The sequence below is a fragment of the Roseovarius sp. PS-C2 genome (assembly GCF_018862045.1).
Classification (GTDB): Bacteria; Pseudomonadota; Alphaproteobacteria; order Rhodobacterales; family Rhodobacteraceae; genus Roseovarius.
The window spans coordinates 220,596-274,779 of the sequence record NZ_JAHKSQ010000002.1; the positions used below are offsets into that span (position 1 = coordinate 220,596).

Annotated in this window: 59 protein-coding genes and 1 tRNA gene (2 of these 60 only partly in view); 31 read left to right on the forward strand and 29 right to left on the reverse strand. The window is 62.4% G+C overall.

Annotated elements, in window-relative coordinates; translation table 11 throughout:
- Positions 1-1,179 carry the 5' portion of an ABC transporter substrate-binding protein gene (locus tag KPG71_RS04435; protein WP_216336928.1) on the reverse strand. Its footprint begins 360 nt before the window's first position, so the window shows 1,179 of its 1,539 coding nt (coding positions 1-1,179); the start codon lies at positions 1,177-1,179; the stop codon falls past the left edge of the window.
- Between the two features lie 290 nt (positions 1,180-1,469).
- On the opposite strand from KPG71_RS04435, the gene KPG71_RS04440 reads away from it, so the two are divergent.
- From KPG71_RS04440 to KPG71_RS04450, 3 genes are read left to right on the forward strand one after another with little or no spacing between them, the layout of a single operon-like run.
- Positions 1,470-2,327, forward strand: coding sequence for a hypothetical protein (locus KPG71_RS04440; RefSeq protein ID WP_216336929.1), 858 nt, complete (start codon positions 1,470-1,472; stop codon positions 2,325-2,327).
- 5 nt (positions 2,328-2,332) lie between these two features.
- A complete protein-coding gene (locus KPG71_RS04445) occupies positions 2,333-2,992 on the forward strand; it encodes a Fe2+-dependent dioxygenase (RefSeq protein WP_216336930.1) in 660 nt (219 codons plus the stop codon).
- A 55-nt stretch (positions 2,993-3,047) separates the two neighbouring features.
- A complete protein-coding gene (locus KPG71_RS04450) occupies positions 3,048-3,428 on the forward strand; it encodes a DUF6746 family protein (protein ID WP_216336931.1) in 381 nt (126 codons plus the stop codon).
- Positions 3,429-3,491: 63 nt separating this feature from the next.
- On the opposite strand, the gene KPG71_RS04455 is transcribed toward KPG71_RS04450, so the two are convergent.
- Positions 3,492-4,016, reverse strand: a complete 525-nt coding sequence (locus KPG71_RS04455) for a hypothetical protein (protein ID WP_216336932.1) — start codon at positions 4,014-4,016, stop codon at positions 3,492-3,494.
- Positions 4,016-4,468: a hypothetical protein gene (locus tag KPG71_RS04460; protein WP_216336933.1), complete on the reverse strand. Its 453-nt coding sequence runs from the start codon at positions 4,466-4,468 to the stop codon at positions 4,016-4,018. Before KPG71_RS04460 ends, KPG71_RS04455 begins: the two co-directional genes overlap by 1 nt.
- A 341-nt stretch (positions 4,469-4,809) precedes the next feature.
- On the opposite strand from KPG71_RS04460, the gene KPG71_RS04465 reads away from it, so the two are divergent.
- Entirely contained in the window at positions 4,810-6,477 is a 1,668-nt protein-coding gene (locus KPG71_RS04465) for an iron ABC transporter permease (RefSeq protein WP_216336934.1), read from the forward strand.
- 89 nt (positions 6,478-6,566) lie between these two features.
- Entirely contained in the window at positions 6,567-7,049 is a 483-nt protein-coding gene (locus tag KPG71_RS04470) for a thioesterase family protein (RefSeq protein WP_216336935.1), read from the forward strand.
- A 15-nt stretch (positions 7,050-7,064) separates the two neighbouring features.
- Here KPG71_RS04470 and gatB read toward each other — a convergent pair whose 3' ends face one another.
- Together gatB and KPG71_RS04480 are read right to left on the reverse strand one after the other, a co-directional pair.
- The gene (gene gatB, locus KPG71_RS04475) at positions 7,065-8,573 is read right to left on the reverse strand and encodes an Asp-tRNA(Asn)/Glu-tRNA(Gln) amidotransferase subunit GatB (RefSeq protein WP_216336936.1); all 1,509 of its coding nucleotides are present in this window, start codon (positions 8,571-8,573) and stop codon (positions 7,065-7,067) included.
- A gap of 98 nt (positions 8,574-8,671) precedes the next feature.
- On the reverse strand, positions 8,672-9,961 hold the full coding sequence (locus KPG71_RS04480) for a hypothetical protein (RefSeq protein WP_216336937.1): 1,290 nt from the start codon (positions 9,959-9,961) through the stop codon (positions 8,672-8,674).
- A 143-nt stretch (positions 9,962-10,104) separates the two neighbouring features.
- Between KPG71_RS04480 and KPG71_RS04485 the strand changes: the two genes are divergently transcribed.
- Positions 10,105-10,791 (forward strand): transglycosylase SLT domain-containing protein, encoded by a 687-nt coding sequence (locus KPG71_RS04485; protein ID WP_216336938.1) that lies wholly within the window; start codon positions 10,105-10,107, stop codon positions 10,789-10,791.
- Between the two features lie 6 nt (positions 10,792-10,797).
- On the opposite strand, the gene pepN is transcribed toward KPG71_RS04485, so the two are convergent.
- Positions 10,798-13,350: an aminopeptidase N gene (gene pepN, locus KPG71_RS04490; protein WP_216337202.1), complete on the reverse strand. Its 2,553-nt coding sequence runs from the start codon at positions 13,348-13,350 to the stop codon at positions 10,798-10,800.
- 258 nt (positions 13,351-13,608) lie between these two features.
- Here pepN and KPG71_RS04495 point away from each other — a divergent pair, with 258 nt between their 5' ends.
- Entirely contained in the window at positions 13,609-14,388 is a 780-nt protein-coding gene (locus tag KPG71_RS04495) for a gamma-glutamyl-gamma-aminobutyrate hydrolase family protein (protein ID WP_216336939.1), read from the forward strand.
- A gap of 86 nt (positions 14,389-14,474) precedes the next feature.
- On the forward strand, positions 14,475-15,020 hold the full coding sequence (locus KPG71_RS04500) for a flavodoxin domain-containing protein (RefSeq protein ID WP_216336940.1): 546 nt from the start codon (positions 14,475-14,477) through the stop codon (positions 15,018-15,020).
- 24 nt (positions 15,021-15,044) lie between these two features.
- Here KPG71_RS04500 and KPG71_RS04505 read toward each other — a convergent pair whose 3' ends face one another.
- The 4 genes from KPG71_RS04505 to KPG71_RS04520 all read right to left on the reverse strand — a co-directional run bounded on the left by KPG71_RS04505 (position 15,045) and on the right by KPG71_RS04520 (position 22,012).
- Positions 15,045-17,900 carry a choice-of-anchor L domain-containing protein gene (locus KPG71_RS04505; RefSeq protein WP_253196092.1) on the reverse strand — a complete coding sequence of 952 codons (2,856 nt, stop codon included), beginning with the start codon at positions 17,898-17,900 and terminating at the stop codon, positions 15,045-15,047.
- A gap of 302 nt (positions 17,901-18,202) precedes the next feature.
- Positions 18,203-20,272, reverse strand: a complete 2,070-nt coding sequence (locus KPG71_RS04510) for a Hint domain-containing protein (RefSeq protein WP_216336941.1) — start codon at positions 20,270-20,272, stop codon at positions 18,203-18,205.
- A 184-nt stretch (positions 20,273-20,456) separates the two neighbouring features.
- A complete protein-coding gene (gene kynU / locus KPG71_RS04515; protein WP_216336942.1) occupies positions 20,457-21,650 on the reverse strand; it encodes a kynureninase in 1,194 nt (397 codons plus the stop codon).
- Between the two features lie 2 nt (positions 21,651-21,652).
- Complete coding sequence (locus KPG71_RS04520; protein ID WP_216337204.1) at positions 21,653-22,012, reverse strand: MmcQ/YjbR family DNA-binding protein; 360 nt, start codon at positions 22,010-22,012, stop codon at positions 21,653-21,655.
- A 288-nt stretch (positions 22,013-22,300) separates the two neighbouring features.
- Between KPG71_RS04520 and KPG71_RS04525 the strand changes: the two genes are divergently transcribed.
- The 12 genes from KPG71_RS04525 to KPG71_RS04580 all read left to right on the forward strand — a co-directional run bounded on the left by KPG71_RS04525 (position 22,301) and on the right by KPG71_RS04580 (position 34,407).
- A complete protein-coding gene (locus KPG71_RS04525) occupies positions 22,301-23,251 on the forward strand; it encodes an MBL fold metallo-hydrolase (protein ID WP_216336943.1) in 951 nt (316 codons plus the stop codon).
- Between the two features lie 70 nt (positions 23,252-23,321).
- A complete protein-coding gene (locus KPG71_RS04530; protein ID WP_216337205.1) occupies positions 23,322-23,756 on the forward strand; it encodes an isoprenylcysteine carboxylmethyltransferase family protein in 435 nt (144 codons plus the stop codon).
- A gap of 129 nt (positions 23,757-23,885) precedes the next feature.
- Positions 23,886-25,460 carry a Re/Si-specific NAD(P)(+) transhydrogenase subunit alpha gene (locus KPG71_RS04535; protein WP_216336944.1) on the forward strand — a complete coding sequence of 525 codons (1,575 nt, stop codon included), beginning with the start codon at positions 23,886-23,888 and terminating at the stop codon, positions 25,458-25,460.
- A gap of 13 nt (positions 25,461-25,473) precedes the next feature.
- Positions 25,474-26,907, forward strand: a complete 1,434-nt coding sequence (locus KPG71_RS04540; protein ID WP_216336945.1) for an NAD(P)(+) transhydrogenase (Re/Si-specific) subunit beta — start codon at positions 25,474-25,476, stop codon at positions 26,905-26,907.
- Between the two features lie 491 nt (positions 26,908-27,398).
- A complete protein-coding gene (locus KPG71_RS04545) occupies positions 27,399-28,679 on the forward strand; it encodes a DUF3422 family protein (RefSeq protein ID WP_216336946.1) in 1,281 nt (426 codons plus the stop codon).
- 93 nt (positions 28,680-28,772) lie between these two features.
- On the forward strand, positions 28,773-29,924 hold the full coding sequence (ribB, locus tag KPG71_RS04550) for a 3,4-dihydroxy-2-butanone-4-phosphate synthase (RefSeq protein ID WP_216336947.1): 1,152 nt from the start codon (positions 28,773-28,775) through the stop codon (positions 29,922-29,924).
- A gap of 6 nt (positions 29,925-29,930) precedes the next feature.
- Positions 29,931-30,476: a 6,7-dimethyl-8-ribityllumazine synthase gene (locus KPG71_RS04555; protein ID WP_216336948.1), complete on the forward strand. Its 546-nt coding sequence runs from the start codon at positions 29,931-29,933 to the stop codon at positions 30,474-30,476.
- Complete coding sequence (nusB, locus tag KPG71_RS04560; protein WP_216336949.1) at positions 30,473-30,955, forward strand: transcription antitermination factor NusB; 483 nt, start codon at positions 30,473-30,475, stop codon at positions 30,953-30,955. The genes KPG71_RS04555 and nusB overlap by 4 nt, the downstream gene beginning before the upstream one ends.
- Before the next feature lie 114 nt (positions 30,956-31,069).
- The gene (locus KPG71_RS04565) at positions 31,070-31,993 is read left to right on the forward strand and encodes a branched-chain amino acid ABC transporter permease (protein WP_073034772.1); all 924 of its coding nucleotides are present in this window, start codon (positions 31,070-31,072) and stop codon (positions 31,991-31,993) included.
- On the forward strand, positions 31,990-32,973 hold the full coding sequence (locus tag KPG71_RS04570; RefSeq protein WP_216336950.1) for a branched-chain amino acid ABC transporter permease: 984 nt from the start codon (positions 31,990-31,992) through the stop codon (positions 32,971-32,973). Before KPG71_RS04565 ends, KPG71_RS04570 begins: the two co-directional genes overlap by 4 nt.
- On the forward strand, positions 32,966-33,721 hold the full coding sequence (locus tag KPG71_RS04575) for an ABC transporter ATP-binding protein (RefSeq protein WP_216336951.1): 756 nt from the start codon (positions 32,966-32,968) through the stop codon (positions 33,719-33,721). Before KPG71_RS04570 ends, KPG71_RS04575 begins: the two co-directional genes overlap by 8 nt.
- The gene (locus tag KPG71_RS04580; RefSeq protein WP_216336952.1) at positions 33,718-34,407 is read left to right on the forward strand and encodes an ABC transporter ATP-binding protein; all 690 of its coding nucleotides are present in this window, start codon (positions 33,718-33,720) and stop codon (positions 34,405-34,407) included. The genes KPG71_RS04575 and KPG71_RS04580 overlap by 4 nt, the downstream gene beginning before the upstream one ends.
- 8 nt (positions 34,408-34,415) lie before the next feature.
- Here KPG71_RS04580 and KPG71_RS04585 read toward each other — a convergent pair whose 3' ends face one another.
- The 5 genes from KPG71_RS04585 to glnH form a co-directional block, all read right to left on the reverse strand.
- Complete coding sequence (locus KPG71_RS04585) at positions 34,416-35,366, reverse strand: MurR/RpiR family transcriptional regulator (RefSeq protein WP_216336953.1); 951 nt, start codon at positions 35,364-35,366, stop codon at positions 34,416-34,418.
- A complete protein-coding gene (locus tag KPG71_RS04590) occupies positions 35,314-36,345 on the reverse strand; it encodes a C45 family peptidase (protein WP_216336954.1) in 1,032 nt (343 codons plus the stop codon). The genes KPG71_RS04585 and KPG71_RS04590 overlap by 53 nt, the downstream gene beginning before the upstream one ends.
- Positions 36,338-37,057, reverse strand: coding sequence for a glutamine ABC transporter ATP-binding protein GlnQ (glnQ, locus tag KPG71_RS04595; RefSeq protein WP_367397308.1), 720 nt, complete (start codon positions 37,055-37,057; stop codon positions 36,338-36,340). The genes KPG71_RS04590 and glnQ overlap by 8 nt, the downstream gene beginning before the upstream one ends.
- A gap of 2 nt (positions 37,058-37,059) precedes the next feature.
- Positions 37,060-37,716 carry a glutamine ABC transporter permease GlnP gene (glnP, locus tag KPG71_RS04600; protein ID WP_073034779.1) on the reverse strand — a complete coding sequence of 219 codons (657 nt, stop codon included), beginning with the start codon at positions 37,714-37,716 and terminating at the stop codon, positions 37,060-37,062.
- Positions 37,717-37,801: 85 nt separating this feature from the next.
- Positions 37,802-38,533 carry a glutamine ABC transporter substrate-binding protein GlnH gene (gene glnH, locus KPG71_RS04605; protein ID WP_216336956.1) on the reverse strand — a complete coding sequence of 244 codons (732 nt, stop codon included), beginning with the start codon at positions 38,531-38,533 and terminating at the stop codon, positions 37,802-37,804.
- A 145-nt stretch (positions 38,534-38,678) separates the two neighbouring features.
- Between glnH and KPG71_RS04610 the strand changes: the two genes are divergently transcribed.
- From KPG71_RS04610 to KPG71_RS04620, 3 genes are all read left to right on the forward strand, one after another.
- On the forward strand, positions 38,679-40,004 hold the full coding sequence (locus tag KPG71_RS04610; RefSeq protein WP_216336957.1) for an aspartate aminotransferase family protein: 1,326 nt from the start codon (positions 38,679-38,681) through the stop codon (positions 40,002-40,004).
- A gap of 144 nt (positions 40,005-40,148) precedes the next feature.
- Positions 40,149-40,481, forward strand: coding sequence for a hypothetical protein (locus KPG71_RS04615; RefSeq protein ID WP_216336958.1), 333 nt, complete (start codon positions 40,149-40,151; stop codon positions 40,479-40,481).
- 414 nt (positions 40,482-40,895) lie between these two features.
- Positions 40,896-41,348, forward strand: coding sequence for an MmcB family DNA repair protein (locus KPG71_RS04620; protein WP_216336959.1), 453 nt, complete (start codon positions 40,896-40,898; stop codon positions 41,346-41,348).
- Here the strand turns inward: KPG71_RS04620 and KPG71_RS04625 are convergent.
- Positions 41,338-41,523 carry a DUF6324 family protein gene (locus KPG71_RS04625; RefSeq protein WP_216337206.1) on the reverse strand — a complete coding sequence of 62 codons (186 nt, stop codon included), beginning with the start codon at positions 41,521-41,523 and terminating at the stop codon, positions 41,338-41,340. The genes KPG71_RS04620 and KPG71_RS04625 overlap by 11 nt on opposite strands.
- Positions 41,524-41,602: 79 nt before the next feature.
- On the opposite strand from KPG71_RS04625, the gene KPG71_RS04630 reads away from it, so the two are divergent.
- Positions 41,603-42,085: a GNAT family N-acetyltransferase gene (locus KPG71_RS04630; RefSeq protein WP_216336960.1), complete on the forward strand. Its 483-nt coding sequence runs from the start codon at positions 41,603-41,605 to the stop codon at positions 42,083-42,085.
- A gap of 44 nt (positions 42,086-42,129) precedes the next feature.
- Positions 42,130-42,206: transfer RNA gene (locus KPG71_RS04635), tRNA-His, on the forward strand.
- Between the two features lie 123 nt (positions 42,207-42,329).
- Here KPG71_RS04635 and KPG71_RS04640 read toward each other — a convergent pair.
- Together KPG71_RS04640 and KPG71_RS19610 are read right to left on the reverse strand one after the other, a co-directional pair.
- Positions 42,330-42,536, reverse strand: a complete 207-nt coding sequence (locus KPG71_RS04640) for a hypothetical protein (RefSeq protein WP_216337225.1) — start codon at positions 42,534-42,536, stop codon at positions 42,330-42,332.
- A complete protein-coding gene (locus tag KPG71_RS19610; RefSeq protein WP_253196093.1) occupies positions 42,533-42,775 on the reverse strand; it encodes a hypothetical protein in 243 nt (80 codons plus the stop codon). The genes KPG71_RS04640 and KPG71_RS19610 overlap by 4 nt, the downstream gene beginning before the upstream one ends.
- A gap of 297 nt (positions 42,776-43,072) precedes the next feature.
- Here KPG71_RS19610 and KPG71_RS04650 point away from each other — a divergent pair, with 297 nt between their 5' ends.
- The 3 genes from KPG71_RS04650 to KPG71_RS04660 all read left to right on the forward strand — a co-directional run bounded on the left by KPG71_RS04650 (position 43,073) and on the right by KPG71_RS04660 (position 43,965).
- Entirely contained in the window at positions 43,073-43,288 is a 216-nt protein-coding gene (locus KPG71_RS04650; RefSeq protein ID WP_216336961.1) for a hypothetical protein, read from the forward strand.
- A gap of 72 nt (positions 43,289-43,360) precedes the next feature.
- The gene (locus tag KPG71_RS04655) at positions 43,361-43,609 is read left to right on the forward strand and encodes a hypothetical protein (protein WP_216336962.1); all 249 of its coding nucleotides are present in this window, start codon (positions 43,361-43,363) and stop codon (positions 43,607-43,609) included.
- A 59-nt stretch (positions 43,610-43,668) separates the two neighbouring features.
- On the forward strand, positions 43,669-43,965 hold the full coding sequence (locus tag KPG71_RS04660; RefSeq protein WP_216336963.1) for a hypothetical protein: 297 nt from the start codon (positions 43,669-43,671) through the stop codon (positions 43,963-43,965).
- On the opposite strand, the gene KPG71_RS04665 is transcribed toward KPG71_RS04660, so the two are convergent.
- From KPG71_RS04665 to KPG71_RS04715, 11 genes are all read right to left on the reverse strand, one after another.
- Positions 43,952-45,667, reverse strand: coding sequence for a hypothetical protein (locus tag KPG71_RS04665; RefSeq protein WP_216336964.1), 1,716 nt, complete (start codon positions 45,665-45,667; stop codon positions 43,952-43,954). The genes KPG71_RS04660 and KPG71_RS04665 overlap by 14 nt on opposite strands.
- Before the next feature lies 1 nt (position 45,668).
- Positions 45,669-46,121 carry a phage terminase small subunit P27 family gene (locus tag KPG71_RS04670; protein ID WP_216336965.1) on the reverse strand — a complete coding sequence of 151 codons (453 nt, stop codon included), beginning with the start codon at positions 46,119-46,121 and terminating at the stop codon, positions 45,669-45,671.
- A gap of 211 nt (positions 46,122-46,332) precedes the next feature.
- Positions 46,333-47,715 carry a phage major capsid protein gene (locus tag KPG71_RS04675; protein ID WP_216336966.1) on the reverse strand — a complete coding sequence of 461 codons (1,383 nt, stop codon included), beginning with the start codon at positions 47,713-47,715 and terminating at the stop codon, positions 46,333-46,335.
- A 158-nt stretch (positions 47,716-47,873) separates the two neighbouring features.
- The gene (locus KPG71_RS04680) at positions 47,874-48,143 is read right to left on the reverse strand and encodes a hypothetical protein (protein ID WP_216336967.1); all 270 of its coding nucleotides are present in this window, start codon (positions 48,141-48,143) and stop codon (positions 47,874-47,876) included.
- The gene (locus tag KPG71_RS04685) at positions 48,140-48,448 is read right to left on the reverse strand and encodes a hypothetical protein (protein ID WP_216336968.1); all 309 of its coding nucleotides are present in this window, start codon (positions 48,446-48,448) and stop codon (positions 48,140-48,142) included. Before KPG71_RS04685 ends, KPG71_RS04680 begins: the two co-directional genes overlap by 4 nt.
- On the reverse strand, positions 48,449-48,952 hold the full coding sequence (locus KPG71_RS04690) for a hypothetical protein (protein WP_216336969.1): 504 nt from the start codon (positions 48,950-48,952) through the stop codon (positions 48,449-48,451). It lies immediately after the preceding gene.
- The gene (locus KPG71_RS04695; RefSeq protein WP_216336970.1) at positions 48,939-49,190 is read right to left on the reverse strand and encodes a hypothetical protein; all 252 of its coding nucleotides are present in this window, start codon (positions 49,188-49,190) and stop codon (positions 48,939-48,941) included. Before KPG71_RS04695 ends, KPG71_RS04690 begins: the two co-directional genes overlap by 14 nt.
- A 210-nt stretch (positions 49,191-49,400) precedes the next feature.
- A complete protein-coding gene (locus tag KPG71_RS04700; RefSeq protein ID WP_216336971.1) occupies positions 49,401-49,616 on the reverse strand; it encodes an AlpA family transcriptional regulator in 216 nt (71 codons plus the stop codon).
- A gap of 91 nt (positions 49,617-49,707) precedes the next feature.
- Positions 49,708-50,100, reverse strand: coding sequence for a hypothetical protein (locus tag KPG71_RS04705; RefSeq protein WP_216336972.1), 393 nt, complete (start codon positions 50,098-50,100; stop codon positions 49,708-49,710).
- Positions 50,097-51,350 carry a site-specific integrase gene (locus tag KPG71_RS04710; protein ID WP_216336973.1) on the reverse strand — a complete coding sequence of 418 codons (1,254 nt, stop codon included), beginning with the start codon at positions 51,348-51,350 and terminating at the stop codon, positions 50,097-50,099. Before KPG71_RS04710 ends, KPG71_RS04705 begins: the two co-directional genes overlap by 4 nt.
- A 218-nt stretch (positions 51,351-51,568) precedes the next feature.
- Positions 51,569-51,871: a DUF6476 family protein gene (locus KPG71_RS04715; RefSeq protein ID WP_216336974.1), complete on the reverse strand. Its 303-nt coding sequence runs from the start codon at positions 51,869-51,871 to the stop codon at positions 51,569-51,571.
- Here KPG71_RS04715 and KPG71_RS04720 point away from each other — a divergent pair.
- The 3 genes from KPG71_RS04720 to KPG71_RS04730 form a co-directional block, all read left to right on the forward strand.
- Positions 51,870-52,916: an RluA family pseudouridine synthase gene (locus tag KPG71_RS04720; protein WP_216336975.1), complete on the forward strand. Its 1,047-nt coding sequence runs from the start codon at positions 51,870-51,872 to the stop codon at positions 52,914-52,916. The genes KPG71_RS04715 and KPG71_RS04720 overlap by 2 nt on opposite strands.
- A 135-nt stretch (positions 52,917-53,051) precedes the next feature.
- Positions 53,052-53,948, forward strand: coding sequence for an RNA polymerase sigma factor RpoH (gene rpoH, locus KPG71_RS04725; protein WP_216336976.1), 897 nt, complete (start codon positions 53,052-53,054; stop codon positions 53,946-53,948).
- Positions 53,949-54,024: 76 nt separating this feature from the next.
- Positions 54,025-54,184: the beginning of an alpha/beta fold hydrolase gene (locus KPG71_RS04730; RefSeq protein ID WP_216336977.1), read on the forward strand. 899 nt of this gene lie beyond the right edge of the window; only the first 160 of its 1,059 coding nucleotides appear in the window; the start codon lies at positions 54,025-54,027; its stop codon lies off the right edge, out of view.

The following is a 54,184-nucleotide window of genomic DNA, read 5'->3' on the forward strand; positions in this document are numbered from 1 at the left end:
GAACTTGGGCCAGTATTGCGCCTTGGGCATGGTGGTCAGGTCGATCTTGACGTTGATCTTGGCCAGCATCGCCGCAGCCGCTTCGCAGATCTTGAAATCGTTCACGTAGCGGTTGTTGGGGCACATCATCGTGGCTGAGAACCCATCGGCATACCCGGCCTCTTCCATCAGGGCCTGAGCCTTGGCGACATCGAAGCGCGGGGTGAGGTTCGGGTTATGGCCGACATAGCCTTCGGGCGATTGCTGTGCCGCGACGGTGCCGAAGCCCTTCATGATCTTCTGCACGATGCCTTCGTTGTTGATGGCATAGGCCATCGCCTGGCGCACCTTGGGATTGGCCAGCGCTTCGTTGCGCTTCTGGTTCAGCTGAAGCGTGATGATACGCGTGCCGGTCATGGTCACCAGCTTGGTGTTGTCATCGTTTTCGATCCGCTCCAGATCGGTGGGCGGAACCGGCGCGATGAAGTCCACATCGCCCGACAGAAGGGCGGCGACACGTGTCGGCGCTTCCTTGATCGGGGTCAGGACGGCGGTTTGCACGTTGCCGGGGCTGTCGGCATCCCAGTAATCGGCGTTCCGCTCGAACACGACTTTCACGCCCTGTTCGCGCTCGGCCACGGTGAAGGGGCCGGTGCCCGACACGTTCTGGCTGGCAAAGCTGTCGCCGTGCTTGGTGATCTCGGCGCCGCCGTCCTCGTAGAAATCCTTGTCCATCGGGAAGACATAGGTGGCGGTGTGCAGAACCAGCGGGCTGGGGCCGTCCGTCTTGATTTCGACGGTGGTGTCATCGACGGCGGTCGCCGACACCCAGCTTGCGAAGATGCCCTTGAAGTCGGGCGAGGTTTTCAGGCGTTCGATGGTCCAGACCACGTCTTCGGCGGTCATCGGATTACCCGAGTGGAACGTGACACCTTCGCGCAGCTTGAAGCGCATGGTGGTGTCGTCCACCCGTTCCCAACTGGCGGCGAGGCGGGGATCAAAGCCCAGTTCCTTGTTCCAGCGGATCAGCGGGTCAAAGACCATGTGCGACAGTTGCAGCGTACCGCCCGACAGCTGTTCATGCGGGTCGAGCGAGACCGGGTCGGCGTCATACGCGAAATTCAGCGTCTGCGCCGGGGCCATGGCAGCCGTGCCCAGCACGATTGCGGCGGCGGTTGCGAGATTGCGTAGTGTTTTCATTGGATCACTCCCTGTTAGGTAAGGGCCTGATGGCAATAGTCGACTGTCAGACCCTGAGCATGTCGCGAAACTGTCGCGATTCTGGGTGCAAGTAAAGGTGCTATGCCGTTGCGTCACCTTGGGCGGTATTTCCAAAATCGTTTTTTTCCAGATGGTTGGTTGAAATTTGATCGAAAGGTCAATGGTTTGTGCGGCTTTTGATGGCGCACGCTCTGACGGCCTTAAAAATAACTGATTAAATATATCAGGTATTATTGACAGACTCACCGAAACTGAAGTACCGAACCGTCATGAGGCATTTTGACAAAGGGATCATCATGGCAGAAGACACTGACAAACCACGCCGGGTCGTGACCGTTCGGCGCAACCTGACGCTTGGGGCGATGGCTGCGGCCATGGCCGGGTCGGCGGTGCATGCCGCCGCAGTGACGCCAATGACGGCCGATACACCGGGCTGGCACCAGAAGGCCGCAGGTGAGGGCGAAGGAGAAGGCGAGGGTGAAGGCGAAGGCGGCGGCGCCGCGCTGGACCCCGATGTGCGTTTTCTGCGCGACCTGTCGTTCATCGAAGGCCATTTGCGCGCGGGCCTCGCGCTGTATCGTGCGGGCGATCTGACAGCCGCCAAGACGCATATGGGGCACCCCATCAAGGAAAAATACGATGCCGTGGCCGAACGCGTTCAGGCCGAGGGGCGGGGCGAGTTGAAGACGCAGATCATCGCGCTGGCGGATGCCGCCGAGGCCGGGAAAGACGCTGCCGAAGTCGCGGCGCAGTTCGATCTGGTCAAGGTGATGATCGGCGAGATGCGCGGTGCATCGGCTCCGAAAAAGCAGATCATGGGGCTGATCGCGCTGACCCGGATTGCCGGGGACGAATACACCGTCGCGACCGAAGGCGGTTCGATCAGCAACCTGCACGAATATCAGGACAGCTGGGGTTTCATGCAGGTCGTTGCCGACGAGGTGGATGCGCTGACCGCATCGGGCGATGCGGCAGTGGCGGGCGTTGCGGACAAGCTCGAGGGCTATGTCGCCGCCACGGACGCGGTGTTCGGAGACTTGCAGGGGCAGGGCGATTTCACCCTTGATTCCGGTGTGCTTTACGGTGCGGCGGCACGTATGGAACTGGCTGCGGCGAGGTTGAAATAACACCGATGATCATGGTGATCGGGAACGTCCTGGACCGGCACGAGCTGGCCGCGCTGCGCGAGGCCGCGAATGACCTGCCGTTCGAGGACGGAAAGGCCACCGCCGGGCGCTATGCGCGCGATGTGAAGTCGAACCTGCAGGCCCGCCCGACGGACGAGCTGGAGGCCGTGCTGGATACGGTGCGCGGCAAGCTGATGGCGAACGAGCTGTTCACCTCGGTCGCGCGTCCGCGCAACTTTGCCCGGCTGTTGCTGTCGCGCTATGGCCCCGGCATGGAATACGGGCTGCATGTGGATGACCCGATCATGAAAGGGCAGCGCACGGACCTGTCTTTTACCCTGCCGCTGAGCGATGCGGATGAGTATGACGGCGGCGGGCTGGTCATTGACGATCCCATCGAGGAACGGGTGATCCGGCTGAATGCGGGCGATGTGGTGGTTTACCCCACCTCGGCGCTGCACCGGGTCGAACCCGTGACGCGCGGCGAACGCATGGCCGTGGTGGGCTGGGTCACGAGCTGGGTGCGCGATGCGGCCCGGCGCGAGGTGCTGCACGATCTGGATGTCGCGGCGCGCGCGATCTTTAAAGATCAGGGAAAAACCCCGGCGTTCGACCGGGTTTTCAAGGCAAAAAGCAACCTGACACGCATGTGGGCGGACGACTGATCCGGCCCGGATGACGTGAACGGCAGCCAGCAACACGGATAGACAAGGACGAACGATGAAACACTCCGTCAAGATTCTGACCACCGCAATGGCCATCGTGCTGGGCGGTCTGACACAGGCCAAGGCCGAAGAAGGCGTGTCGCATTACGAAGCGCTGCCCTCGGAAACTCTGGCCGAAGCGGTCGAGAATTTCGTGACCTACAATGACAAGGTGCAGGAGGTTCTGGCCCGTGAGACGCTGAGCGTGGCGGACATGGAGGAAATCCACCAGTTCACCTATACGCTGGAAATCGCGCTGGCCAAAATCAACGAGGAGCTCGGCGCCCTGCCCGTGGTTCTGGAAGAGGTTCACCTGGCCTCGGAAAGCGACAACCCGGCGCGCCTGCGGGGCGTGGCCGAGGTGTATCTGGAACAGGCCGAGGTTCTGGACAGGTGATTTCAGGGTCAGGACGGCGGCAGGCAAGTGGAACTTGCCTGCCTGTCCTTCCGTAAGACAGGTCTAGGGCGACAGGATCACCATGGTCGAACTGCCGTAGGTCCAGGGCGAGATCGAACTCCTGTTCCCCGTCAGGGGCATGGTGGTGACGCTGACGCCGTTATAATAGGTTGTCGTCCCCGAATTCCGATGCCCGCTACCGGGGGCTGCTGTGATCGTCGTCGCACCCCGAAGACCGGGGGCCTTGCAGGTTACCTCAATGGGTGCGGGCATGCCGCGGTCTTCATATCGCGCACCTTGGGCGTATGCCGGAAGGCGCAGCAGACGCGGAGTTTCGAGGCTGGTGCGCAAATCCCGCGAAGACAGGGTGCAGTCGGCTCCGGTGACCTCATTCAGTTGGTCGTCTTCGTCTTTGATATAAGTCCGCAGGTCCATATAGGCGCTGCCGACAACCCTGTCTTTGGCGGAAGATGTGGCCTGAACGGTCAGAATAGGCTGGGTAATGGCAACCTTGGGCGGCTGTGTGGAACAACCGCCCAGAACCGTCGCGGCAGCGGCGGCCAAAACAAACAGCCTTGGCTGTGCCATCATTTATGCCCCATCGGCACCAAGATGTTTTCCGGATAACCCCATGGTGTCGAACCGGCAATCGCGGCGGATGTCGCGGCGGCCACCAGAGCCACAGCCAGCCCCCCGCCGACGGCGGTGGTCATTTGTTTTTCTACTGGGCCCACCGATGTGGCTCCACGCATTTCATCTGTTTCACAGGTGACGATCAAGGCACTCGGCAGACCGCGGTTCTCGAACCGGCCACGCTGTTTGTATTTCGGGACGATCACCTCTTGCGGGGTGACGACATTGGCGCGCACTTCATCGGATTCGATGGTGCAGGGCACGCCTGTCAGTTCTTTTTTCGTTTTGCCTTTTGCGTCCTGAATAACGCTGCGGATCGCGATGGTTGTTGTTCCGGCAGCCAGCCATTCGCTGTCAACGGTCGAGACAATCGCGGCCTTGGCCGGGGGTGTCTCAATTGGCGCCATTTGCATGCACCCTGCAAGAGGGCCTGTAAGACAGGCGGCGAAAGCAATTTTTTCATTTTAAGGTCCACTTGGTATTGTACTCAGCCTGGGCCGGACTGTCCGGGCGCAGTGCTGCGGGTTTAAAACCGGGCTTGGTCTGAACACAACCTCTAAGCATGGGCTTTTGTGGGGTTTTCCATCCTGAATAGCACCGGACGCCGGGGCAAATGGTCGCGGTCCTGTCATAGCAGGTGTGTGGTGTTGCAGGGATGAGAGGCGTTCGAAAAGTGTCAGAGATTGACCTTTGTTGGTGCAGTCAATACTGATCAAAACACTCGGAATATTCATTCAAGAGCCCCCGAATGTCGGAACGCCTGCTACATCGCCTTGCCTGGATCGTCGTGATCGCCTGCATCGCCCCCATTCTGGCGGCGGGGCTGGCGGCGTTCACGGGCGATCTGGACACATGGCGCACGGTTCTGGCCTCGGTTCTGCCGCGCTATACCCGGACCACGCTGGCGCTGGTCGCCATCGTCGGTATTTCGACGGCCGTTCTGGGCAGTATCACCGCGTGGCTGGTCACGGTCTATCGCTTCCCCGGCGCGCGCTGGCTCGAGGTTGCGCTGGCCTTGCCGCTGGCCTTTCCGGCTTATGTGCTGGCCTATGCCTATACCTCGCTGCTGGATCATCCCGGCCCGGTGCAGACCCTGCTGCGTGAGGTCACGGGCTGGGGACCGCGCGATTACTGGTTTCCCGAAATCCGCAGCCTTGGCGGCGCGGCGCTGATGCTGACCATCGTGCTGTATCCTTATGTCTACCTTCTGGCGCGAGCCTCGTTCCGGCAGCAATCGTCGAACGCGTTTCTGGTGGCGCGCACATTGGGGCGCTCGCCGATGCGGGCTTTCATGCGGGTGGCCCTGCCGATGGCGCGGCCCGCCATTGCCGGGGGCGCGTTGCTGGCGGTGATGGAAACCATTGCCGACTATGGCACCGTTGCGTTTTTCAATGTGCAGACCTTCGCCACCGGCATCTATCAGGCATGGTTCAGCCTGGGCGACAGGGCGGCGGCGGCGCAGCTTTCACTGTGCCTGCTGAGTTTCGCGCTGTTGCTGGCGGGGCTGGAGCGGGCGCAACGCGGCAAGGCGCGCACGGCAGGGCGGGGCGCGCGCTTTGAAACCATGGAAAAGCCTGTGCTGAAGGGCGGCGCGGGTGTGCTGGCGATGCTGGTCTGCCTGCTGCCGGTGCTGTTGGGCTTTATCATTCCGGTCATCATGCTGGGCGTCATGGCCGTGGGCTCGGGGCAGAACCTGTTCGACAGCCGCTATCTGACCCTTATGCAGAACTCGGTCACGCTGGCCGGGGTGGCAGCGGTGCTGACGGTGATCGGCGCGGTGCTGATCAGTTTTCGCGCCCGCACGCGCCCCGAGCGCCGCTCACGCCTGATGGTGATCGCGGCGGGGCTGGGCTATGCGGTGCCCGGCGGCGTGATCGCGGTGGGGCTGATGGTGCCAATGGCGGCGCTGGACAATGTGATCGACGACCTGACAGAGGCCTGGTTCGGCCACGGCACGGGGCTTTTGATCACCGGGTCGATCTGGTTGATGATCGTGGCGTATTTCGTGCGTTTCATGGCGGCGGCATTGAATGCCTATGACAGCGGCATGGCCACGGTGCCCGCGCATTACGACGCGATTGGCCGCTCACTGGGGCAGCCGGGGCCGCGTCTGCTGTGGCGGGTGCACCTGCCGGTGGCGCGCACCAGCGTTCTGACCGCGCTGCTGATCGTCTTTGTCGACGTGATGAAGGAATTGCCCGCCACGCTGATCCTGCACCCGTTCAATTTCCAGACGCTGGCGGTGCAGGCGCATCGGCTGGCCTCGGACGAGCGCCTGACCGAGGCGGCGGTGCCATCGCTGGTGCTGGTGGCGTTCGGGCTGGTCCCGGTGGCGCTGCTCTGCCGGACGCTTGGCCGTGATGCCGGCACGGGGCGGCGCAGTGCGCGGATGGGCACCGCGATCAGCGCGGGCTGAAAACGGCGGCACGCCGCAGGCGCGGCAGTTTACTTCCTGCCCGTCTCCGGCCATAAGGACGCCCGTTTAAACCAAGCAGAGTATCGCCCATGTCGCAGCCCGCGCCGTTCATGTCATCCCTTCTGGAGATCGAGGAGGGGTGGATCGATTTCAACAATCACCTGAACATGGGCTATTACACGGTGCTGTTCGACCGGGCCGCCGATCAGGCGTTCGAGAGCCTGGGTTTCGGGCCCGACTACGTGGCCAGCCGCAACCACACGACTTTTGCGGCGGAATTCCACATTCGCTACCTGCGCGAGCTCAAGCTGGGCGACCGAGTGCGCGCGTCCTTCTGGCTGATCGAGCATGACGACAAGAAATTCCACGGCTTTCAGGAACTCTATCACGAAGACGGCTGGCTGGCCGCAACGGGGGAGGGGATGACCCTGCATGTGGACCTGTCCGGCCCCAGGGTGGTGCCCATGCCCGAGGATATTCATGCGCGCGTCGCGGTCATGGCGGCGGAGCACGCCAAATTGCCCCGCCCCGAGGGCGTGGGGGCGCAGATTGGCCTGCGCCGCAAACGGTAAGGGAATACCGGGGCCTTACAGCCCCAGCTTTTGCGCGATGATTTCGTTCACGGCCTTCGGGTTGGCCTTGCCGCCGGTGGCCTTCATCACCTGACCGACGAACCAGCCCGCGAGTTTCGGGTTCACCTTGGCCTTTTCCACCTGCGCGGGATTGTCGGCGATGATCTGATCCACCGCCGCCTCGATCGCGCCGGTATCGGTGACCTGCTTCATGCCGCGCTCTTCCACGATCTTGTCCGGGGCCTCGCCGGTTTCGATGTGAATTTCCAGCACGTCCTTGGCGATCTTGGTCGAAATCTCGTCCTTGCCGACCATCGCCAGAATCGCGGCGTTGGCCTCGGGCGAGGCGATCTGACGGGGGCTGACCTCGGCCTTGTTGGCCCGGCCCAGAACCTCGTTGATGATCCAGTTCGCGGTGCGCTTGCCATCGCCGCCGGCGGCGGATTCCTCGAAATAATGCGCCAGTTCGACATCCGCGGTCAGGACGCTGGCATCATATTCGGTGACGCCGTATTCGGTCACGAAACGTGCCTTCTTTTCGTCGGGCAGTTCCGGCAGGGTGGCGGCGATGCCGTCCACCCATTCCTGCTCGATCTCCAGCGGCAGCAGGTCGGGATCGGGGAAATAGCGGTAATCATGCGCCTCTTCCTTGGAGCGCATGGAACGGGTTTCGCCCTTGTCGGGGTCATAGAGGCGGGTTTCCTGAACCACTTCGCCGCCGCCTTCGACAATCTGGATCTGGCGGCGCGCCTCGTATTCGATGGCGGCCTGGATGAAGCGCATCGAGTTCATGTTCTTGATCTCGCAGCGGGTGCCCAGATGGCTGAAATCCTGCGTTTCCATGTATTTTTCATAGGCGCCGGGGCGGCAGATCGACACGTTCACATCGGCGCGCAGGTTGCCGTTTTGCATGTTGCCGTCGCAGGTTCCCAGATAGCGCAGGATCTGGCGCAGCTTGGTGACATAGGCGGCGGCCTCTTCGGGGCCGCGGATATCGGGGCGGCTGACGATTTCCATCAGCGCCACGCCGGTGCGGTTCAGGTCCACGAAGGACATGGCCGGGTCCATGTCGTGGATCGACTTGCCCGCGTCCTGCTCGACATGGATTCGCTCGATCCGCACCTTGCGGGCGATGCCGGGTTCCATATCGACAAGGATTTCGCCCTCGCCGACCAGCGGATGATAGAGCTGCGAAATCTGGTAGCCCTGCGGCAGGTCGGGATAGAAATAGTTCTTGCGGTCGAACGCTGACACCAGGTTGATCTCGGCCTTCAGGCCCAGCCCGGTGCGCACGGCCTGTTCGATGCAGTATTCGTTGATGACCGGCAGCATGCCGGGCATGGCGGCATCCACGAAGGACACGTTCGAGTTGGGCTCGGCCCCGAATTGGGTCGAGGCGCCGGAGAACAGCTTGGCGTTCGAGGATACCTGAGCGTGCACCTCCATGCCGATGACCAGTTCCCAGTCATGTTTCGCCCCGGCGATCACCTTGGGTTTGGGCGGCTCGAAAGTCAGGTCCAGCATGTCTGATGCCTCCATCGGTCGTGACGCAGGCGTTCTAGGCCAGTCGCGGGGCGTGGGCAAGGCCGGATCGGGGCCGGGGCATCAAGTGGCGTTGGTTGTCACAATGCGGGCAGACGGTACATGCCCGAGGGCGAAAACGCGATCGAACTGCCATCGGCGATGTCGTCGGCAAACTGCAACGCAATGGCGTGCAGCGCGGCCTGCCGCCCCTTGGTGATCAGCGCGCGGCGCGAGGGCAGGGCGGGAGTCAGCCGGGGCGGAAGCAAGGCCTGTGACCAGATCAGGGGGTGCAATTCCTGCAGGTGGTCCGACAATAGCCAGCCGGTGCAGTCATGTAGCTTCCGACGTGTCTGTTCCGCGGTTCCGGTCAGCTGCGATGCACGATCCGGGCCCATGGCGATGGCGCAAAAGGCTGTCATGACGTTGACGATATGCTGTTCGCGTTTGCGGCCAAGGATGTCTTTCAGTCCTTCGATGAAATAGCCGGGATCGACCGAAGACAGCGCACCGTCATCCTGTGCAAGCGCATCGAGATACACCCAGGTATAGGCCCCCGCCCCCCACAAATCGCCGGTGCGGGCGGCGGTACGGCGGGCCTCGAGCTCCAGTTGCTGGTAGTCGCCGAACTGCGCCGGCAAAAGGTGCTGCCCGAGGGCGCGCATGTAGCGGGGGCTGTCCGGGTCGAGGTCGATCAGCCGTTCATAGGCGTCGGCCACCTTGTGACGTGCCTGCGGAAGAGCGGCAAGCAGCAGGCATTGTGCCGCCGCGACCGAAGGCGCATCCAGATCGACCGGATCGAACGGGGCCAGGATATCGTCGGCGCGGCGGAAATGCGAGGCGATGCGCAATTTGCTTTCCTGCGTATCCGGAACCTGCCCCGCCTCTATGGCCGTTTGCCAGGCCCAGCCGATATCGAAATGCGCCAGGGCCACGACGAGGGCACAGGCATGGTTGCCGGACTGATCGCGCAGCATCTCCTCGAGGGCCTCGATCCCTATCGGGTCCGGGAACGTTCCGTCGTGAATCGCGTCCTCGGCGGCGGCGACCACGTCGCTGCGCGCCCCGAAGGCCAGAAGCATCGAGGCGGCCTCGCCGCCCGGTGTGGCCAGGCGGCAATCGTCGGCATATTCGATGCGCGCGGCCAGATCGCCCCAGTTTTCCTGCCGGACGAGCTTTTGCCCCAGATCCTGATGTGTCGCGCGGGCCATTTCCTCGTCGCTGACGGGCAGCGAGGGCAGGATGATCCGTTTCATCATCGCGTCCAGATCGTGATCCGGCTTGCGCCGCAGACGTGCAAGCGGCCCACCCAGACGAAACCGCGGCCGGGGCGCTTCGGTCTGGTCGGGCGATGTTCTGCGGAGCAGGTTGAAGCGGGATGTGATGGGCATGGACTCTCCGCCGGACTTGGAACACGCGGATATTCTGCGAGTCATTTCCGGCCAAAAAAGGGCGCTCATGCGAAGATAGCGGGGAAATGCCGATGCGGTCTCGCGGGATTGCCTTGGACCGCAAAAGCGGACAAACTGCGCGGATGCTGCGATCTGCTGCCCTATTGATTGTCGCGGTCTTCGTGGCCTGTGCCCCCGCACGGGCCGAACAGCCGCCCGCCGACGCGCCGATTGCCGTGGTTTCGCCCCCGGCGGCCCGCGATGGCAACCTGCCGCGCACCCGATGGGATCACAAGGGCGCGCAAGGTCATTTATGGACCCGCGCGGCGCTGTCCGCGCTCAAGCAGCACGGTCGCGCCCTGACCGACATGGTGCCGGGCGACATCGAAGACTGGTGCCCTGCCTACAGCCATGCGGATGCCAGGGGGCGGCGCGCGTTCTGGGTCGGGCTTTTGTCGGCGCTGTCCAAGCATGAAAGCACCTATCGCGCCAATGCCGTGGGCGGGGGCGGGCAGTGGTATGGTCTGATGCAGATTCTGCCCTCGACGGCACGCGGCTATGGATGTCGTGCGGGCACCGGTACGGCACTGAAAAACGGCTCCGACAACCTCAGTTGCGCGATCCGCATCATGGCGCATACGGTGCCGCGCGACGGCGTCGTGTCGCGTGGCATGCGCGGCGTGGCGGCCGACTGGGGCCCGTTTCACAGCAGCGCCAAGCGATCCGACATGAAGGCGTGGTTGCGCCAGCAGACCTATTGCAAGCCGCTGCGCACCGTCCGGCCACAGGCCCGCCCTGTGCAGCCGACGCAGATCAGCACCGCCGAGTAATCCCGCTCAGGCGCCGCGAATACGGCTGACCATTTCGGTCGTGTCGCGGCTGAGGTCCGGCGTGGCAAGGATACGGTCCAGTTGCTCGGCGATCAGGGCCTGCCGCGAGCTGTCGTAGCGTTTCCATGTCTCGAAGGCCGAACACATCCGCGCCGTGGTTTGCGGATTGACCGGGTCCAGCCGGATCAGCCAATCGGCCAGCAGGCGGTACCCGGCCCCTCCGGCATGATGAAATCCCGCCGGATTGGCCGCCAGCGCGCCAAGCGTGGCGCGGAAACGGTTCGGGTTTTTCATTTCGAAATCAGGGTGTTGTGTCAATTTCTTGGCGACGGTGGCGGCCTGTTCGGGATCGGCGTTGACGATCTGCATCATGAACCACTTGTCGATCACCAGCCGGTCGTCGCGCCACTGGTCATAGAACTGCGCCACGGCGGCCTCGCCCTTGCCCGCCTGCAACAGGCAGGACAGCGCGGCCAGTTGTTGGGTCATGTTGGTGGCGTCGTCATACTGGCGTTGCGCCTTCGCGCCGCCATCGGTGCGGGTGATGAGCGCCAGCGCGGCATTGGCCAGGGCGCGCGCGCCCGATTGTCCGGCATCGGGGCTGTAGGGCGCATCCACCTGATATTGCGCATAAAGCCGCACCGCCAGATCCTGACAATGCTGCGCGCGCGCCTGCCGCAGGGTTTCCAGCGCGTCCCAGATTGCCTGCGGGTCCGGGGTGTGGCCCCGGTCATGCAGGGTTTGCGCCAGATCGTCCTGACCGGGCAGGCCTAGCGCCAATGCCCGAAACGCCGGATCAAGGCTGTCGTCGCGCGCCATGGATTGCACAGCGTCTAGATAGGCGGCGTCGGGGGCCGTGCCCTGAAGGATCATCGCGATCAGCCCCTCGCGGGCGAGGGCACGCCCGGCCTCCCACTTGTTGAAGGGGTCGGTGTCATGGGCCAGAAGAAAGGCGCGCTCGGCATTGTCGGTTTCACGTTCAAGGATCACCGGGGCCGAGAAATCGCGCAGGATCGAGGGCACGGGCCGCGCCGACAGCCCGTCAAAGGCAAAGCTCTGCTTCGCCTCGGTCATCTCCAGAACGGTGGTTTCACGCACCTCGTCGCCATTGGGGCCAAGCAGGCCCACGGCAATCGGCAAGACCTGCGGCGCCTTGTCGGGCTGGCCGGGTGTGGGTGGTGTTTCCTGTTCGAAATGAAGGGTATAGGTGCCGTCCTTGTAGTCGTCCGTGACCCGCAGGCGTGGGGTGCCAGCCTGCGAATACCAGCGTTTGAACTGGCCAAGGTCGCGGCCCGTGACCTCTTCGAACACGGCCAGCCAATCCTCGATGGTGCAGGCCTGCCCGTCGTGACGGCCGAAATACAGATCCAGTGCCCTGGCATAGGCCTCATCGCCGACAAGCCGCTTGAGCATGCCGATCACCTCGGCGCCTTTTTCATAGACGGTGGCGGTGTAGAAATTGTTGATCTCGACAAAACTTTCGGGCCGCACCGGATGCGCCAGTGGGCCGTTGTCCTCGCGAAACTGCCGGGCGCGCAGGGCGATCACGTCGCCGATCCGCTTGACCGGCGCGCTGCGCATGTCGCTGGTGAACTGGCTGTCGCGATAAACGGTCAGCCCCTCCTTGAGGCAAAGCTGAAACCAGTCGCGGCAGCTGATGCGGTTGCCCGTCCAGTTGTGGAAATATTCATGCGCGATGATCGCCTCGATCCGCTCGAAATTGGCGTCGGTGCTGGTCTCGGGGCTGGCCAGAACGCAGCTCGAATTGAAGATGTTCAGCCCCTTGTTCTCCATCGCGCCCATGTTGAAATCGTCCACGGCCACGATGTTGAACACGCCCAGATCGTATTCGCGGCCGTAAACCTCCTCGTCCCATGTCATGGATTTTTTCAACGCGTCCATGGCGAAGGCGCATTTGCCTTCGTCGCCGGGGCGCACCCAGATATTCAACTCCACCTCGCGTCCCGAGCGGGTGGTGAACGCCCCCGGATGATTCACCAGATCGCCCGCGACCAGTGCGAACAGATAGGCCGGTTTGGGCCAGGGGTCGTGCCATACGGCCACCCCGCCGCCTTGCTCCAGGGGATCGCCATTGGACAGCATCACCGGCATGTCGCCTTCGATGCGCACGGTAAAGGTGGCCATCACGTCGGGGCGGTCGGGATAATAGGTGATCTTGCGAAACCCTTCGGCCTCGCATTGGGTGCAATACATGCCATTGGACATGTAAAGCCCCTCGAGCGCGGTGTTCTGCGCCGGGGCGATCTCGACCTCGGCCTCCCAGACAAACGGGGCATCGGGCACGTCACAGCGCAGCCCACCCTGCACCATGTCGGGCGTGACCGGCTGCCCATCGATGGAGGCGCGGATCAGGGTCAGGCCCTCGCCATGCAGAAAAAACGCGCGCGATTGCGTGGCCGGGTTGGGCCGGAACTCTATCCTGCTGATAACACGGGTTTTTTCCGGGTGCAGTCGAAAGGTCAGATGCACCGTGTCTATCAGGAAGGCAGGTGGCGTATAGTCGGACAGATAGATCGTCTGGGGCGCGGCGTCTTTCATCGCGGAGGTCTCCGTCGGCATGCAGAATTCGCCGGGACGTTAGGGCCATGCGGGCGGCTGTGCAATCCGATGCTGTATATGCCGGGGCCGGGGGTCCTCCCACGGGGCGCACCTGGCCTGCTTCGAATAGTGGCAAACGGGTAAGAAATCGTGCATCTGCACGGGTCTGCGCGAATGCGCGGGCGGTTGTGCGAGGATGGGCGTTTTCCTATTTTGATTTTTGCGGTAGCACGATGTGAATGCAGAAACAGGACCCCCATGAGCAAACGCCCCGTCATCGGTATCATAGGCAACAGTTACCTGATCAACGACAACTATCCCGTCCATGCGGGTGGCAGGATGAACTCGGATGCGGTGGCCTGCGTCGCCGGGGGGATGCCGCTGATCGTTCCGAGCGACCCGCGTTTCGTGTCGGTCGATGAACTGCTGGAGGCCTGCGACGGGTTCCTGCTGACGGGGGGGCGGCCCAATGTCCATCCCGAGGAATACGGCGAAGCCCCGACCGAGGCGCATGGTGCGTTCGATCGCGCGCGGGATGCGATCACCCTGCCGCTGGTGCGGGCCTGTATCGAACGGGGACAGCCCGTTCTGGGCATATGCCGTGGCTTTCAGGAGGTGAACGTGGCCCTTGGCGGCACATTGCATCCCGAAATCCGCGACCTTCCGGGCCGTGACAACCATCGCATGCCGCCCGATGGCACGCTGGAGGAAAAATTCGCGTTGCGCCATGTCGTGCGCTTCACGCGGGGCGGCGTGTTTCATCGCCTGATGGGCGCCGAGGAGGTCATGACCAATACCTTGCACGGGCAGGGGGTGGTGAGACCCGGACAGGGGATCGTGATAGACGGATACGCGCCGGATGAAACGCCCGAGGCGCTGTATGTCGAGGGCGCGCGCGGTTTCGCCCTGGCCGTACAGTGGCACCCCGAATGGAATGCCGCCAACGACCCGGTCAGCCGTCCGTTGTTCACCGCCTTCGGCGAGGCCGCGCGGGCCTGGGCCTCCGGCCGTTCGAACCCCGCCTTGCAATCGGCCTGAGGGCGCGCGCCCCGGCGCTGACGGAAGATACGGCAATACCGGCCCGGTTCCGCGACATGGACGGGCCCGGCGGAAAGGGGGCAGTGATGAATATCCTGATCGTCTATGGAACGACCGAAGGGCAGACCCGGCGCATTTGCCGGTTTTGCGCCGATCACCTGATTGCTCAGGGCCATTCGGTCGAGCTGATGCAGGCCAGTGATGAGGAAACGGAGATGGATCTGTCGCGATTCGACGCCGCAATTGTCGCCGCGTCGGTGCATCTGCGGGTTTATCAGCCGGAGCTTGCGCATTTCGTCGCCGCCCATGCCGCTGCCTTGTCCCGGCCTCCCACGCTGTTCCTGTCGGTGTCGCTGGCCTGTGCCGGGGACGACCCCGAAGAACTGGCCGATCTCGACAGGATCGCGGAGCATTTTTTCGAGGATACGGGGTGGCGTCCCGGACAGGTGGCGCAGGTTGCGGGGGCCTTCCGGTTTACGCAGTACGATTTTCTGAAATCATGGGCGATGCGCTGGATCGCGGCCCGCAAGGGGCAGCATGTCGATCCGCACGCGGACACCGAGTATACCGACTGGGCTGCGTTGCGCGATGTTCTGAACGGGTGGATGGCCCGGACAGGGGCGGCAAGCTGAACACGGCCAGCCGCCCGGCGGGGATCATCCCTGCCAGAAGCTATCCTCCTGCCAGGGGCTTTGGCTGTTGTCGCTCACCTGTTGATGCACCAGAATCCGGGCTTCGTGTTGTTTCAGGCAGGGCCGCGCCGTTTCAAGGTGATCGCCCGGCGCGCTGCGCAACTCGGGGAAGATCGTGAACAACTCCTCGCGCGCCTCTTCGCAAACCGCGGACAACCCGACATCGCCGGCATGGAAGCTTTCCGTTGCTATCCCCTCGGCATAGATCACCTCGTGGCAGTCGAACATGATGTGGATATAGGTCACCTCATCGCAGTCCTTCTGAATCACGTCGCGCCCGTCGATCAGGTGCTTGGCGGGGATCAGGACTTCGGAGGCTCCGAACAGCAATTCGGCGCGGTATCCGGTGAACAGGATTCTGTGCTGCGGCGATACCGTCAGCCCGCAGCGTGCGCCGTCCATCACACTGGCCCCGATCGTGACCGGAGCAAAGTTTCCACGCCCGCGCACCGTCCGTTGGCCGATCCAGCGGATCGGGCGCATCCCGTGATCCCGCGTCAGGACCATATCGCCGACCTCAAGGGTCTCGATGCGCCGCTCGCCATGTTGCGTCAGGATGTTGGTGCCGGGTGTGAAGCAGATGATGTTCTCGATTTCCGAGAACTGTACAAAGGTGCCGTCGGCCATCGTAAAGCTGCCCGACAACCCGCCCGCAGCGTCGTCGGTATTGCTGTAGGTGATGTCTTGCCACGAAACATCGGGCGTCAGGATCAGCGTGTCGCCATTGGTTTCGCCGCCTTCGCCGCCGGTGATCGAGATCGAATCGTTGCCGGTGCCCGTGGTGTCCAGATCCTGCAGGGTGAAGGTATCGTCGCCGCTCCCGCCAAAGGCCGTATCGCCCTGATCGACGATGATCGCGTCATCGCCATCGCCGCCATGCAACTGATCGCTGCCGGTGCCGCCATCCAGACTATCGTTGCCGCTCCCGCCGTCCAGCACATCATTTCCGTCGCCGCCCGACAGGCTGTCATTGCCGCCCGCGGTTTCCGGTCCGATGATCATGGAACTGGTGGCGAGGTTCTCGGTGCTGCCGCTTGGCGAGGTGACGGTGCCCGAGATCACCTCGGCGCCTTCGTTTTCCCAGTGGCGCACCTCGATCGTATAGACGCGCCCCGCTTCCAGTGTGATCTCGCCCGAACGGGTGTTCGCCCCCTGAAGGTAATCGTTGTCCATGAAGGTGGCGGTGCTGCCATCTTGGTTGGTCCATGTCAGCGGATTGCCGTTCTCGTCCAGGATGCGGATGGACGAGCCATCGTCCGAGGTGGTCGAAAAGGTATAGGTGCCATCCTCGGACGGGACGAGCCGCGAGGTGTAGATCATCCCGAAATCGTTCGGGTCGCCCGTGGTGCCGCGCGCGTCATTGACCAGGTTGGTGGCGTCAAAGGTGCCGGTTTGTCCTTCGCCCACCAGCGTACCGTTTTCGATGTCGAAGGCCTGATCGCCGGCAGCGGCGAAATTGTAGTCGTAGACCTGATAGTCCCAGATGCCGGGCTGCGGCGCCTCGTCGCCGTAAATCGTGTCGTCGCCCGAGCCGCCCTCAACGATGTCGTCGCCGGTGCCGCCCACCAGCAGGTCGTCGCCCGCCCCGCCTTCCAGCACATCGTTGCCCGCTTCGCCCAGCACGGTATCGTTTCCGATGCCGCTGTAGACGGTGTCGTTTCCAGCGCCTGCAACGACCGAGTCGTCGTTCGATGCATCCGAGTGATCGTAATGCTCGATCTGGTCGCCTTCGGGGTCGCCGGCATAGGTTTCGTCGATCAGGTCGTTTCCGCCTGTGCCCTCCACGATGAAATCGGGCGGGGTGTTGGTGGTTTCGATGTTGACATAGCCGGTTGCCGGTGTGCCGTTCGCATCGACCGTCGAATAGGTAAAGGTATTGGTGTCGATATCGCCATCGGTCGTGATGCTGATCGTGCCGTCGGCGTTCAATGTCACCTGTTCGCCGGTGTTCAGAACGACCGTGTCACCGAGGGATACGGCGGTGTTGTTGATATGCGTGATCGTATGGCCCGACCCGTCGTCATTGGCCAGGATATTATGGACCTGTGTGGTGTTCGGCCCCTGCGCCAGATGGTCCGCGTTCGCGATGTTCACCGTCTGAACCGAATCCGCCATGATCAGCAGGTTCGAATCGTATGACGAGTCGCCGCCATCGGCGATCCCGATGCGGATCGTGTTTTCCGCTCCGGCAACGACCGGGGCGGTCAGCGACAGCACGACGGTCGAACCGTCCATTTCCGTGTTATAGGTGTCGCTCGAACGCGGATTGTCGAGATAGAGGTTCTCGTTCGAGGTGTCGTTGATCGTGTCGATCGAGATGTCGGTGTCGGTGGTGTCGTCAAATTGCATCGGCACGTAGGTGCCGTTGACCCAGACGCCGATGGCGTCGTTCACGCCGCCGTTCACATATTCCAGATATTCCTCGGACGAGAAAACAAGCTGCATCGTCAGCGTGTCGCCCGAGGGGATGAATGTCGATTCAAGGAAGGCCCCGTCAAAGGTGCTTTGCCCGGAAATCGCGTTCATGTCGGCATCGCCATCGACACCGCTCGTGTTGCTGGAGGTCCCGTCACTGGTGTTGGTGTCGGTCGTGCCGCTGCTGTTGGTGATATCGCTCGCGCGGCCGGTGGACAGGATCACGCCCTGGTCCGACGGGCTGAGTTCACCCAGCGTCGAGGTCCCGCCGGTATAGGTGCCCGATGCGATGGAATCGCCCGAATAGGTGGCCGACACGACGGTAACACCATCCCCGAACATCGTGTTCGCCATATCCAGCGCCGTTGCGGACGTGTTGATGTTCAGTTCGTTTGCGATGGGCATGCCTTAGCTCCGTCTTTTCAAAACCCGCTGGAATGGCCGGGCGCGACGCGTAAGAAAACCGGCTGGCAAGCCGCCGCCGGTTGTCATGTCGCAGATCGCCCTTGTCCTCACGGGTTTCGTTCCACCTTTACGCGCCCGAACAATCGGGCAAACCAAAATTCACCTTGCGTGCATTCGTCTGTTTCGGAGTTTCGGACAGCCCGATGCACCGGGGCTGTGAAAGGGCTTAGGCACCGGCTGTGGCTTTATTGGGAAAGGCATGCGGCGGTTTGAGGGCATGAATGCCGCAAAGCCGCCGCAACTCACGCGGCGGCCGCGAAGGCGGGCGCGAAAAGCAACCTTGCCTCATGGGCTTTCAGGCACGGGCGCGCGGTGTCGCCATAGGTGCGCAGATCAAGGCGCAACTGCGGGAAAGCGTCGAACATCTCGCTGCGGGCGTCGGGCGAAATGGCAGCCACGCCCAGATCGTTGGGATGGAAACTTTCCGTGCCCGCGCCTTCGGCATAGATCACCTCGTGGCGCTCCAGCATCAGGTGAAAATAGGTGATGCGGGACCGTTCCACTACGCGCACGTCCAGACCGTTCACCAGATGCTTGGCGGCGACGAAAACCTCGGGTTCCCCGAACAGCAATTCGGCCTTGTAGCCCGTGAACAGCAGGCGATGCTGCGGCGATACCAGAAGCGGTCGGCGCGCTCCGTCCAGGACGGTCGAGTTCACGGCGATCGGTGCGAATTTCCCGCGCCCCTCCACCGTGCTGTGGCCGATCCAGCGGATCGGCTGCAGGCCGCTGTCGCGGGTCATGATGCGATCCCCGGCGCGCAGGGTCTCGATGGCGCGTTCGCCATGCTCGGTCAGGATGCGGGTGCCGGGAGTGAAACAGATGATGTTCTCGATTTCGCTGAAATTCACCACCGTGCCGTCGGCCATGGTGAACGTCCCCGACAGGCCGCCCGCCGCGTCATCGGTGTTGGTAAAGGTGATGTCGTCCGGCGTGACCTCGGCGTTCAGTTGCAGCGTATCGCCCGCCGTCTCACCGCCTTCGCCGCCGACGATGGTGATCGTACTGCTGCCGGTTTCGTTCAGGTTGCCCAGAACGAACAGGTCATCGCCGTCGCCGCCATAGGCCTCGTCGCCCTCGGCCAGATACATCTCGTCATCGCCAAGCCCGCCATAGAGCGTATCGGCCCCGGTGCCGCCGGTCAGGGTGTCGTTGCCCTGATCTCCGTGCAATTCGTCATTGCCCGCGCCGCCATCCAGAACGTCGTCAGAGCCATCCGGGACGGGAATCTTGTAATCCGTGTCGATCCGGTCGGCCGCGAGCGAGCCGTTATCGGCGTTGATCGACGTTAGCGTGACCGATTCGATCGGCTTGGCCGACATGGCGGCGGAATCCGCGTTGGAGGCCAGTTCCGGGGCCCAGTACACCTCGCCGTCCGTGGTTTGGAACACCACGGCACTGATCGCGGCGGTGGTGCCGTCCGTATAGGTCAGCGTCGCATTGTAGACCTGAACCGAGTCGATGGTCTTGGCCACCCCGCCGATGGTGATCGTTTCGGGCGTGTTGCCGTTGTCGTTGTCATCGACATTGCCCGATCCGTTCGGATCCGACGTGATGACATCCAGCAGGGAATTATACAGCGGCTCGCCGGTCGATCCGTAACTGCCAAACAGATCGGCCGCATTCTCACTGACGCCGTTCGTTTCATCCGGGTCGATATCCGCGGCATTGCCCAGGCTGATCACCTGAAAGGACGTGCTTGACGCATTGGTACCGCCGGTGCCCGTGAACTGGCTGGTGTCCGCCCCGCCATAAAGCGTGTCGTCGCCATCCCCGCCCAGCAATGTGTCGTTGCCACCGCCGCCGCCCAGCAGGTCATTGCCCGATCCGCCATCCAGCGTATCCATACCGGCCTCGCCATAGACGGTATCGTTCTCCAGCCCCGAAGCAACGCTGTCATTTCCCGCGCCGGCCTCGACGAAGTCCTCGTTGCCAGCCGGGCCGGACCCGTCGCCGCCATCTATGACATCGCCGTCGCCATCGGTGAAACTGTCGTCGATGACATCATCGCCTGACGTGCCGTTCACGACGCCGTCGGTCGTGCTGTAGGGCGGGGCGTCCTCGACGCTGGCCGAACTGATCGTGTCGACGGGCCCGTAATCAGGCACAAAATAGATATTGCCGTTGGTGGCCAGATAATAGACGCCGGGTTCCGAGGTGTTGGTATAGGTCCTGCCGCCATAGGTTCCCGACCAGACCCAGTCGCCCGACCCGATGATCGTTTCGGTCGAGAACGAGGTCAAAGGATCGACAATGCTGTCGTTTACATCCAGCGATCCATCGCCCAGTTGAACCAGATAGCCCGATGGCATGTTTCACACTCCTGCCTCGGGGCATCGCCCCGCGCTCTTTCTCGGTGACGGTTCCTGACCGCCCGAGACGGGTGCGACTGCTGATCCTGCACCCGTTGTTTCCAAAACGGATACAGATTGTGTGGGGCGCAAATTCGTGGAGTTTCCGGCAAATTCAAGGTGAATTGGGGCGAAGCTGGGGCGCTCAGGTCACCGCCGCGCGGGCGTGATAGGCCGCGTCGTCCCAAAGGCGCTGCTCCATGATGCGGGCGATCACGGCGGCGGCGCGGTCGATATCGGCCTCATCGATATACAGCGGCGTGATGCCGAACCGCATGATGTCCGGCGCACGGAAATCGCCGATCACGCCAAGGGCGATACAGGCCTGCATCGCCTCGTACCCGTGGTCGAACCGGAACGACACCTGGCTGCCGCGCCGATCGCGATCTCGCGGCGAGGCGAGGTCCAGCATCGGGCAAGAGGCCTCGACCGCGGCGATGAAGCGTTCGGACAGCGCCTGTGAACGGGCGCGCAACGCGGCCATGTCCACGCCGTCCCAGATATCCAGTGCCGTTTCCAGACTGGCCAGCGCCAGAACCGGCGGGGTGCCCACGCGCATCCGCGCGATGCCGTCTCCGGCGCGGTAGGCCTGTTCGAACGCAAAAGGCGCGGCATGGCCCAGCCACCCCGAAAGGGCCGGGCGGGCCATATCCGCATGGCGGGGCGCGACATAGATGAAGGCCGGCGCGCCGGGGCCGCCATTGAGAAACTTGTAGGTGCAGCCCACGGCGAAATCCGCGCCGCACCCGGCCAGATCCACCGGCACCGCGCCCGCGCTGTGTGCCAGATCCCAGATCGCCAACGCCCCGTTTTCATGGGCTTTTTTCGTCAGGCGGGCCATGTCGTGCATCCGACCCGTGCGGTAATCCACCTGCGTCAGCATCAGCACGGCCACCTCGTCGGTGATCGCCTGTTCCACCTCGTCGGGGGCGACAACGCGCAATTCGTGGCCCTTGTCCAACTCGCCGATCAGCCCCTCGGCCATGTAGAGATCGGTCGGGAAATTGCCGCTGTCGGACAGGATCACCTTGCGTTCGGGGCGCATCGTCAGCGCGGCGGCGAGGGCCTGATAGACCTTGATCGACAGGGTGTCGCCCATCACCACATGGCCCGGTTCGGCGCCGATCAGGCGCGCGATCCGGTCGCCCACGGCAGCGGGCTGGGCCATCCATCCGGCCTTGTTCCAGCCGGTGATCAGCATCTCGCCCCATTCCTCGCGCATCACCTGTCGCATCCGCTCTGGTGCGGCCTTGGGCAGGGGGCCAAGCGAATTTCCGTCCAGATAAACAACCCCTTCGGGCAGGTGGAACATGGCTTTGGTCGCGGTAAAATCGGTCATCGTCAGGTCTCCAGCCCCAGGGCGATCCGCGCCTTTTTTGTCAGCCGTTTCAAGGCCATATCGTAAGAGGCGCGCAAATGCGCCTCCAACTCTCGATCCGGCAGGCCGGGATCGTCATGGACCTGTAGCCACGTCATCCCGCGCGAGGCCAGATAGGGCGCGGGGCGGATGCCCGGCTGATCGCGCAGCACCTCGTAGGCCAGCGGCGTGACCTTGAAGGTGAAGGCATCCTGTCCTTCGTTCCAGCCGCCGATGGCAAAGACCTTGCCGCCCACCTTCCAGACATCGGCATTGCCCCATTGCACGACATGCTCGGCGGCCGGAAGGCCGCCGCAGAAGGCATTGAAACGGGTGCGTGTCATCATGGGGCAGGGCCTTGGTTAACCGGGAAAAGCGGCATCGGCGTTGCGTCGGTATCATGTCGGTATCGCGTCGGTGCGGGGCACCGCAAGAGGGGGGCAAACAGATCGGGCACCGGCAAGCCCTCTCCTGTGCGTGACTGTCTGGCTGACAGGCTCAGCCTATGGCTTGCGTTGCGCCCTGCAAATCCCGGAAAAAATGGTGTAGTCGGCCCAATTGAGGAATACAGCCGCTAGACATTCACGAAGGTGAATGCGTAGGATCGCGCGACAGTTTCAAGGGAGGACGTCATGAAACCGATTTTCGCAGCCCTCGCGGCGGCCGCCATTGCCGCGCCCGCTCTGGCATCCGAGGATATCGCCGATCAGTACCCGCAATCCGAGCTGTATTCCAAACCCTATGAATTCATCCCGCATGTCTATTCGGCCATCGGCGCGACGGCCCCGCCCACCTATGAAAATTCCGGCCACAACAACAACCTGAGCTTCGTCGTCACCGGTGACGGGGTGGTGGTGATCAATGGCGGCGCGTCCTATCGCCTGGCCAGGGCCCTGCATGACGAGATCAAGGCCGTGACCGATCAACCGGTCAAACTGGTGATCAACGAAAACGGGCAGGGCCATGCCATGCTGGGCAATTCCTACTGGGCCGAGCAGGGCGTCGATATCCTGGCCCATGAAGAGGCCATTCACGAGATCGAGGAAGAGGGCGATTTCATCCTTCAGTCCATGCAGGGCTACAACAAGGACAAGGCAGAAGGCACCAGCGTCGTTGTGCCGAACCTGAGTTTCGAGGACGAAAAGATCGTCGAGATGGGCGACGTGACCTTCAACATCCTGCATCTCGGCCCGGCGCATGGCCCCGGCGATACGCAGGTCTGGATTCCGCAATGGGACATCGTGATCGCCGGTGACATCGCGTTTCACGAACGCATGCCGCCGATTTTCGCAGGCGCCTGCACGAGTTGCTGGATCGAAACCTTCGACGGGCCGTTCACCGAACTGGGCGCGACTTATGTGATTCCCGGCCACGGCCATCCTACCAACATGGAATCGGTGACCATCGGCACCACCGGATACCTCAAGGATCTGCGCGCGAAGATCGGCGAGCATATCGACAATGGCGGCGAGTTGTCGGATGCCTATTACGTCGATCAGTCACAGTGGAAACATCTGGACACTTACGAAGAACTGGCCACAAAGAACGCAGGTCGGGTTTTCGAGGAAATGGAATGGGAATGATGCCGCGTTTGCCGAAACGCCATGTCTTTGCCGGGGACACGGTGAACGCCCTGTGCTGAAATGGATCGACATGCCGCCGGTGTGGTTGCTGGCCTGTCTGGTGCTGGCCTGGATTCAGGCCAGCCACTATGCGCTTGGCCTGTCCTTTGGTGGGGCATGGGCGGATTTCGCGGGCGGGGTTCTGGTTGGCGGGGGGGTGCTCCTGATGGTGCTGGCCTTTGCCGAGATGCGCCGCCACCGCACCACGATCATTCCGCATGAAACCCCCGAAAGACTGGTGCAGACCGGCATTTTCAGCCGCACCCGTAACCCGATCTACATGGGCGATGCGCTGATTCTTCTGGGGCTGATCCTGCGGTGGGATGCGGTGCTGTCGCTGCCTCTGGTTCCGGTTTTCGTCTGGATCGTCGAAAAGCGGTTCATCGAACCCGAAGAAGACCGGATGCGCCGGAAATTCGGCATGGAATTTGCGCGCTATTGCCAGAAGACGCGACGTTGGATTTGACCGGATGCGACATTCCTTGCATCGAAACCGGTGGAAAAATGTGAAATAACCCTGCAAGAAGCAAGTTCACGCAGGGAAACGGGCCGGAATCGGCCTTCGAACAGGATAAACCGAGACGGGGGAAAGACTTTGAAAATCGGAACACCGAAAGAAGTGATGGAGGGCGAGGCGCGGGTCGCGATGACGCCGGACTCTGCGCTTCAGTTGCAAAAGCTGGGCTATGACTGCGCCATCGAGGCCGGCGCCGGCAAGGCGGCCGGGTTCTCGGACGCCGCGTATAAAGAGGCCGGCGTCGAGGTGATCAAATCGGCGGCGGCGCTTTACAAGGCGGCCGACATCGTCGCCAAGGTGCGCCCGCCCAACGACACCGAGGCCAAGCGCCTGCGCAAGGATCAGTTGCTGATCTCGTTCTTCTGGCCCGCCCAGAACGAAGAGCAGATGCAGCAGCTTGCCGAGAAAGGCACCAGCGTCATCGCCATGGACATGGTGCCACGGATTTCGCGCGCCCAGAAGATGGATGCGCTGTCGTCGATGGCGAACATCGCCGGGTATCGCGCGGTGATCGAAGCCGGGAACAACTTTGGCCGGTTCTTCACCGGTCAGGTGACGGCGGCGGGCAAGGTGCCCCCGGCGAAGGTCCTGATCGTGGGTGCCGGTGTGGCCGGTCTGGCCGCCATCGGCACCTCAACCAGCCTTGGCGCGATCACCTATGCCTTTGACGTGCGCCCCGAAGTGGCCGAACAGGTCGAATCCATGGGGGCCGAGTTCGTCTATCTGGACTTCGAAGAAGAACAGCAGGACGGGTCGGGCACCGGCGGCTATGCGGCGCCCTCCAGCCCCGAGTTCCGCGAGGCGCAGCTTGCCAAGTTCCGCGAACTGGCGCCCGATATGGACATCGTCATCACCACTGCCCTGATCCCCAACCGCGAAGCGCCGGAATTGTGGACCGAGGACATGGTCAAGTCGATGAAACCGGGCAGCGTGATCGTCGATCTGGCCGCCGAAAAGGGCGGCAACTGCAAGTTGACGGTCAAGGACGACAAGATCGTCACCGACAACGGCGTGACGATCATCGGCTATACCGATTTCCCGTCGCGCATGGCGACGCAATCCTCCAGCCTCTATGCCACCAACATCCGCCACATGATGACCGACCTGACGCCCGAAAAGGACGGGCAGGTCAATCAGGACATGGAAGACGACGTGATCCGTGGCGCCACCGTGGCCCATGCGGGCGAGGTGACCTTCCCGCCGCCACCGCCCAAGGTGGCCGCGATCGCGGCGCAACCGAAAAAGGAAGCGCCCAAGGAACTGACCCCGGAAGAGCGCAGGGCGCAGGAACTGGCGGCGTTCAAACAGCAGACCAAACAACAGGTCACGCTGCTGACGGTCGGCGCGGTGCTGTTGCTGGGGGTGGGGCTGGTGGCCCCGGCCAGCTTCATGCAGCATTTCATCGTTTTCGTGCTGGCCGTGTTCGTCGGCTTCCAGGTGATCTGGAACGTCAGCCACAGCCTGCACACACCGCTGATGGCCGTCACCAACGCCATTTCGTCGATCATCATTCTGGGCGCGCTGATGCAGATCGGCTCGGGGTCGTTCCTTGTGATCCTGCTGGCCGCGCTGTCGGTGTTCATGGCCGGGATCAACATTTTCGGCGGTTTCCTTGTCACCCGGCGCATGCTCGCCATGTTCCAGAAATCATAAGGAGTAGAGGACAATGGATTTCGGTTTCACTACTGCCGCATACGTGGTTGCGGCTGTCCTCTTCATCCTCAGCCTGGGTGGCCTGTCGGGACAGGAAAGCGCCAAGCGCGCTGTCTGGTACGGCATGGCGGGCATGGCGCTGGCCGTGATCGCCACGCTGATCGGGCCCGGCTCGGGCCTGTGGCTGCTGTCGCTGCTCCTGATTGCCGGCGGCGGGGCCATCGGCTGGGTTGTGGCCAAGCGCGTGCAGATGACGGAAATGCCGCAGCTCGTCGCGGCGATGCACAGCCTTGTGGGTCTGGCTGCCGTGTTCGTGGGCTTCAACGCGGATATCGAACTGGGCCGGGTCATGGCCATGGACGAAACGGCGCGCAAATCGCTGGAAGGCTTCGCCGCGCTGATCGCCAAGAAGGATGCGGTGGAAATCTCGATCCTGCGGGTCGAACTGTTCCTCGGCATCTTCATCGGGGCGATCACCTTTACCGGCTCGGTCGTGGCCTTCGGCAAGCTGGCGGGCAAGGTCACGTCGGCGGCGACCAAGCTGCCGGGGGGCCATGCGCTCAATGCCGGGGCGGCGCTGATCTCGGTCATCTGCCTGATCTGGTACTTCAACACCGGGGGCATGCTGCCGCTGGTCATCATGACGCTGCTGGCCTTCTTCATCGGCTATCACCTGATCATGGGAATCGGCGGGGCCGACATGCCCGTGGTCGTGTCGATGCTCAACAGCTACTCGGGCTGGGCTGCGGCGGCCATCGGCTTCAGCCTCGGCAATGACCTGCTGATCGTGGTAGGCGCGCTTGTCGGCTCGTCCGGTGCGATCCTCAGCTACATCATGTGCAAGGCGATGAACCGGCATTTCGTGTCGGTGATCCTTGGCGGTTTCGGCGGTGCCAGCGGTCCGGCGGCCGAGGTCGAGGGCGAACAGGTCGCCATCGACGCCGACGGCGTGACGCAGGCCCTGAACGATGCCGACAGCATCGTCATCGTGCCGGGCTACGGCATGGCGGTGGCGCAGGCCCAGCAGGCCGTCAGCGAACTGACCAACAAGCTGCGCGCCAAGGGCAAGACCGTGCGGTTCGCCATTCACCCCGTCGCGGGCCGTCTGCCGGGGCACATGAACGTGCTGCTGGCCGAGGCGAAGGTGCCTTATGACATCGTTCTGGAAATGGACGAGATCAACGAGGATTTCCCCGACACCGACGTGGTGATCGTCATCGGCTCGAACGACATCGTGAACCCCGCCGCGCAGGACGATCCCAACAGCCCCATCGCCGGGATGCCGGTGCTGGAGGTCTGGAAGGCGAAGCAGGTCTTCGTGTCCAAGCGCGGGCAGGGCACCGGGTATTCGGGCATCGAAAACCCGCTGTTCTTCAAGGACAACACCCGCATGTTCTATGGCGACGCCAAGGACAGCATGTCCAGCCTCCTGCCCAAGATCGACTGACCGGGCAGGGCATGACAGACTTGAAAGGGCGTTCCCGACAGGGGGCGCCCTTTTTCTTAGGGTCAGGACCCATTAATCCTGCACCACCGGCGCGCGAAGGGCAATAAAGCAGAGGATTTGAACGCGCCGGGACTGGCGGAGTCAATTCCAAGCGGTCAAAGCCGCTGCTTTGCAGCGCTCCGCGCGTCCGAAGGATTTCCCTGATTTTCCCTCTGATCTGCGTTACATCTCCTTGAAATAGAACCACTATTCCTGCGGAGCTGTGCCTTGGCAGCGGAAAAATCAGGGAAACCGGTGGTGCAGGATTAATGGGTCCTGACCCTAGGTCGGCGCCTGTGGCGCGCGTCGTGATATGAGTATTTTTTGAACAATGAAGGGGCAAGCTGTGCAGTATGCGAATGTGTGCAGCTAAGGGCTTGCCTTTCAACAAGAATTTTCTTTCTTGCCGGTGGCGCACAGGATAAGTTGCGGTCAAGAAGAGGACCCGCCCCATGTCGCAGATCGAAGACCACCCGCTGCGCTATCGCCTTGCGAACGAGTTGCACGCGCGCCCGTTCCCGTCGATGCGCGCGCCCTCGACCGCCGCCTATCTGGCGATCAAGCGCCCCGAAGGGGCCGCGGCGCGGGATCGCGCGGCGGATATGGAGCATCTGATCGCGCTTCTGGACAGGCACGGCGCGCCGCATCCACAGCCCGGCGCGACCCATTATTTCGGGCGTATCGGGCGCCATACCCTGAAATGGGAAAGCCATACCGAGTTCGTCACCTACACCGCCTATACCGACGGGCTGAGTTCGCGCCCCTTCGATCCGGCGGATTTCGAGGTGTTCCCCGAGCACTGGCTGGCCGAGGCGCCGGGCGTGCGCATCACCTCGGCCCTGATCCGCATCACCCCGTGGAAGGATACCGACACCACCCGCGACCGGATCGCCGAATGGTTCGTGGCCGAAAGCGTGGCGGTGGCCCGCGTTCTGGACGATGCCGCAGTGGTGGCGGGCGATTTCCGCATCGACCCGGCGGGGCATCTGCGGTTTGCGGTGACGGTCGCCCCCGACACGGGCGAGCGGCGGATCGGCCGCGTCGTGCAGCGCCTGTGCGAGATCGAAACCTACAAATCCATGTCGATGCTGGGCTTTTCCCGTGCCCGCGAAATGAGCCCGCGCATGGGCGAGCTGGACGCGCAACTGAGCGGCATGATCGGTGACATGACCGGCGAGGCCACCCGTGCCGAGGATACGCTGAAAAGCCTGCTGTCGATCTCGGCCGAACTGGAAAGCATGGTGGCGCAATCCTCGTATCGGTTCGGTGCGACCGAGGCCTACAAAAGCATCGTACAGCAGCGTATCGAGGTGCTGCGCGAGCAGCGTTTCGAGGGGCGACAGACATTCTCGGAATTCATGATGCGCCGCTACGATCCGGCGATGCGCACGGTGCAATCCAGCCGCGAACGTCTGAACGCCATGGCCGACCGCGCCATGCGCGCGGGCGAGTTGCTGCGCACCCGTGTCGATGTGGAGCGCAGCGCCCAGAACCAGGCCCTGCTGGAAAGCATGGACCGCCGCGCCGACATGCAGTTGCGCCTGCAAAAGACGGTCGAAGGGCTGTCGGTGGTCGCGATCAGTTACTATGCCGTGTCGCTGGTGGGGTATCTGGCCTACCCGCTGGCCGCGCCGCTGGACCTGAGCAAGGGCATGATGATGGCCATCGCCACGCCCTTCGTCGTGGCGGCGGTGTGGTGGCTGGTGCATCGCATCCGCAAGCGCATGCATTAGTCTCGCGTAGCGGGGCCGTTCCCGACATCCCCTCTGGCCAAGGCGCACAGGCTGCGCTATCCCGCAGGCCAAGGAACTCCGAGGAACGCTGCCATGTCCGATACCGTCCCCTTCGAACAACCGGGCGAGGTTGAACAAAGCCTGAGCGCGCATATCGCGCCCACCGAAGAGATCATCGCCGAGGCCCGCGCGGGCCGGATGTTCATCCTTGTCGATCACGAGGACCGCGAGAACGAGGGCGATCTGGTCATCGCCGCCGAATTCGCCACCCCCGAGGCGGTCAATTTCATGGCCACCCACGGGCGCGGCCTGATCTGCCTGCCGATGACCGCCGAGCGCATCGGCCAGTTGGGCCTGCCGATGATGGCGGTCAACAATTCCTCGCGCATGGAAACCGCCTTTACCGTGTCGATCGAGGCGCGCGAGGGCGTGACCACCGGCATTTCCGCTGCCGACCGCGCCCATACCGTAGCCGTGGCGATCAACGAACAGAACAGCGCGGCCCAGATCGCGACGCCGGGCCATGTCTTTCCGCTGCGCGCGCGCAATGGCGGGGTTCTGGTGCGCGCCGGTCATACCGAGGCCGCCGTCGATATTTCGCGCCTTGCCGGGCTGAAACCCGCCGGGGTGATCTGCGAGATCATGAACGATGACGGCAGCATGGCACGCCTGCCCGATCTGGTCGGGTTCGCGCAAACCCACGGCCTCAAGATCGGCACGATCTCGGACCTGATCGCCTATCGCCACAAGCATGACAACCTCGTGCGCGAGGTGCGCCGCGATACCGTCCATTCCAGCCACGGCGGCGAGTGGGACATGCGCCTGTTCGCCGATCAGATCACCGGCACAGAACACGTTGTGCTGATCAAGGGCGATATTTTCGACGGGAAACCCGTGCTGGCGCGCACCCATGCGCTCAACGTGATGGAGGACGTTCTGGGCGTCGGCCTGACCGCGACGGACAGCGGCCCGACCTCGAAAATCCCCAAGGCGATGAACCTCATCGCCCGCGAAGGGCGCGGCGCGGTGTTCCTGTTCCGCCAGCCCCGCCCCAGCATCGCGCAAGAGCTCGAGGACGAGGACGCCCCGCGCACCATCAAGCATACCGGCCTTGGCGCGCAGATCATGTCGACCATGGGCCTGCACGAGTTGATCCTGCTGACAGACAGCCCCGATACGCGGTATCTTGGCCTTGATGCCTATGGCATTTCGATCACCGGCACCCGCCCCCTGAGCGAAGGATAATCCCCAATGGCCGAGAAAGAATACACCCTGCCGCGCCCCGAATTCACCGATCCGGTCAAACTGCTGATCGTGGTCGCGCCGTTTTATCGCGACATCGCCGACAACCTGATCGCCGGGGCCACCGCCGAGATCGAGGCGGCGGGCGGCAGCTACGAGGTCACGGAAGTTCCCGGCGCGCTGGAAATCCCCACCGCCATCACCATCGCCGAGCGGCTGTCGAATTTCGACGGCTACGTGGCGCTTGGCTGTGTCATCCGGGGCGAAACCACCCATTACGAAACCGTCTGCAACGACAGTTCGCGCGGGATCACCCTGCTGGGGCTTCAGGGGCTTTGCATCGGCAACGGCATCCTGACCGTGGAAAACCGCGCCCAGGCCGAGGTCCGCGCCGATCCCGCCGCCATGAACAAAGGCGCCGGGGCGGCGGCTGCGGCCTTGCATCTCGCCGCGCTCACCCGTAAGTGGGGCGGCCGGCGCAAGGGGGTGGGCTTCATGCCCGCCGCCGAGGAATACAAGCTGGCAGGCGAGCTCAAGGACAACCCCAAGGCATGACGACCGACGACAAACCCGTTTCCGGCAACCAGCGGCGCAAGATGCGTTCGGCGGCGCGACTTTACGCCGTGCAGGCGCTTTTCCAGATGGAGGCGGGCCATCAGACCGTCGACGAGGTGATCCGCGAATTCGAAGATCACCGCTTTGGCGCGCATTACGACGAAGGCGACATGCTGGACGGCGATCCCGAACTGTTCGAATCGCTGATGCGCGACGCGGTGAACTGGCAGTCCAAGATCGACCAGATGACCGACCGCGCGCTGGTGGCCAAATGGCCCATCGACCGGATCGACCCGACATTGCGCGCCCTGTTCCGCGCCGCCGGGGCGGAACTGACGCAATCCGACACGCCCCCCAAGGTGGTGATCATGGAATTCGTCGACATCGCCAAAAGTTTCCACCCCGAGGGGCGCGAGCCGAAATTCGTCAACGCAGTGCTGGATCACATGGCACGCGAGGCCAAACCCGAGGCATTCTGACCTCTCACGCCCGCCCGGACAAAATGCCGGTCTTTCCGGCATTTACCTTTGCATGCTAAAGGGGGGCACCCTTGCGCGGGGCACGGGGGCGGGGAACGACAGGCAAGGCAGAGAATGTCCACCATCCTATTGATCGAGCAGACGCTCAACGGGCTGCAATTCGGCGTCATGCTGTTTCTGATGGCCGCCGGGCTGACCCTGATCTTCGGCGTGATGGGCCTGATCAACCTCGCGCATGGTTCGCTCTACATGGTCGGGGCCTTTGCCGCTGCGGGCGTGGCGGCCTGGACCGGCTCTTTCGTGCTGGCGCTGGCGGCCAGCCTTGTGGCGGCGGCCGTGGCCGGGGTGATCGTCGAAATGGTGGTGATCCGGCGGCTTTACGATCGCGACCACCTTGATCAGGTGCTGGCCACCTTCGCGCTGATCCTGATCTTTTCCGAAGGCACGCGATGGGCGTTCGGCTCGTTCCCGTTGTTTCTGGACACGCCGGACTGGCTGTCGGGGACGGTCATGCTGCCCTTCGGCATCGAATATTCGCGCTATCGTCTGGCGATCATCCTTGTCGGGCTGGCGGTTGCGGCGGGGCTGTTCTGGATGATCGCGCGCACCCGCATCGGCATCCGCATCCGCGCCGGGGAAAATGATCGTGAAATGATCGGCGCGCTCGGGGTGAACATTTCGCGGCTTTACACGCTGGTGTTTGCACTCGGCGCGGCGTTGGCGGGGTTCGCGGGGGCGCTGATCGGCGCGATCCAGTCGGTGCAGGTCGGCATGGGCGAACCCGTCCTGATCCTCGCCTTCGTGGTGATCGTGATCGGCGGGATCGGCTCGATCAAGGGGGCGTTCATCGGAGCGATCCTTGTCGGGCTCACCGATACCCTGGGCCGCTTCCTGCTGCCGCTGGCCTTCGGCCTGATCATGGAGCCCTCGGCGGCCACCTCGGTCGGGGCGTCGCTGGCCTCGATGGCGATCTACATCCTCATGGCCGGGGTTTTGCTGTTCCGCCCGCAGGGCCTGTTCGGGGCGCGGGCGGCATGAGGCGCGAAACCCTTCTCAATGCGGCGGTTCTGGCGCTGCTTCTGGCCGTGCCGCTTTGGGCGCAGGCCACGGACGAGCCGTTCACCATCACGCTCGCCACCCGCGCCGTGATCCTCGCCATCGCCGGGGTCGGGCTGAACGTGGCGCTCGGGCTTGGCGGGCTGGTCAGCCTTGGCCATGCGTTGTTTTTCGGGGTGGGCGGCTATGCCATGGGCATCCTTGCCTTCCATGCCCAAAGCTACACCGCGCTGATCGACTGGCCCGTGACCATCGAGGGCACCAAATCCATGCCGCTCATATGGCTGGTGGCCATCGCCACCTCGGCCCTGGCTGCGCTTGGCGTCGGGGCGCTGTCGCTGCGCACGACGGGCGTCTATTTCATCATGATCACGCTGGCCTTTGCGCAGATGTTCTATTTCTTCGCGATTTCATGGCCCGCCTATGGCGGCGAGGACGGGATGTCGATCTATGTGCGCAACGGCTTTCCGGGGCTCAACACGATGGACCCGATCCAGTTCTTCGCCATCTGCTTCGCGCTGCTGCTTCTGGTGCTGTTCATCGTATGGCGCGTGTCGCGGGCGCCCTTCGGGCTGATGCTGGGGGCCGCGCGGCAATCCGAGGCGCGCGTTCAGGCGCTCGGGCAGGTGCCCTACCGGCTCTACCTGACGGCCTTTGTCATTTCGGGCGCGATCACCGGGCTGGCGGGCGCGCTTTTCGCCGATCTCAACCGGTTCGTCAGCCCGACGATGTTTTCCTGGCAAACCTCGGGCGAGATCATGGTGTTCGTGATCCTCGGCGGGGTGGGGCGGGTGTTCGGCCCCGTGGCGGGCGCGGCCCTGTTCATCGTGCTGGAACACAGCCTTGGGGGCCTCAGCGAATTCTGGCACATCTATCTGGGCGCGATCCTTCTGGGGGTTGTGCTGTTCGCGCGCGGCGGGCTTTACGGCCTTCTGGCCGGACGGGAGCGCGCGCATGACTGATCCGGTTCTCGACATTCGCGGCCTGAACAAGAGCTTCGGCGCGCTCAGGGCCAGTCAGGATATCGACCTGACGCTGCACCCCGGCGAAATCCATGCGCTGATCGGTCCCAACGGCGCGGGCAAATCCACCCTGATTCAGCAGATCGCGGGCGGGCTGCGCCCCGACAGCGGGCAGGTGATCTTTGACGGGCGCGACGTGACCGGCCTCAGCACCGCCGCGCGGGCGCGGCTTGGCATGGGGCGCACCTTCCAGATTTCGGCGCTGGCGATGGATTATACCGTGTTGCAGAACGCGGTGCTCGGGGCGCTTGGCGCGCGTGGCGGCGTCTATCGGTTTTTCCGCCCCGTGATGCGCGATGCCGCCCTGCTGGAGCGGGCGCGTGCGGCGCTGGACACCGTCGGGCTGACCGAGTTCCAGGCCCTGCGCACGTCCGAGCTGTCGCACGGCCAGCGCCGCCAGCTCGAAGTCGCCGTCGCGCTGACCCTCTCGCCGCGCGTGTTCCTGATGGACGAACCGATGGCCGGGCTTGGCGCCGATGGCTCGCGCCGGTTGATGGAGATGCTGGACAGCCTGCGCGCGCAGGCCCCGATCCTGCTGATCGAACATGACATGGATGCGGTGTTCGCGCTGGCCGACCGGATCAGCGTTCTGGTTTACGGGCAGATCATCGCCACCGGCACGGTCGATGAGATCCGCGCCAACGCGGAGGTCCGCACCGCCTATCTGGGCGAGGAGGAGGACGCATGAGCCTTCTCACCCTGTCGCGCATCTCGGCCTTTTACGGCCCCAGCCAGGCGCTGTTCGACGTCAACCTGTCGATCGGCGAAGGGCAGGTTCTGGCGCTGATGGGGCGTAACGGCATGGGCAAATCCACCACCGTCAAGGTGATCTGCCGCCTGCTGCCCCACAAGGGCGGGACGGTCGTGTTCGACGGGCACGATCTGGCGCGGGTGCCTGCGCATCGCGCGGCGCGGGCAGGCATCGGCCTTGTCCCCGAGGGGCGGCGCTGTTTCACCAACCTGACAGTGCAGGAAAACCTGATCGCCGCCGCGCGTCCGGGTCCGTGGGACATGGCCGCCGTGGGCCGCCTCTTTCCCCGCCTGACCGAGCGCAAGGACCAGCTTTCGGCGTCGCTGTCGGGGGGCGAACAGCAGATGCTGGCCATTGGCCGCGCCCTGATGACCAATCCCCGGCTTCTGATCCTCGACGAGGCGACCGAAGGGCTGGCCCCCGTGGTGCGCCACGAAATCTGGGCCGCCATCGCGCATCTCAAGGCCGAAACCGGCATGGCCCTTCTGGTGATCGACAAATCCATCCGCGAATTGTCGAACGTGGCCGACAGCGCCGTGATCCTCGAAAAGGGGCGCAATGTCTGGCAGGGGGCGTTCTCCGACCTGACCCCGGACGTGACCGACCGGTACCTCGGCGTCTGACGCCGCTCTCAGATTTCCACGTTAAGGCGCTTGATCATCCGGTCACGCTCGGCCAGCGCCTGCTTGGCGCGTTCCGGGCTGGCGGCGGCGCAGCCGTTGATCAGGCATTCGGCGGCCAGGATGAAGGTGGTCAGCGAATTCGACAGGAAGCTGGTGTCATGGGGCACCAGAACCGCCGCCTGCGACACCGCTGCAAGTGGCGAACTGGCCCGATCCGTCACCGCCACGATCCCAATTCCGCGCTCTGCCGCGGCCTTGGCGGCCTGGGCCACCTGCGTCGAATAGGGCGCGCAACTGGCCGTCACCAGAACGTCCTCGGCCTCCATCGAGGCGATTCCCTCGGCCACGCCAAGACCGTTGGAATCCAGCAAATGCACGTCCGAGCGGATCATCCGCAGCCCGTAGACCAGAAAGCTGGCAAAGGCGTGAAACTGCCGGATGCCATGCACCATGACGCGCGGTGCGGTGGTGATCATTTCCGTGGCATGGCGGAATTGCCCGATATCGCAGCCTTCGAGAAATCGCTCGATATTGGCCTGGTTTTCCCGGCACAGCCGCGTGACGCCACCCATGCCGCTGGCATCCTCGCCCGCCAGCGCGGTTTGCACCTGCCGCGTATAGAAATCCCCCGGCGCGGCCATCGAGGCATCCAGCAACACCTGCTGGAACGCCCCGAAACCGGGATAGCCCAGATTGCGCGCCAGCCGGGTCAGGGTGGAAGGGTTGACCGAAAGTTTCTCGGCCAGTGCGGTGATCGACAACAGGGCCGGATCGCCGCGCAGGTCCAGAATATCGGCCAGCGCCTGCTGTGCCTTCGGCCCCAGCGACAACGGCGCTTCGCCGCGCGATACCTGCAACATCAGGTCGCGCAAATCCTGCACGCTCTGCGGCGGGGCAAGGGCCCCGTCAGGTTCGTGGCCAGCGCCCTTCGATGACGGGCCGCTCCGAGGTCTGGTCATGCAATCTCCACTCCACCGACGATTTTTCTATGCGGAACAGGGCCGTGGCAAGCGTATTCTCGTTGTCGGGGTCGTCGGGGCTGCATCTGTGGATGGGCAGGCCCGCCCCGCCGGTATCGCGCAGGATGCGCAGCGGGTCGGTGACACCGTCGCCGATCATCTGCGCCCCGCGCGCCTGCCGGTCACGCGACGAGTCGGTGATCGTCTGCTCCGCCGCCCGCGCGCCCATATGCAGCGCATGGTTGGCATGAACCGCAGGCGCGGCGATCTGCCGGGCCGAACAGGCCCCGCCGCCGAACTCCACGCTCATTACTCGCGTGTCGCCCGCCTGCGCCAGCGTCATGTGGAACCCACCGCTGTCATTGTGCCGCGCCAGCAGCGCCAGCGCCTCGTCCAGCGCCTCGCAGGCCAGAACCGCACGGCCCAGCCCCATGCGCGGCAACTCTGCACGGACGGCGCGAAGCCGCAGGTTGTTCACCGCCTGCGCCAGCCCCGCCGCATTGGCCCCGAAGGTGTGGCCGGGGATCGAACCGGGATAACAGAACGACATCAGTGCCGGGCCGTCATCGGGGGTGATTGCGGCCACGAAGGCATGACCGCGAAAGCCGGGCAAGCCGTCCTCGTTATGGCCGATCACCGGAACATCGCCGGGGATCTGCACCGTGGTGCAGCCATCGGGCACGTTCGACATCAGATCGCCCCGGCAGTTCCACGCCACGACCTGCTCCAGCGGCAGATCCAGCCCCTCGGCCAGGCCTTGCAACTCCTCCCAGACCGCCGGGAACAGCGCCTTTACCCTGTCGGCCATGCCCTGCACCGCGCCCGCATGGGCCGGGGCGGTCACTGCCTGCCAATAATCGGCCCGCAGCAGCACGTCGCGCACCGCATCACGGCCCGCTTCGCCAAGTGTCCGGCCAATCTGGCGGGGGGTGCCCCGCGCCGTGACGCGGCCCAGTTCGGAAGCCATGACCTCAGACATGTTGCAGGAAATCCTTCATCCGGTCGTTGGGCGGTGTGTCGATCACCTCGCGCGGGTCGCCATCGACGGCGATATGCCCGTGCTCCATGAAGATCAGCCGCGTGCCCACCTGCTTGGCAAACCCCATCTCATGGGTGACCACGACCATGGTCATGCCTTCCTCGGCCAGCGCCCGCATGACGTTCAGCACTTCCTGCTTCAGTTCCGGGTCCAGCGCCGAGGTGGGCTCGTCGAACAGCATCACCTTGGGCTTGACCGCCAGCGCGCGGGCAATCGCCACACGCTGTTGCTGGCCGCCCGACAGCTCCGCCGGGTAATGCCCCGCCTTGTCGCGCAGCCCGACCTTTTCCAGAAGGTCCAGCGCGGTTTCCTCGGCCTGTGCCTTGCTCAGCCCGCGCACTTTCGAGGGGCCGAAAGCCACGTTCTCCAGCGCCGTCAGCTGCGGGAACAGGTTGAACTGCTGAAACACCATCCCGGCCTCCTGCCGGATTTCGCGCAATTGTTTCGAGCTTCCCGTGACGCTCAGCCCGTCGACGATCAGATCGCCCCCGGTGATGGTTTCCAGCCCGTTGATACAGCGCAGCAGCGTCGATTTGCCCGATCCCGAAGGGCCCACCAGCACCACCACCTCGCCCGCGTTGATCGACAGGTCCACACCGTCCAGCACCTTGAGAGGGCCGAAATGCTTGGACGTGTTCTTGAATTCGATGATGCTCATAGGATCCTCATGCGTTTTTCGAGGGTGCGCAGGATCAGGCTCAGCGTGCCCGTCATGATCAGGTAGATGATCGCCACCGCCGTCCAGATTTCCACCGCGCGAAAGTTCGACGCCATGATCTCCTGCCCCGTCCGGGTCAACTCACCCACGCCGATCACGATGAACAGAGACGTGTCCTTGAGGCTGACGATGAACTGGTTGCCAAGCGGCGGGATCAGCCGGCGAAACGCCAGCGGCCCGACGATATAGACCAGCACCTTCCAGTGCGGCAGGCCGATGGCCAGCCCGGCCTCGGTCAGGCCCTTGGAGATCGACAGGAACGCGCCGCGCACGATTTCCGCGATGTAGGCCCCGGCGTTGACGATGATCGCCAGCACCGCCGCGCTCATCGGGTCGATGCGCAGATCGGCCAGGACGGGCAGGGCGAAGTACAGGAACATCACCTGCACCACGATCGGCGTGCCGCGGATCACCTCGATATAGGCGAATGCGATGGCGTTCAGGATACGCCCCCCATAGGCCCGCATCAGCCCGGCCAGCGTGCCCAGGAAAAGGCCGCCGATCAGGCCGACGACCGTAATGTAGACCGTCGTTTTCGCCCCCTCCAGAAGCTGGGGAAGGAAATCGACGATGACGGACCAGTCCGTTTCCATGAAAGGCCTCCGTTATCGAATGTCAGAAATGTCAGGAAAATGGGGGCCGGGCCGCAGGTAGGAAGGAGCGACCCGGCCGGGTGGTTCAGTTCGACGAGCCGAACCACTTGGAGTAGATCGCATCATAGCGACCGTCTTCGCGCATCTTGGCCAGCGCCTCGTTCACCGGGCCGACCAGTTCGCTGCCCTTGGGAAAGCCGATACCGTACTGGTGCGCCATCTGCTGATCGCCCACGGCCTTCACATCACCGCCGCCTGCGGTGGCGATGTAGTAGAGCACGTTGGGCGTGTCATGCATGGCGGCATCCACGCGGCCGGTCCGCAGCTCAAGATAGGCGTTGTCGATATTGGGGAACTTGCGCAGCTCGGTGTCGGGCAGGTTTTCCTCGGCCCAGTCCGAGGCCGAGGTGCCGGTTTTCACCGCCAGCGTCTTGCCGGCCAGATCGTCCCAGTTCGCGACATCGCTGTCGGCGGGCACCATCAGGCGGAAACCGCTGTCATAATAGCCGTCGGAAAAGTCGATGACTTCCTCGCGCTCGGGCTTGATGGTGATTCCCGCCAGCGCCACATCCACCTGCCCGGTCTGCAACGCCGGAATGATCCCCGAGAAATCCATCGGGCGCAGTTCGTAGTCCATGCCCAGTTCTTCGGCGATGGCCTTCCACATCTCGATATCGAACCCGGTATATTCGCCGTCCTGCTTGAACTCGAACGGAACGAAGGCCGTATCGGTGGCGACGACGATCTCGTCGGCCCGTGCCGTGCTTGCTCCGAATGCGATGGCGGCGGCCGCGGCGAGTTTCACAATGGTTTTCATGTCAGCTCCCTGTCTGTGGCTGAGATTGTTGCAAATTCATCGTGCTTTATTGCTGCACAATGCAAAAATATTTGCATAAGCGAAATCCAAATGCAAACCTTGTTGCACAATTTCGCGTTCCGACCCGCAACAAAGGCGATCTAAGATGTCCGCACTGTTCCACCGTTCCTGCACTGCAAACCTGCCCGTGGCCGATACCGGCGACGGGTGCTACCTGATTGATACGGATGGTAAAAAATACCTCGACGCCTGTGGCGGCGCGGCGGTGTCCTGCCTTGGCCATTCCGATGCGGCGGTCAAGGGGGCGATCCGCGACCAACTCGACAGGCTGCCCTTCGCGCATACCGGTTTCTTCACCAGCCAGGCCGCCGAATCGCTGGCCGAACTGCTTGTGCACCATGCCCCCGATGGCATTGCCCGCATGTATCCCGTGTCCGGCGGGTCCGAGGCGGTGGAGGCCGCGATCAAGCTCGCGCGCCAGTATTTCCTCGAAACCGGCCAGTCCACGCGCTACCGCATCATCGCCCGGCGGCAAAGCTATCACGGCAACACCCTTGGCGCGCTGGCGGCAGGGGGCAACATGTGGCGGCGCGCGCCGTTTTCCGACCTGATGGTCGAAACCAGCCACATTTCGCCCTGCTACGAATATCGCGACCGTCGCGACGATGAAACGCCCGAGGCTTATGGCCTGCGCGTCGCGGATGAACTGGAAACCGAGATTCAGCGCCTCGGCCCCGAGACCGTCATGGCCTTCATCGCCGAACCCGTGGTCGGGGCCACTACCGGGGCCGTGCCTGCTGTGCCCGGCTACTTCAAACGCATCCGCGAGATTTGTGATCGCCACGGTATCCTGCTGATCCTCGACGAGGTCATGTGCGGGATGGGCCGTACCGGCACGTTGTTTGCCAGCGAACAGGACGGCATAGCGCCCGATATCGTGACCATCGCCAAGGGCCTCGGTGCGGGCTATCAGCCGGTCGGCGCGATGCTGTGTTCTGCGCGTATCTACGACGCGATCCGCGACGGCTCGGGCTTTTTCCAGCACGGGCATACCTATATCGGCCACCCGATGGCGATGGCCGCCGCGCTGGCGGTGCTGACGCGGCTGACCGACGGCCAGACCCTGCCGCGCGTGGCCCGCGCGGGCGATCTGTTGCACTCCGCCCTGCAGGACAGGCTGGGCCAGCATCCGCATGTCGGCGATATCCGGGGCAGGGGCCTGTTTCGGGGCATCGAACTGGTGGCGGACCGCGCGACGAAAGAGCCCTTCGATCCCGCCCTAAACCTGCACAAGCGGATCAAGGCCAACGCGATGCAGGACGGGCTGATGTGCTACCCGATGGGCGGCACCATCGACGGGCAGCGCGGTGACCACATCCTGCTGGCCCCGCCCTTCATCGTGACCGACGACCAGATCGGGCAGATCGCCGATATTCTGGCCGGAGCCATCGACCGGGCGATTGCCGGCTAGGCACCGGCCCCCAGCACTGCCCGTTTTGCAGGCAGCCCGCAGGCGGGCGACAGCGGGTCGCGGGGCGGGCAGGGGCTCTTGCCTTGAGGGCGGGCATGATTACATGCTATTCTGTAAGGGAAGAAAACAAGGGGAGTCGCTGCCATGCCCAAACTCATCCGCCTCTATATCACCCATGTCGCCATCGGCTTCGGGATCGCGGCGGCGTTCGTGGCCATGCTCCTCTGGTTCGATATCGCCAACCTGTGGCATCTGGTCAGCACCTCCGACAAGGGTTGGCTTGCGGTTCTGATCCTGTGGATTTCCAACGGTATCATCTTTGCCGGGGTGCAGTTCGGGATCGCCGTAATGCGCCTCAAGGATGACGACGATGACGAACCGCGCGGCGGGCTGCGCCAGCACGCGATGCGCCCTGATCACGCCACCATTCCCGTGCGCGTCGACGAAGGCCGCCAGACCCTGTTCGGCAAGCACTGACACCGGCACCGGAATTTAAATCATGAAAACGGACCGCATGTATCCTGCGGTCCGTTTTCATTTGCGGAATTGAAAAGTGGCGGGCCCGCACGCAGCCGTTTGGTTCTCTCATTCCCGAGGACCTGTATATACAGGTGGGCGTCGGAAGTAACCAGGCCAGGGCCAGGACAGAGCCAACTCCCTCGGAATTGCTTAAGGCCACCGGAATGCAACCGTTCACGAGAAGGGCAGCACCCGCCACAGCCCTAATTAGGGCTTTGCCGCCCCCCGAACAAGGGGAACGCATCAAAATCGGAATGCGCGCTCAAGCGGGCCGCGCAGGGAAACACCCGATCCGGCGGCGCGTTGGCCCTGGTTCCCCGTGCAACCCAAAAGCGGCCTTGACTTTGTTCCCTTTTTGTTCATCATTTTGGCATGACCCTTCTGCCCGATCCCACGTTGCAACCCGGCCAGATCCTGGCGCGGGGCGTGTGCAGGCATCTGCTGGGGCACGATTTCGCCTGTATCGAGGAATTCACCCCCGAACGGGGCAAGCGCGTGGACGTGATGGCCCTTGGCCCCAAGGGCGATCTCTGGGTGATCGAGTGCAAATCCTCGCGTGCCGACTATACCTCGGACAACAAATGGCAGGGCTACCTGAACTGGTGTGACCGTTATTTCTGGGCGGTGGACGAAAATTTCCCGACCGATCTCCTGCCCGAGGGAACGGGCCTGATCGTCGCCGATGGCTATGACGCCGAAATCCTGCGCATGGCCCCCGAAACCCGGCTTGCGGGCGCGCGGCGCAGCGCGCTGACCCGTCGCTTTGCCCGCCACGCGGCGCTGCGGTTGCAGGGCCTGCGCGATCCGGGGGCGCTCAGCCCTTAGCGCGCGCCGCTTTGGCCGCCGCAGCGATCTCGGCAGCGATTTCCTCGGCTTCTTCGGGGGTGAAATCCATGGGGATTTCAACGCCACTGGCCTCGACGAACAGCCGCACCATGCCCTGATCGGTCGGCCCGATCTGAAGATTCGCCTCGATGTCGCGTTCGGTGTTGATGCCCATTCCGGCCTCCTGCTTGAGCGATGTGCAGGTACCCGTTTCGCGCTTGATTGGCAAGCCGGATCGCGCTTTGCTGTCTGGCATGAGTGAGATACCCCTACGCCCCGTCCGCCCCGATGACGCGCCCTGGATCGTCGCGCAGCATCAGGCGCTCTATGCCGCCAATGACGGGTTCGACGACAGTTTTGGCCCGTTGGTGGCCAGAATCGTCGAGGATTTCTTCGCCAGCCACAATCCCGATTGCGAACACGGCTGGATCGCCGAACACCGGGGCAGGCCCGTCGGCTGCATCTTTTGTGTCCGGCTGGACCGTGACACCGCCAAGCTGCGCCTGTTTCTCGTGCTGCCCGACTGCCGCGGGCAGGGGCTTGGCCGCCGCCTGCTGGACACCTGTCTGAGCTTTGCCCGCAGCGCCGGGTATCGCCGGTTGCAATTGTGGACCCATGAAAGCCACCGCGCGGCCTGTGCGCTTTACCGCGCTGCGGGGTTCACACTGATCTCGTCCCGGCCCGTGCATTCCTTCGGCTGCGATTTGGTTGAACAAAGCTGGGAATTCGCGCTGTAAGAGGCTTGCAATCGCGCGGCGGTAAAGTTACATCGCGCGTCAGTGCCGCCTTAGCTCAGTAGGTTAGAGCGCTTGATTGTGGATCAAGAGGTCCCCCGTTCGAGCCGGGGAGGCGGTACCATAAAATCAATAACTTAGCGGATATCCCAACGATTTTCCTTGGCTGAAATGCCTCTGGGGTAACGTTTGGGGTAACAAAAACCGGGGCGCATGGCCCCGGCTTAAGTGATAGATTCGCAACTGGTTAGGCGTCAAAGGCCAAGTCCGAGGTTCTGAGTTCTTCCCCGCAACGATGGCGATCAATAAGCCCCTGCACCCGTTCTTCGAATTGCCCAACGCTGATTTCGTCTTTCGACAATGCGCGAAGGCCACCCATGAAGATCAGTCTTTCTGTTTCATCCAGTTTATTGAATGCCGAAATGATCTGTTCGGCTGCTTCGTTGCCAGTCATGCTGCGTTCCCCTGTGCTGCGTTAAAAGCCTGCATGACAAGTGATCTCGCATCGCCCATCCAAAACCAATCAAGGCTCAGGCCAGTTTCCTGGCAGAACCTCAGAAACTCATTTGAAAAGGTTCGCTCGTCGCCGGTCCCCTCCATCACGTTTTCGGGCGGCGTGGTGTCGGTCCACTTGGCAAATAGGGAAAGTCGCTCCATTGCGCCATCAGGCAGGCAGGTTTCGTCATTGGGCATTGTTTCAGTCCTCCATTGTGGTAATGTTCCCAAAAGTAACAATACGGAATGTTCTAAATTGGAACAAGTGAAAATTTCTGAGGGACAAATCAGGGCGGCGCGCGGATTGCTTGGACTATCTCAAACGGCCCTTGCAGAACGCGCGGGCGTGTCATCAATGACAGTGAAGCGGGCGGAAGGGTCTGGCTCCCCATACCCCGCACAAGGGGCGCTCAGGGCCATTCGCGATGCCCTCAAAGCCGCTGGCGTGGAGTTCATCGCAGAGAACGGTGGCGGGCCGGGGGTGAGGTTGAGGAAATGACCCCTCGCAAGGCGGCGCGCATAATCATTAGTGAGGGCCAGCCGCTGAACCCTGACGATGAGGTTGGATCGGTCACAAACATTTTTGAATTGGCTGAACAGCATAGTCCGGGAAGTTTGGGCGAACTATGCTTCGTCGTCGCCACCATGTATTTGGTGGTTATGCGAAAAATCGGATACTACAAAGGCGGCTGGTACGTTACCAAAAAGTGACAATTTGTGCCGCCCCCTGAATAAAGCTTTGTCACTGTCCAAATGGACAGTGAGCCGAGAAGGCTCGAGGAAATGACGTCAGAAACCGTAAACACCATTGGCCTCGTGCTGGATATTGCCGGGGTGATATTGCTGTTCTTCTTTGGTTTGCCGCCCGAAGTCAGGAGGGGAGGAAAGTCGTTCATCATTCTTGAGGGGTCGGACACTCCGGATTCAAAGAAAGAGGCAAGCAAAGCGAAATGGTTTGATCGAACCTCATGGCTGGCGCTCGGGCTTTTGGTTTTAGGCTTTGGCTTGCAGATTTGGAGCAACTACCTCTGACAATTGGCGAGTTTTTCCCGTATGATCAGCCACATGCAACGCAAGTTGAGGCGGAGATAATGGCAGAACAAAAAGTGTCGCTCGAAGAGGCAATTGAAATATTCAATCAGGAAATCAATCGCCTAAAGCAGCGGCAACAAGCGACAGAGTTATACATCCGCATAATTATCGCGCGCCTGGAGCAAGAGGGCAGCTTGGGTGCCGCGACTGGCTCAGATTTGGCCCATGCGCTCGCCAACCGAGTGGAAACTATCAAAAGCGATGGTGTCGCCGATCTGGCCGCCGTCATAAGGGATGTTTGGGCCGATGATTTACCGGATGCCGAGATCATCGACTTTAACCCTAGTTCGTCGTGATCCCCTTAATCACCGCGCCATCGTCAATCGCTTCGTTAAACTGAGCGATAAAGTCGCGCATCGCTGACTGCGGGATTGCCCCGTCGCCGGTGAAGTTGAAATGTAGATACTGCGTGTTCATCGGCGCGGCTTGCTGTCCGCCACCGATGCCACCATATCCCCCGGCCATGCCAGCACTCGCGCCGCCACCGTAGGACTGGCTTTGAAGCTGTGAGATCATCGTTGCAGTCTTGGCAATGGATGCCGCCGCAGAGATTGCCCCGAACGCTGGCCCGCCGCGCTCAGTGCCCCATTCATAGGCTTCAATGGCCGCTGCAATCCCGCTGACAGTGGCCTTGGCAACCGCCGCCGCCTTGCCGATCTGAAACATCTTCTTGTTCTCAGACTGCATCAAGCTGGCCAGATCACCGAACACACTGGAAGCAATTCGCAACTTGGTTTTCGCAAGGTTTTCTTCGCCCGCCATCACGTTATCGTTGTGCTGCTGTTGCAGATCACGCTCCCGCGCGTATGCCTCGCTCAGAAGTTCAAACTTGCCTTCGCTGTATTCTGCCAGCAGTTCGCGCATCCGCTCGAAATGCTCGGCCTGAATTTCAAACTCCTGCTCATTTTCACTTTGCAGAAAATCAAGTTTTGAACCACCTTCAAACCCATCACCAAGAGACGGGAACAGCGGGCCATCGCTGCCGCCGCCACCAGACAGCGCCCCTCCGATTGTGCCGCCCAGTCTTCCGGTGATTGAATCTGTCGCGCCCTTGCCAAGTTCGTTTTGGGCGCGCAGTTGATCCGTTGTGCCAACATCAGCCTCGCGGCGATCCTCGCCTTTGATCAGGCCCGCAAGGATGTTGTAGCCCTGAATGGCGTCGGTGATTGCGTCAACGATTTTCGTGATAGCACCGGCTGCGCTCAACAGGGCAGGTATCCAGACGTTTGTAATGTCGTCTGTTAGCTTCTTGATCTCGTCCTTGTTCTCAAGAATGGCCTGCGTGAACTGTGTGCTGATCGCGCCGGTCATGTTGTCGAGTTCGGCTTGAAGGTCTTGCGCGCCCTTCACAGCTTCATCTGACATGATTGCGCCTGCGCGCTGCGCCTCATCGCCAAGGCGCTTCATTTCCTTCCCGTTGTCGGCAAGCAATGGCTGCAACGCCGTCAAATCAGACGCCATTGCCTCCATGTAAAACGTCATTTCGTCTTGCGAGAGGTTCGCCTTTTCAAGGCTGCTGACGAACAGTTGCAGGGCTTGCGGGCCGCTCAGGTTTCTGAACTGTTCAGCCGTCACCCCCACCTTCGGTGCGATGTTGTCAAAGAAATCCTTCATCGGGCCGCCGCCCGTTTGCAGAAAATCCCCAACCCGGTCCTGAACGTCTTTCAGAATGTCGGCCAGCTTTTCCTGTCCGATGCCGACAGTCTTTGCCGCCGCCGCCATCTTCTGGAATTTCTCGGGGCTGGCGTTGGCGATGCGTGAAAGGCGCTCGATCTCGGCACCAGCATCAGCCGCGCCGCGCACCATCGTATAAGCACCGGCCCCCGCGACGGCCATGCCGCCAGCAATCGCCGCGCCAGCCTTGGCAACCCGCTTTGCGACTTTCTCGGCGTTGCTGCCAAAGCCCTTGACCGACCTTGTGCCTTTGTTCAGTTCGCGCTGTAGCGGGCCAATATCGGCAGAGACTTCAACGGCAATATCACCGACGACTTTCGCCATGTCAGGAATCCAATGCTGCAAATGGGTTTTGCTGGGCAGGCTTGCCCGCCGAAACCCTGTTTCGTGTCGCGGGACTCAGCCCGAATTCAGTCAGAAGGCTTTGAGCGTGGCGCATGGCCTCGGAACGCTGCGCCACCTCCGGGCGCGCTTTCCACAAGCCGCTTTCGCTTTGGTAGGTGCGCCCGCAATCCTCAATCACCGCCGTCAGGATTTCGATTTCCTCCAAACGGGATGCCAGCATGGCCAGCATGTGAACATCGACAGGTGAGGCGATGCTCAGAGCGTCCAGAACGGCGCTCAGGTGCGCGAACAGTTCCGCCGCGCGCTCGGATAGCCAATGCGGTGTATCAGGCAGTCCAGAAGGCGCAGAAGGCGCATCGGAGTTGGCCCGATCCGGGCGGAATGTGCCTTGAATAACCTTGATCTCGTCAGGTTTTGACTTGTTGCCGCGCATCGGTTTTTTCCTCCAAATCTGACGGGGTAAAAATGTGACGCCCCCGCCCGGTCCCCAACCGAAAGTGTGCGAAATCGGACCCACCCCCGGTTTATGAAAGCCTGCCACGCGCGGCCAGCGCCGCAGGCTCTACCCGGCCAGCCTCTTCCCAAATAGGCCGGGCAGCATAGTGGGTGGCAAGCGATGGAGCAGGCTCGCCACCCGGTCACGATCAGCCGGTGATTGCTGTGGTGGTGTGGAACGCGCCGGGATGAGCCACGGCAATGTCACCACGGAACCATGCAAGGAACGCGTACTGGCCGGTTTCCATGTAGAGTTCTTTGGAAATCATGATCGTCAGTTCGGTACGCACACCCATGTAAAGGTGGCGGAAATCACCGCAGAAGATCGTGCTTTCGTCAGAACCTGCGCCGCCATCGGTCGGGATTGCCGTGGTGGTCAACCACGGGATTTCCGAGACCTGGCGCGGCGCGTTCAGCGGCTGGTTATCCGTGGCTGTCAGCCCCGCGAACGTGCCTTCATCGCGCACCGACATGATATAGGCTGTCGGGTCCGCGTTGGCGTTCTTAACCGCCGTGCGGGCCGTCACAAGCGGGGCATAGCTGGTCAAGCCCGCAGACAGTGCGTTGGTGCCGATGCCCGACACATTCGCCACGCCTTCGGGTTCAGGTGCCGTGCCGCTGCCCAGAAGGGCCACGCGGTCCCATTCCTTCGCCATCGACGTTGCCAGGATTTGCGGAAGCATCACCGGAAGGTTCAGGCTGTCCTCCATCAGTTCCCGGCTCACCTTGACGATGCAGGCGAGGGACTTGGGTTGAAGGCTGACGCTGGTGAAGGTCGGATCACTGACGGTAATGCTGCCTTCCTCACTCCGCCAAGCCGGGGTGGGGTCGGATGCCACTTTGGCGATCAGGTTTTCCTTTGTGGTGAGCGGAATGGTCGGCGCACCAGCACGGGAACAAACGCTTTGCGAGCGCAGAAGGTCGATCATCTGCGAGGCAAGTGCGGTCGGGACGGTGTAACCGCCCGCGCTGTCTGTGCCTTCGGACAAAGCGCGTTTTTCCAGATCCGTTTTCGCACCGCAAACCATGCTGCGAAGATAGTCGCCAATCGGCAGGTCCGCGTATTCCGAGCGGCCCTCACGATCTTCAACCCATTCGGACATGCGCTCTTCGGGCTTCAAGCCAATCGTTCGCACATCGGGGATGTTGCGATAGTGTCCGCCATCTTCGCCGCGAACAGTTGCATTCGGGCCGATGGGGCGACGCGGATCACCGCCAACTGCGCGGGGTGCGCGACTGCCGATTTCCGTGCGGGTGTCCTGTTCTTCGGCAATTGCGTCGATCAGTTCAAGCAGCACTTCTGAGGTGCGCTCAATGTCCTTTACGCGCTCATCGGGTGTATTGTTCGTGATCTCGTCAAGGAGTTTGCGACATGCGCGGCGAGTATCAGCAGAAGCTTTGTTCAGGTCGCGCCAGTCCATTTTATGGAGTTCAACGCTGGTGATGTCGCTTGTGCCGAACACGTTGCGCAAAGATTGCACGTTTTTTTTAACCAACAGTGCAGCATTGGTATCGCTGAATTGGATAGTCATAGTTCCGTTCCTACAGACATGCCGGGAAGCACAAAGGGTCCCGGCGTTTCGGGGTGTCCTTTGCGCCAAGCCATCAGCCGGTCGCGGAAGGGAAGTTGCCTCGTCAGCCCATCAGGCGTCTGAGTTCCCTTCCACAATATCGTGTAATGGCGTTTCATTCAAGCCCTACCGCTTGCGCCGTACCGCTTTTGCTCGAAGTCCTGGGCCTCGCGCTGCGCCTCGGATGCCACCAGCTTTGCCAGTGCGATGGGCAGGCCATCCGGGCCAGTGCTGCCGTGGATGCTGCGATAGAGGCCAGCCGACAGCGACAACATGCAGGACGCCAGTGAACGCATGTCACCGCCCTCGATCTGCGTTTGTGCAATGGCTTCCTCGATTGCCGATGTGGCGCGGCTGAATTCGGGGTGTTGCTCGATTTTCGTTTTCATTTCTGATGCTCCTTTTTTGCGCTCTCAGCCAAGACGATCAGTTCCTTGGCCCAGAAGATGAGGCCATCCATCGCTTGGATCGGGCATGTGCCGCCTGCGCGGGATTGTGCGAGGATGAATTCAACGGTTTCCCGCGCTTCGTCGTCGGCAACGTTCATCTGGTGTTCGTTCATTGAAGGCTCCTTTGCCTGTGGGGAGTGGTAGATAAGGATGTCACTGTTTTGGTGATGGGCTGCGCTATCCGGGGGGCGCATTTCGTCACCGTTTTGGTGACGGACTGTCACTGTTTTGGTGACGCGTTTCATTTATCCGTCACCGTTTTGGTGACGGGGCGTCACCAATTTGACGACAGGGTTTTGTTTTTTTGAGCGGCCTTTCGGATTGTGCGCTGCGGCCTTCTGCACCGGAAAATCCGCGCCCTCGCGCCATTCCTTGAACAGCTTCCTGCCGCTTGGCTTCTCAGCGTGAGGCAACGGCAACTCGGTCAACTCGTATGCGGGGCTTGTTGCCTTCCCTTTGACGCCAAGACGGGCATGTTCTGTCACCACCGCGAAGCCTTTGGCCTGCAAATCATGGAATGCCCGAGACGCCGTATTGATACCGACGCCCAGCCGGTCAGCCGCTTGCCGAACGCTCAACCGTATCTTGCCGTTGTTGTTAGCCTGCGGCCCGCGCCATTCCAGCTTGAGCCAAGGATAGAGCGCCTGTGCGGACGGGCTGAGCGCCCGCCACGCAGGGGTTTCCATCATGTTGCGCACCAGCTTAGTGAAATGCTCAACCTGCCGTTCGTTGCGCTTATCCCGCCCCATTCTTCGCCCCCTTTGAATGGTGTTGCTTGTGGTGGCGACGACAGAGAAAACGCACATCGTAGGGGCGGTCATAGTCGTCATGGTGTGCGTCCGTTTTCGGATTGCCGCACACCTCGCACGGCTGGCGCTTGATGACACCAAGGCGCATCGCGTTCTGCACGGTGAGGTGCGCCAGGTAGCGTTTGGGGTGGCGTTTGCGCCATGCTTGCTGCCGCGTGGGCTTCTTTTTCTCAGCCATTACGACGCCCCCCAGATCAGGACGGCCAGCGCCTGTGCCTGTGCTTCGGTGACGCCGTGAAGGCGCATCAGGAATTTGACTTGGAGTCTTGTCATTTTTGCTCAACCTCGTGTTGTCGGAGGCTGCGCGGCGTGGTATCTTTCTAGAGAAGCCCTCCAAGACTTCGTGTCTCCAGAAAGCCCCCGCCGTGCCGCCGGTCGGGGGTTTTCTTTAAGCTGCTTCAGAGTTCTGGGAATCCAGCCACTCGATCACATCGGCCTCGCGCCAGTAGCGGCGGTTTCCGATGTAGATGGGCTTGGGAAATTTCAGGGCTTCATTGTCCAGCCAGCGCCAGAGCGTCATGTCTGAAATGTCGCCGCAGATTTCGCGCACCGCTGCCGCCGGTATCCGGCGGTGCGGGTTGCGAATATCGCTTTGCGTATTCATTTGCCACGTCCTTTCGTTTGGGTCGTGGCTAAACAACATCAACATTTTTTAACGCAGCGGAACAGTAGCTTTTGGCGCTATTCGAAAACCGTCAAACTTTGTGCCGCCCGAGGAAATTATAAAGTTGGTTGAAGTCATTAAAATGAAGATGGCGGTCTGGGTGATCCCAAGCCGCTAAAGCAATTTCTTGGCGTTTTGAGAGTCCGGCCTCTGAGGCGATGCGGCTCACAAAAGCAATCCGCGCTCTTGTTTTGGCTTGCGTTCCGGTGTTCTTCGCCGTGAATTTTTCCGGCTGCACATCAGCAGCCTGTGCGACAGTATCGGCGTGTACCCTGCTCATTTGCCAATAGGCTTTGGCGCGGTCAGAAGCGGCGGTGCGCTCTTGCTGCGAAAGTTGCGGGTTAATCATTTCACGCTCAGCCTGTCTCGCCATTGCCTCGCATTTATCCCTAAGAGCTTCGGCCTTTTTACGCACATTAGTCATCGCGCCGCCCCCTCGATCTGCACAACGTTATCCGCGCAGCCTTCCACCAGATCGGCCACAAGCCGCGCCCATGCGTCCAGTGCGGCCCGCTTTTCGTCGGCATAGTCGTGTCGCTGATATACGGCCACGATCCCGCCACCCGTTCCGCTGGAATGGTTCAACACGGCCTCGGTCACGCGCACCGGGATACCAAGCCGGGCCATGCCGGTCGCAGCCGAGCGGCGCAGGTCGTGAAAGGTCCAGTGCGGGATTTCAACCGGCTCCCCGGTTTCCTCGCTGGCAATTTCGGCCATGCGGCGATGCAGGCGATCCCGGCCCTTGGTAAAGCCGCTGACGGGGCTTTCGCCCGTTGTGGTGAACACATACCCATTCGGGCCTTTGATGCGCTCCACGCCCGTCAGAATGTCCTGTGCTGCCTTGGATAGCGGCACATCATGCGCCCGCCCGTTCTTTGTTCGATCAGCTTCAAGGTGCCAAAGGTCGCCCGTGATTTCGGAGTCAGTCATGCCCACCACCTCGGCGCGGCGCTGTCCTGTCAGTAACAGCAGCTTGGCGATCTGGCCCCAAGGTTGCCCAAGGTCGTCACCGGCCCGCCAGAGCCATCGGATTTCATCGTCGCTCAATACACGTTCCCGGCTGGCTTCCTTCGCAACCGGCTTCACTCCGAAAAGCGGCGATGCTGCGATCACGTCGCGCTCAACGCACCAGTTGAAGAAGCTGGACAGATAGGCGCGCACCCGGTTGGCAGTCACAACCCGCCCGCTATCCGCTATCCCGTCCAGAAGGTCGATCACGTCGCGTTTGCCTATGTCCTGAATTTTGCGATCCCCCCAAGAGGGCAGGACATGGCGCGCTAGCTGTGCCTGCACATCAGCGCCCGATTTCAGCTTGGACAGGTGCCGGGTGGTATATTGCTCCACCAGCGTTTTGATCTTGTCGCGCTCGGATAGCTGCGCCTCGATCCGCGCGGCCTTCGCCTTCCTCTTGGCCGCGCCAGGATCGTTACCATGTTCTACGGCTTCGATTGCCTCGGACGCAGCGGATCGCGCGGCGGCAACGCCCATGATCGGCCACTTGCCCAAAGTCAGCTTCTTGGGCTTGCCCGCGTAGCGATACCGCAGCGCCCATGATTTTGCGCCGCTTGGCTGCACCACCAGGTAAAGCCCGGATAGCGCGGGATCGGGGATTTCGCGGCGGCTGGCGTCCGGTTTTAGAGCCTCCACCGCCTTCGTTGTCAGCGCCTTTGCCATAGTCAAAAGGTCCTCTGGGGTAACACTGGGGTAACGGATTTCAGTGTTTTGGGTTGTTACCCCAAGTTAGCAACAGCGCATAACATTACAAGGAAATGCTTGCAAAATATGGAAAATAATTGATTGGAGCGTTTTGTAAAGTTTGGGGCCGTTATGGTCCTATTTTTGATTGTGGATCAAGAGGTCCCCCGTTCGAGCCGGGGAGGCGGTACCATCCTTCACTCGATGTCGATCACCTGCCGCAAGGCACCGCCCGCGCGGTCATAGATCAGGATGCGGTCATCCTCTGTCACCACGGCATACCAGTCGCCCCCCTGGGTAAAGGCCGTGGCCTTTGCCCCGTCGGGCAGGGCGATGCTGTCGGGCAGGGTGGGGGCCTGATCGCCCAGGCGCGTGACAAACAGGAAGATGATGACTAGAAGGCCCGCAATCATCGTGCCTGTGAGGATCGTCACCAGCAGGCGCAGATAACGTATCATCGCCGGATCGAACTCTGGCTCAGGCTCGGGGCTGTTTTCCATGGGGTCCACCCTTGTTTCCTTCCGGATCGCCGCCGATCCGCCTTCGCGTCTTGATAAGGCCTTGGCGCGCGATGTGCCAGAGGAGGCCGCCCTCTCGCGCACCCGCCTTGCCAGGCTGATCGCCGAGGGCGCGGTGCTGGTCAACGGCGCACCCGTGACCGATCCCAAATCCCGCGTGGCCGAAAGCGACCGGATCGACATCACCGTGCCACAGGCCGAAGACAGCCATATCGCCCCCGAGGCCATCGCCCTGAGCGTGGTGTTCGAGGATGACGACCTGATCGTTATCGACAAACCCGCCGGGATGGTCGTGCATCCCGCCCCCGGCAGCCCCGGCGGTACGCTGGTCAACGCCCTGCTGCATCATTGCGGCGACAGCCTGTCGGGCGTGGGCGGCGCCAAACGCCCCGGCATCGTGCATCGCATCGACAAGGACACATCCGGCCTGCTGGTGGTGGCGAAATCGGATCGCGCCCATCACGGGCTGGCGGCGCAGTTCGAAAAACACAGCGTCGAACGCTATTACCGCGCGGTGGTTTATGGCGTGCCCGATGCCTCCGATCCGCGCCTGCGCGGGATGCGTGGCGTCAGTTTCGAATCGGGCAACATCATGAAGATCACCACCGGGCTGGCGCGTCACCGCACCGACCGGCAGAAACAAGCCGTGGTGTTCGACGGGGGTCGTCACGCGGTGACGCGCGCCCGTGTCGTGCAGGCCTTCGGCACGCCCCCGGCGCTGTCGCTGGTGGAATGCTGGCTGGAAACCGGGCGCACCCATCAGATCAGGGTGCATATGGCCCATGCCGGGCACGGGCTGATCGGCGATCCGGTCTATGGCGGGCGGCGCAAATTGCCGCTCCGCGCGCTTCCGCCCTCCGCGCTGGAGGCCGTCAGCGGGTTTTCGCGACAGGCGCTCCATGCCGCCATTCTGGGCTTCGAACACCCCGTTTCGGGCGAAAACCTGCGGTTCGAGGCCCCTTTGCCCGCCGATATGGCGCATTTGCTGACCTGTCTGGGGGCTGACACATCCCGCACAGATGCGTGAGGGCCTGTCACATTTGTCGTAAAGCGACGGAATCTTCGTAATATTGCGTTAATATTCATGGGGCATGACCCCTTGAAACCGATACGGGGGGCTCCCATCTGGATGTTAAGCCCCTAAACATTGGAGGGACACAGGGTGAGCAACTACGCAAATCTGCCGGCCCCGACGCCGGAAGGCGGCCTGAACCGCTATTTGCAGGAAATCCGCAAATTTCCTCTTCTGGAACCGGAAGAGGAATACATGCTGGCCAAACGCTGGGTCGAAAAACAGGATACCGAGGCCGCGCACAAGATGGTCACAAGCCACCTGCGCCTGGCGGCCAAGATCGCCATGGGCTATCGCGGCTATGGCCTGCCCACGGCCGAGGTCATCTCCGAGGCCAATGTCGGCCTGATGCAGGCGGTCAAACGGTTCGACCCCGAAAAGGGCTTCCGTCTGGCGACCTATGCCATGTGGTGGATTCGCGCCAGCATTCAGGAATACATCCTGCGCAGCTGGTCGATGGTCAAACTGGGCACCACCAGCGCCCAGAAGAAGCTGTTCTTCAACCTGCGCAAGGCCAAGGCCCGCATCGGCGCACTGGAAGAGGGCGATCTGCGCCCCGAGAACGTGCAGCGCATCGCGCATGATCTGGGCGTGACCGAGGACGAGGTGATCTCGATGAACCGGCGCATGTCGGGCGGCGATGCCTCGCTCAACGCGCAGGTCGGTGCCGAAGGCGAAGGCACGATGGAATGGGTGGACTGGCTGGAAGACGAAGACGCCGATCAGGCCACCGATTACGAACAGCGCGACGAATTGGAAGCGCGCCGCGAATTGCTGGCCGAGGCGATGGACGTTCTGAACGACCGTGAAAAGGACATCCTCACGCAGCGCCGCCTAAGCGAAAAGAACATCACGCTCGAAGATCTCAGCGGGCAATACGATGTCAGCCGCGAACGTATCCGCCAGATCGAGGTGCGCGCCTTTGAAAAACTGCAAAAGCGGATGCGCGAACTGGCCGCCGAAAAGGGCATGATGTCCGCGGCCTGAAGGCTTGCGCAAAACGTGTAAAACACCTTAGCTTCTGCCGCATACCGGCAGGAGCTTTTTTCATGGGACAGGTGGCGTGACTCGTTTCAGTAAAACCCATACGGGCCGTGCGGCGATATTGTCCGTTCTGGTCCTGCTCGCCGCCTGTGCGCCGCGCGTCACCGCCGAGCGCGGCGTGCCCCATCCCGATGCCCGGATCGAGCCGGTGCATGTCGCCACCCTGCGCCCGCTGGACG

Excerpts from the sequence above, each read along its gene's own strand:
- KPG71_RS04440 (WP_216336929.1), top strand. The coding sequence starts at position 1,470 with ATGAGGCATTTTGACAAAGGGATCATCATGGCAGAAGACACTGACAAA.
- KPG71_RS04445 (WP_216336930.1), top strand. The coding sequence starts at position 2,333 with ATGATCATGGTGATCGGGAACGTCCTGGACCGGCACGAGCTGGCCGCG.
- KPG71_RS04450 (WP_216336931.1), top strand. The coding sequence starts at position 3,048 with ATGAAACACTCCGTCAAGATTCTGACCACCGCAATGGCCATCGTGCTG.
- KPG71_RS04455 (WP_216336932.1), bottom strand. The coding sequence starts at position 4,016 with ATGGCACAGCCAAGGCTGTTTGTTTTGGCCGCCGCTGCCGCGACGGTT.
- KPG71_RS04460 (WP_216336933.1), bottom strand. The coding sequence starts at position 4,468 with ATGGCGCCAATTGAGACACCCCCGGCCAAGGCCGCGATTGTCTCGACC.
- KPG71_RS04465 (WP_216336934.1), top strand. The coding sequence starts at position 4,810 with ATGTCGGAACGCCTGCTACATCGCCTTGCCTGGATCGTCGTGATCGCC.
- KPG71_RS04470 (WP_216336935.1), top strand. The coding sequence starts at position 6,567 with ATGTCGCAGCCCGCGCCGTTCATGTCATCCCTTCTGGAGATCGAGGAG.
- gatB (WP_216336936.1), bottom strand. The coding sequence starts at position 8,573 with ATGCTGGACCTGACTTTCGAGCCGCCCAAACCCAAGGTGATCGCCGGG.
- KPG71_RS04480 (WP_216336937.1), bottom strand. The coding sequence starts at position 9,961 with ATGCCCATCACATCCCGCTTCAACCTGCTCCGCAGAACATCGCCCGAC.
- KPG71_RS04485 (WP_216336938.1), top strand. The coding sequence starts at position 10,105 with ATGCTGCGATCTGCTGCCCTATTGATTGTCGCGGTCTTCGTGGCCTGT.
- pepN (WP_216337202.1), bottom strand. The coding sequence starts at position 13,350 with ATGAAAGACGCCGCGCCCCAGACGATCTATCTGTCCGACTATACGCCA.
- KPG71_RS04495 (WP_216336939.1), top strand. The coding sequence starts at position 13,609 with ATGAGCAAACGCCCCGTCATCGGTATCATAGGCAACAGTTACCTGATC.
- KPG71_RS04500 (WP_216336940.1), top strand. The coding sequence starts at position 14,475 with ATGAATATCCTGATCGTCTATGGAACGACCGAAGGGCAGACCCGGCGC.
- KPG71_RS04505 (WP_253196092.1), bottom strand. The coding sequence starts at position 17,900 with ATGCCCATCGCAAACGAACTGAACATCAACACGTCCGCAACGGCGCTG.
- KPG71_RS04510 (WP_216336941.1), bottom strand. The coding sequence starts at position 20,272 with ATGCCATCGGGCTATCTGGTTCAACTGGGCGATGGATCGCTGGATGTA.
- kynU (WP_216336942.1), bottom strand. The coding sequence starts at position 21,650 with ATGACCGATTTTACCGCGACCAAAGCCATGTTCCACCTGCCCGAAGGG.
- KPG71_RS04520 (WP_216337204.1), bottom strand. The coding sequence starts at position 22,012 with ATGACACGCACCCGTTTCAATGCCTTCTGCGGCGGCCTTCCGGCCGCC.
- KPG71_RS04525 (WP_216336943.1), top strand. The coding sequence starts at position 22,301 with ATGAAACCGATTTTCGCAGCCCTCGCGGCGGCCGCCATTGCCGCGCCC.
- KPG71_RS04530 (WP_216337205.1), top strand. The coding sequence starts at position 23,322 with ATGCCGCCGGTGTGGTTGCTGGCCTGTCTGGTGCTGGCCTGGATTCAG.
- KPG71_RS04540 (WP_216336945.1), top strand. The coding sequence starts at position 25,474 with ATGGATTTCGGTTTCACTACTGCCGCATACGTGGTTGCGGCTGTCCTC.
- KPG71_RS04545 (WP_216336946.1), top strand. The coding sequence starts at position 27,399 with ATGTCGCAGATCGAAGACCACCCGCTGCGCTATCGCCTTGCGAACGAG.
- ribB (WP_216336947.1), top strand. The coding sequence starts at position 28,773 with ATGTCCGATACCGTCCCCTTCGAACAACCGGGCGAGGTTGAACAAAGC.
- KPG71_RS04555 (WP_216336948.1), top strand. The coding sequence starts at position 29,931 with ATGGCCGAGAAAGAATACACCCTGCCGCGCCCCGAATTCACCGATCCG.
- nusB (WP_216336949.1), top strand. The coding sequence starts at position 30,473 with ATGACGACCGACGACAAACCCGTTTCCGGCAACCAGCGGCGCAAGATG.
- KPG71_RS04565 (WP_073034772.1), top strand. The coding sequence starts at position 31,070 with ATGTCCACCATCCTATTGATCGAGCAGACGCTCAACGGGCTGCAATTC.
- KPG71_RS04570 (WP_216336950.1), top strand. The coding sequence starts at position 31,990 with ATGAGGCGCGAAACCCTTCTCAATGCGGCGGTTCTGGCGCTGCTTCTG.
- KPG71_RS04575 (WP_216336951.1), top strand. The coding sequence starts at position 32,966 with ATGACTGATCCGGTTCTCGACATTCGCGGCCTGAACAAGAGCTTCGGC.
- KPG71_RS04580 (WP_216336952.1), top strand. The coding sequence starts at position 33,718 with ATGAGCCTTCTCACCCTGTCGCGCATCTCGGCCTTTTACGGCCCCAGC.
- KPG71_RS04585 (WP_216336953.1), bottom strand. The coding sequence starts at position 35,366 with ATGACCAGACCTCGGAGCGGCCCGTCATCGAAGGGCGCTGGCCACGAA.
- KPG71_RS04590 (WP_216336954.1), bottom strand. The coding sequence starts at position 36,345 with ATGTCTGAGGTCATGGCTTCCGAACTGGGCCGCGTCACGGCGCGGGGC.
- glnP (WP_073034779.1), bottom strand. The coding sequence starts at position 37,716 with ATGGAAACGGACTGGTCCGTCATCGTCGATTTCCTTCCCCAGCTTCTG.
- glnH (WP_216336956.1), bottom strand. The coding sequence starts at position 38,533 with ATGAAAACCATTGTGAAACTCGCCGCGGCCGCCGCCATCGCATTCGGA.
- KPG71_RS04610 (WP_216336957.1), top strand. The coding sequence starts at position 38,679 with ATGTCCGCACTGTTCCACCGTTCCTGCACTGCAAACCTGCCCGTGGCC.
- KPG71_RS04615 (WP_216336958.1), top strand. The coding sequence starts at position 40,149 with ATGCCCAAACTCATCCGCCTCTATATCACCCATGTCGCCATCGGCTTC.
- KPG71_RS04620 (WP_216336959.1), top strand. The coding sequence starts at position 40,896 with ATGACCCTTCTGCCCGATCCCACGTTGCAACCCGGCCAGATCCTGGCG.
- KPG71_RS04625 (WP_216337206.1), bottom strand. The coding sequence starts at position 41,523 with ATGGGCATCAACACCGAACGCGACATCGAGGCGAATCTTCAGATCGGG.
- KPG71_RS04630 (WP_216336960.1), top strand. The coding sequence starts at position 41,603 with ATGAGTGAGATACCCCTACGCCCCGTCCGCCCCGATGACGCGCCCTGG.
- KPG71_RS04640 (WP_216337225.1), bottom strand. The coding sequence starts at position 42,536 with ATGACTGGCAACGAAGCAGCCGAACAGATCATTTCGGCATTCAATAAA.
- KPG71_RS19610 (WP_253196093.1), bottom strand. The coding sequence starts at position 42,775 with ATGCCCAATGACGAAACCTGCCTGCCTGATGGCGCAATGGAGCGACTT.
- KPG71_RS04650 (WP_216336961.1), top strand. The coding sequence starts at position 43,073 with ATGACCCCTCGCAAGGCGGCGCGCATAATCATTAGTGAGGGCCAGCCG.
- KPG71_RS04655 (WP_216336962.1), top strand. The coding sequence starts at position 43,361 with ATGACGTCAGAAACCGTAAACACCATTGGCCTCGTGCTGGATATTGCC.
- KPG71_RS04660 (WP_216336963.1), top strand. The coding sequence starts at position 43,669 with ATGGCAGAACAAAAAGTGTCGCTCGAAGAGGCAATTGAAATATTCAAT.
- KPG71_RS04665 (WP_216336964.1), bottom strand. The coding sequence starts at position 45,667 with ATGGCGAAAGTCGTCGGTGATATTGCCGTTGAAGTCTCTGCCGATATT.
- KPG71_RS04670 (WP_216336965.1), bottom strand. The coding sequence starts at position 46,121 with ATGCGCGGCAACAAGTCAAAACCTGACGAGATCAAGGTTATTCAAGGC.
- KPG71_RS04675 (WP_216336966.1), bottom strand. The coding sequence starts at position 47,715 with ATGACTATCCAATTCAGCGATACCAATGCTGCACTGTTGGTTAAAAAA.
- KPG71_RS04680 (WP_216336967.1), bottom strand. The coding sequence starts at position 48,143 with ATGAAAACGAAAATCGAGCAACACCCCGAATTCAGCCGCGCCACATCG.
- KPG71_RS04685 (WP_216336968.1), bottom strand. The coding sequence starts at position 48,448 with ATGAAACGCGTCACCAAAACAGTGACAGTCCGTCACCAAAACGGTGAC.
- KPG71_RS04690 (WP_216336969.1), bottom strand. The coding sequence starts at position 48,952 with ATGGGGCGGGATAAGCGCAACGAACGGCAGGTTGAGCATTTCACTAAG.
- KPG71_RS04695 (WP_216336970.1), bottom strand. The coding sequence starts at position 49,190 with ATGGCTGAGAAAAAGAAGCCCACGCGGCAGCAAGCATGGCGCAAACGC.
- KPG71_RS04700 (WP_216336971.1), bottom strand. The coding sequence starts at position 49,616 with ATGAATACGCAAAGCGATATTCGCAACCCGCACCGCCGGATACCGGCG.
- KPG71_RS04705 (WP_216336972.1), bottom strand. The coding sequence starts at position 50,100 with ATGACTAATGTGCGTAAAAAGGCCGAAGCTCTTAGGGATAAATGCGAG.
- KPG71_RS04710 (WP_216336973.1), bottom strand. The coding sequence starts at position 51,350 with ATGGCAAAGGCGCTGACAACGAAGGCGGTGGAGGCTCTAAAACCGGAC.
- KPG71_RS04720 (WP_216336975.1), top strand. The coding sequence starts at position 51,870 with ATGGGGTCCACCCTTGTTTCCTTCCGGATCGCCGCCGATCCGCCTTCG.
- KPG71_RS04715 (WP_216336974.1), bottom strand. The coding sequence starts at position 51,871 with ATGGAAAACAGCCCCGAGCCTGAGCCAGAGTTCGATCCGGCGATGATA.